The organism is Nesterenkonia sp. PF2B19 (assembly GCF_001758425.2).
Taxonomy (GTDB): domain Bacteria; phylum Actinomycetota; class Actinomycetes; order Actinomycetales; family Micrococcaceae; genus Nesterenkonia; species Nesterenkonia aethiopica.
Map to the genome: position 1 here is coordinate 1 of NZ_MDSS02000017.1, position 56,231 is coordinate 56,231.

The 56,231-nt window shown below is 70.6% G+C and carries 52 protein-coding genes and 7 pseudogenes (1 of these 59 running past the window's edge); 44 read left to right on the forward strand and 15 right to left on the reverse strand.

What is annotated here, in order from left to right:
• Positions 1-42: 42 nt before the first annotated feature.
• From BCY76_RS06840 to glmM, 5 genes and pseudogenes are all read left to right on the forward strand, one after another.
• Positions 43-471, forward strand: coding sequence for a PTS sugar transporter subunit IIA (locus BCY76_RS06840; protein ID WP_085437425.1), 429 nt, complete (start codon positions 43-45; stop codon positions 469-471).
• A 26-nt stretch (positions 472-497) separates the two neighbouring features.
• The gene (locus BCY76_RS06845) at positions 498-1,640 is read left to right on the forward strand and encodes a mannitol-1-phosphate 5-dehydrogenase (protein ID WP_070158738.1); all 1,143 of its coding nucleotides are present in this window, start codon (positions 498-500) and stop codon (positions 1,638-1,640) included.
• A gap of 458 nt (positions 1,641-2,098) precedes the next feature.
• Positions 2,099-2,542 (forward strand): 50S ribosomal protein L13, encoded by a 444-nt coding sequence (gene rplM / locus BCY76_RS06850; protein ID WP_070158740.1) that lies wholly within the window; start codon positions 2,099-2,101, stop codon positions 2,540-2,542.
• Between the two features lie 39 nt (positions 2,543-2,581).
• Positions 2,582-3,075 (forward strand): annotated as a pseudogene (gene rpsI, locus BCY76_RS06855) (30S ribosomal protein S9).
• A gap of 271 nt (positions 3,076-3,346) precedes the next feature.
• Positions 3,347-4,698, forward strand: a pseudogene (glmM, locus tag BCY76_RS06860) (phosphoglucosamine mutase).
• Positions 4,699-4,799: 101 nt separating this feature from the next.
• On the opposite strand, the gene mscL reads toward glmM, so the two are convergent.
• From mscL to coaA, 3 genes are all read right to left on the reverse strand, one after another.
• A complete protein-coding gene (gene mscL / locus BCY76_RS06865) occupies positions 4,800-5,195 on the reverse strand; it encodes a large conductance mechanosensitive channel protein MscL (protein ID WP_070158736.1) in 396 nt (131 codons plus the stop codon).
• A 79-nt stretch (positions 5,196-5,274) separates the two neighbouring features.
• A complete protein-coding gene (locus BCY76_RS06870) occupies positions 5,275-6,387 on the reverse strand; it encodes a M15 family metallopeptidase (protein ID WP_085437407.1) in 1,113 nt (370 codons plus the stop codon).
• Positions 6,388-6,505: 118 nt separating this feature from the next.
• Entirely contained in the window at positions 6,506-7,459 is a 954-nt protein-coding gene (gene coaA, locus BCY76_RS06875) for a type I pantothenate kinase (RefSeq protein ID WP_070159437.1), read from the reverse strand.
• Positions 7,460-7,602: 143 nt separating this feature from the next.
• On the opposite strand from coaA, the gene glmS reads away from it, so the two are divergent.
• From glmS to tsaD, 11 genes and pseudogenes are all read left to right on the forward strand, one after another.
• Positions 7,603-9,474: a glutamine--fructose-6-phosphate transaminase (isomerizing) gene (gene glmS / locus BCY76_RS06880; RefSeq protein ID WP_070159406.1), complete on the forward strand. Its 1,872-nt coding sequence runs from the start codon at positions 7,603-7,605 to the stop codon at positions 9,472-9,474.
• Positions 9,475-9,546: 72 nt separating this feature from the next.
• A complete protein-coding gene (locus tag BCY76_RS06885) occupies positions 9,547-9,903 on the forward strand; it encodes a holo-ACP synthase (protein ID WP_085437408.1) in 357 nt (118 codons plus the stop codon).
• Positions 9,904-10,008: 105 nt separating this feature from the next.
• Positions 10,009-10,527: pseudogene (locus BCY76_RS19065) on the forward strand (NAD(P)H-hydrate epimerase); the annotation flags it as partial.
• 175 nt (positions 10,528-10,702) lie between these two features.
• Complete coding sequence (locus BCY76_RS06895) at positions 10,703-11,440, forward strand: NAD(P)H-hydrate dehydratase (protein WP_237090017.1); 738 nt, start codon at positions 10,703-10,705, stop codon at positions 11,438-11,440.
• Between the two features lie 43 nt (positions 11,441-11,483).
• Positions 11,484-11,900, forward strand: coding sequence for a hypothetical protein (locus BCY76_RS06900; RefSeq protein WP_070159411.1), 417 nt, complete (start codon positions 11,484-11,486; stop codon positions 11,898-11,900).
• Between the two features lie 153 nt (positions 11,901-12,053).
• Positions 12,054-13,301, forward strand: coding sequence for an alanine racemase (gene alr / locus BCY76_RS06905; RefSeq protein WP_070159412.1), 1,248 nt, complete (start codon positions 12,054-12,056; stop codon positions 13,299-13,301).
• Positions 13,298-13,885: a tRNA (adenosine(37)-N6)-threonylcarbamoyltransferase complex ATPase subunit type 1 TsaE gene (gene tsaE / locus BCY76_RS06910; protein ID WP_083277412.1), complete on the forward strand. Its 588-nt coding sequence runs from the start codon at positions 13,298-13,300 to the stop codon at positions 13,883-13,885. Before alr ends, tsaE begins: the two co-directional genes overlap by 4 nt.
• A 307-nt stretch (positions 13,886-14,192) precedes the next feature.
• A complete protein-coding gene (locus BCY76_RS06915; protein ID WP_070159414.1) occupies positions 14,193-15,551 on the forward strand; it encodes a Na+/H+ antiporter family protein in 1,359 nt (452 codons plus the stop codon).
• Positions 15,552-15,648: 97 nt separating this feature from the next.
• A pseudogene (gene tsaB, locus BCY76_RS06920) lies at positions 15,649-16,310 on the forward strand (tRNA (adenosine(37)-N6)-threonylcarbamoyltransferase complex dimerization subunit type 1 TsaB).
• Positions 16,307-16,846, forward strand: a complete 540-nt coding sequence (gene rimI, locus BCY76_RS06925; RefSeq protein WP_083277413.1) for a ribosomal protein S18-alanine N-acetyltransferase — start codon at positions 16,307-16,309, stop codon at positions 16,844-16,846. Before tsaB ends, rimI begins: the two are co-directional and overlap by 4 nt.
• Positions 16,847-16,859: 13 nt before the next feature.
• Positions 16,860-18,008: a tRNA (adenosine(37)-N6)-threonylcarbamoyltransferase complex transferase subunit TsaD gene (gene tsaD, locus BCY76_RS06930; protein WP_070159415.1), complete on the forward strand. Its 1,149-nt coding sequence runs from the start codon at positions 16,860-16,862 to the stop codon at positions 18,006-18,008.
• Between the two features lie 173 nt (positions 18,009-18,181).
• Here the strand turns inward: tsaD and BCY76_RS06935 are convergent, their stop codons facing one another.
• Positions 18,182-19,726 carry a CitMHS family transporter gene (locus tag BCY76_RS06935; RefSeq protein ID WP_237090018.1) on the reverse strand — a complete coding sequence of 515 codons (1,545 nt, stop codon included), beginning with the start codon at positions 19,724-19,726 and terminating at the stop codon, positions 18,182-18,184.
• Positions 19,727-19,878: 152 nt separating this feature from the next.
• Between BCY76_RS06935 and BCY76_RS06940 the strand changes: the two genes are divergently transcribed.
• Positions 19,879-21,579, forward strand: coding sequence for an ATP-binding protein (locus tag BCY76_RS06940; RefSeq protein ID WP_201791089.1), 1,701 nt, complete (start codon positions 19,879-19,881; stop codon positions 21,577-21,579).
• Positions 21,576-22,316: a response regulator gene (locus BCY76_RS06945; RefSeq protein ID WP_070159417.1), complete on the forward strand. Its 741-nt coding sequence runs from the start codon at positions 21,576-21,578 to the stop codon at positions 22,314-22,316. The genes BCY76_RS06940 and BCY76_RS06945 overlap by 4 nt, the downstream gene beginning before the upstream one ends.
• Before the next feature lie 28 nt (positions 22,317-22,344).
• Here BCY76_RS06945 and BCY76_RS06950 read toward each other — a convergent pair.
• A pseudogene (locus BCY76_RS06950) lies at positions 22,345-23,519 on the reverse strand (glutamate--cysteine ligase).
• A 279-nt stretch (positions 23,520-23,798) separates the two neighbouring features.
• On the opposite strand from BCY76_RS06950, the gene BCY76_RS06955 reads away from it, so the two are divergent.
• From BCY76_RS06955 to BCY76_RS19080, 4 genes are all read left to right on the forward strand, one after another.
• The gene (locus tag BCY76_RS06955) at positions 23,799-24,380 is read left to right on the forward strand and encodes a hypothetical protein (RefSeq protein WP_085437412.1); all 582 of its coding nucleotides are present in this window, start codon (positions 23,799-23,801) and stop codon (positions 24,378-24,380) included.
• Positions 24,381-24,397: 17 nt separating this feature from the next.
• Positions 24,398-25,165, forward strand: coding sequence for a glycoside hydrolase family 3 protein (locus tag BCY76_RS20330; protein WP_170922621.1), 768 nt, complete (start codon positions 24,398-24,400; stop codon positions 25,163-25,165).
• Between the two features lie 633 nt (positions 25,166-25,798).
• A complete protein-coding gene (locus tag BCY76_RS19075) occupies positions 25,799-26,335 on the forward strand; it encodes an alpha/beta fold hydrolase (protein WP_237090019.1) in 537 nt (178 codons plus the stop codon).
• A gap of 11 nt (positions 26,336-26,346) precedes the next feature.
• Entirely contained in the window at positions 26,347-26,667 is a 321-nt protein-coding gene (locus BCY76_RS19080; RefSeq protein WP_237090020.1) for an alpha/beta fold hydrolase, read from the forward strand.
• A 1-nt stretch (position 26,668) separates the two neighbouring features.
• Here BCY76_RS19080 and BCY76_RS19085 read toward each other — a convergent pair whose 3' ends face one another.
• A complete protein-coding gene (locus BCY76_RS19085; protein WP_070159422.1) occupies positions 26,669-27,463 on the reverse strand; it encodes a THUMP-like domain-containing protein in 795 nt (264 codons plus the stop codon).
• A 5-nt stretch (positions 27,464-27,468) separates the two neighbouring features.
• A complete protein-coding gene (locus BCY76_RS19090; protein ID WP_237090021.1) occupies positions 27,469-28,008 on the reverse strand; it encodes a hypothetical protein in 540 nt (179 codons plus the stop codon).
• A gap of 421 nt (positions 28,009-28,429) precedes the next feature.
• Here BCY76_RS19090 and BCY76_RS06980 point away from each other — a divergent pair, with 421 nt between their 5' ends.
• The 4 genes from BCY76_RS06980 to BCY76_RS06995 all read left to right on the forward strand — a co-directional run bounded on the left by BCY76_RS06980 (position 28,430) and on the right by BCY76_RS06995 (position 32,429).
• Entirely contained in the window at positions 28,430-29,485 is a 1,056-nt protein-coding gene (locus BCY76_RS06980; RefSeq protein WP_070159427.1) for a siderophore ABC transporter substrate-binding protein, read from the forward strand.
• Between the two features lie 99 nt (positions 29,486-29,584).
• Positions 29,585-30,616, forward strand: coding sequence for an ABC transporter permease (locus tag BCY76_RS06985; RefSeq protein ID WP_083277414.1), 1,032 nt, complete (start codon positions 29,585-29,587; stop codon positions 30,614-30,616).
• Entirely contained in the window at positions 30,616-31,677 is a 1,062-nt protein-coding gene (locus BCY76_RS06990; protein WP_085437428.1) for an iron chelate uptake ABC transporter family permease subunit, read from the forward strand. Before BCY76_RS06985 ends, BCY76_RS06990 begins: the two co-directional genes overlap by 1 nt.
• Positions 31,674-32,429 carry an iron ABC transporter ATP-binding protein gene (locus BCY76_RS06995; RefSeq protein WP_070159428.1) on the forward strand — a complete coding sequence of 252 codons (756 nt, stop codon included), beginning with the start codon at positions 31,674-31,676 and terminating at the stop codon, positions 32,427-32,429. Before BCY76_RS06990 ends, BCY76_RS06995 begins: the two co-directional genes overlap by 4 nt.
• 191 nt (positions 32,430-32,620) lie before the next feature.
• Here BCY76_RS06995 and BCY76_RS07000 read toward each other — a convergent pair whose 3' ends face one another.
• From BCY76_RS07000 to BCY76_RS07010, 5 genes are all read right to left on the reverse strand, one after another.
• Positions 32,621-34,423 (reverse strand): acetyl/propionyl/methylcrotonyl-CoA carboxylase subunit alpha, encoded by a 1,803-nt coding sequence (locus BCY76_RS07000; protein ID WP_085437418.1) that lies wholly within the window; start codon positions 34,421-34,423, stop codon positions 32,621-32,623.
• Positions 34,424-34,534: 111 nt separating this feature from the next.
• Positions 34,535-34,996: a Maf family protein gene (locus BCY76_RS07005; protein ID WP_272896824.1), complete on the reverse strand. Its 462-nt coding sequence runs from the start codon at positions 34,994-34,996 to the stop codon at positions 34,535-34,537.
• Positions 34,933-35,238 (reverse strand): Maf family protein, encoded by a 306-nt coding sequence (locus tag BCY76_RS19870; protein ID WP_272896825.1) that lies wholly within the window; start codon positions 35,236-35,238, stop codon positions 34,933-34,935. The genes BCY76_RS07005 and BCY76_RS19870 overlap by 64 nt, the downstream gene beginning before the upstream one ends.
• A complete protein-coding gene (locus tag BCY76_RS17500; protein ID WP_139827666.1) occupies positions 35,235-35,501 on the reverse strand; it encodes a hypothetical protein in 267 nt (88 codons plus the stop codon). Before BCY76_RS17500 ends, BCY76_RS19870 begins: the two co-directional genes overlap by 4 nt.
• An 82-nt stretch (positions 35,502-35,583) precedes the next feature.
• Positions 35,584-37,233, reverse strand: a complete 1,650-nt coding sequence (locus tag BCY76_RS07010) for an acyl-CoA carboxylase subunit beta (RefSeq protein ID WP_083277415.1) — start codon at positions 37,231-37,233, stop codon at positions 35,584-35,586.
• Between the two features lie 314 nt (positions 37,234-37,547).
• Here BCY76_RS07010 and BCY76_RS07015 point away from each other — a divergent pair, with 314 nt between their 5' ends.
• The 6 genes from BCY76_RS07015 to BCY76_RS07035 all read left to right on the forward strand — a co-directional run bounded on the left by BCY76_RS07015 (position 37,548) and on the right by BCY76_RS07035 (position 42,879).
• Entirely contained in the window at positions 37,548-38,366 is an 819-nt protein-coding gene (locus BCY76_RS07015) for an SDR family oxidoreductase (RefSeq protein ID WP_083277417.1), read from the forward strand.
• A 95-nt stretch (positions 38,367-38,461) separates the two neighbouring features.
• A complete protein-coding gene (locus BCY76_RS07020; RefSeq protein ID WP_070159433.1) occupies positions 38,462-39,499 on the forward strand; it encodes a biotin--[acetyl-CoA-carboxylase] ligase in 1,038 nt (345 codons plus the stop codon).
• Positions 39,500-39,582: 83 nt separating this feature from the next.
• On the forward strand, positions 39,583-40,212 hold the full coding sequence (locus BCY76_RS07025) for a hypothetical protein (protein ID WP_070159435.1): 630 nt from the start codon (positions 39,583-39,585) through the stop codon (positions 40,210-40,212).
• A gap of 665 nt (positions 40,213-40,877) precedes the next feature.
• Complete coding sequence (locus tag BCY76_RS07030) at positions 40,878-42,014, forward strand: adenylate/guanylate cyclase domain-containing protein (RefSeq protein WP_237090022.1); 1,137 nt, start codon at positions 40,878-40,880, stop codon at positions 42,012-42,014.
• Positions 42,015-42,130: 116 nt separating this feature from the next.
• Positions 42,131-42,439 (forward strand): PP2C family protein-serine/threonine phosphatase, encoded by a 309-nt coding sequence (locus BCY76_RS17505; protein WP_070162288.1) that lies wholly within the window; start codon positions 42,131-42,133, stop codon positions 42,437-42,439.
• A complete protein-coding gene (locus BCY76_RS07035) occupies positions 42,361-42,879 on the forward strand; it encodes a PP2C family protein-serine/threonine phosphatase (protein ID WP_070162287.1) in 519 nt (172 codons plus the stop codon). The genes BCY76_RS17505 and BCY76_RS07035 overlap by 79 nt, the downstream gene beginning before the upstream one ends.
• 61 nt (positions 42,880-42,940) lie before the next feature.
• Here the strand turns inward: BCY76_RS07035 and BCY76_RS19875 are convergent, their stop codons facing one another.
• Positions 42,941-43,792, reverse strand: a complete 852-nt coding sequence (locus tag BCY76_RS19875; RefSeq protein WP_070162285.1) for an EamA family transporter — start codon at positions 43,790-43,792, stop codon at positions 42,941-42,943.
• 129 nt (positions 43,793-43,921) lie between these two features.
• Here BCY76_RS19875 and ligA point away from each other — a divergent pair, with 129 nt between their 5' ends.
• The 8 genes and pseudogenes from ligA to BCY76_RS07080 all read left to right on the forward strand — a co-directional run bounded on the left by ligA (position 43,922) and on the right by BCY76_RS07080 (position 53,486).
• Entirely contained in the window at positions 43,922-46,258 is a 2,337-nt protein-coding gene (ligA, locus tag BCY76_RS07045; protein WP_237090023.1) for an NAD-dependent DNA ligase LigA, read from the forward strand.
• A gap of 79 nt (positions 46,259-46,337) precedes the next feature.
• Positions 46,338-47,288 (forward strand): inositol monophosphatase family protein, encoded by a 951-nt coding sequence (locus tag BCY76_RS07050; RefSeq protein ID WP_085437430.1) that lies wholly within the window; start codon positions 46,338-46,340, stop codon positions 47,286-47,288.
• Positions 47,285-47,860 carry a GNAT family N-acetyltransferase gene (locus BCY76_RS07055; protein WP_085437421.1) on the forward strand — a complete coding sequence of 192 codons (576 nt, stop codon included), beginning with the start codon at positions 47,285-47,287 and terminating at the stop codon, positions 47,858-47,860. Before BCY76_RS07050 ends, BCY76_RS07055 begins: the two co-directional genes overlap by 4 nt.
• Positions 47,861-47,969: 109 nt before the next feature.
• A complete protein-coding gene (gatC, locus tag BCY76_RS07060) occupies positions 47,970-48,266 on the forward strand; it encodes an Asp-tRNA(Asn)/Glu-tRNA(Gln) amidotransferase subunit GatC (RefSeq protein WP_070162280.1) in 297 nt (98 codons plus the stop codon).
• Positions 48,267-48,274: 8 nt separating this feature from the next.
• Positions 48,275-49,835: pseudogene (gene gatA, locus BCY76_RS07065) on the forward strand (Asp-tRNA(Asn)/Glu-tRNA(Gln) amidotransferase subunit GatA).
• A gap of 8 nt (positions 49,836-49,843) precedes the next feature.
• The gene (gene gatB, locus BCY76_RS07070; protein WP_070162279.1) at positions 49,844-51,361 is read left to right on the forward strand and encodes an Asp-tRNA(Asn)/Glu-tRNA(Gln) amidotransferase subunit GatB; all 1,518 of its coding nucleotides are present in this window, start codon (positions 49,844-49,846) and stop codon (positions 51,359-51,361) included.
• Positions 51,358-51,564: a hypothetical protein gene (locus tag BCY76_RS07075; RefSeq protein ID WP_070162278.1), complete on the forward strand. Its 207-nt coding sequence runs from the start codon at positions 51,358-51,360 to the stop codon at positions 51,562-51,564. Before gatB ends, BCY76_RS07075 begins: the two co-directional genes overlap by 4 nt.
• Before the next feature lie 279 nt (positions 51,565-51,843).
• A pseudogene (locus tag BCY76_RS07080) lies at positions 51,844-53,486 on the forward strand (alanine/glycine:cation symporter family protein).
• A 150-nt stretch (positions 53,487-53,636) separates the two neighbouring features.
• Here the strand turns inward: BCY76_RS07080 and BCY76_RS07085 are convergent.
• Complete coding sequence (locus tag BCY76_RS07085; protein ID WP_070162273.1) at positions 53,637-53,891, reverse strand: hypothetical protein; 255 nt, start codon at positions 53,889-53,891, stop codon at positions 53,637-53,639.
• 64 nt (positions 53,892-53,955) lie between these two features.
• The gene (locus BCY76_RS07090) at positions 53,956-54,363 is read right to left on the reverse strand and encodes a hypothetical protein (protein WP_085437423.1); all 408 of its coding nucleotides are present in this window, start codon (positions 54,361-54,363) and stop codon (positions 53,956-53,958) included.
• Between the two features lie 146 nt (positions 54,364-54,509).
• On the opposite strand from BCY76_RS07090, the gene BCY76_RS18525 reads away from it, so the two are divergent.
• The 4 genes in view from BCY76_RS18525 to BCY76_RS07105 are tightly spaced (at most 56 nt apart) and all read left to right on the forward strand, a layout consistent with a single transcriptional unit that may run on beyond the window.
• The gene (locus BCY76_RS18525) at positions 54,510-54,929 is read left to right on the forward strand and encodes a TetR/AcrR family transcriptional regulator (RefSeq protein WP_201791090.1); all 420 of its coding nucleotides are present in this window, start codon (positions 54,510-54,512) and stop codon (positions 54,927-54,929) included.
• Positions 54,851-55,117 (forward strand): TetR family transcriptional regulator C-terminal domain-containing protein, encoded by a 267-nt coding sequence (locus BCY76_RS18530; protein ID WP_201791091.1) that lies wholly within the window; start codon positions 54,851-54,853, stop codon positions 55,115-55,117. The genes BCY76_RS18525 and BCY76_RS18530 overlap by 79 nt, the downstream gene beginning before the upstream one ends.
• A gap of 9 nt (positions 55,118-55,126) precedes the next feature.
• The gene (locus tag BCY76_RS07100) at positions 55,127-55,492 is read left to right on the forward strand and encodes a hypothetical protein (RefSeq protein ID WP_070162270.1); all 366 of its coding nucleotides are present in this window, start codon (positions 55,127-55,129) and stop codon (positions 55,490-55,492) included.
• Between the two features lie 56 nt (positions 55,493-55,548).
• A protein-coding gene (locus BCY76_RS07105; RefSeq protein WP_085437431.1) for a fructosamine kinase family protein crosses the window boundary here: on the forward strand, positions 55,549-56,231 show its 5' portion. Its footprint extends 211 nt past the window's final position; 683 of the gene's 894 nt are visible here — the first part of the coding sequence; the start codon lies at positions 55,549-55,551; its stop codon lies off the right edge, out of view.

The window sequence follows — 56,231 nt, forward strand, 5'->3', positions numbered from 1 at the left end:
CGCGACGCAGCGAGCGAGCCCGCAGGCTCGGCGACCGGCGGGATCCTGACCTTGGACCGGGTCCGCATCCACTCCGGCTCCGCCACCCGGGACGAGGCCATGGCCGAGGCGGCGGCCGCACTGGAGGCCGCCGGCGCGGTCACCGGGGACTACCTGGCCGCCATGCATGAGCGGGAGGAGACCGTGTCCACCTTCATGGGCAACGAGCTCGCCATTCCGCACGGCACCAACGAGGCCAAGGGCGCCATCAAGGCCTCCGCGCTCTCGGTGGCCCGGTACGACGACGGCGTCGACTGGGGCGGCCAGCGGGCCACCTTCGTCGTCGGCATCGCCGGAGTGGGGGACGAGCACCTGCAGATCCTCTCCCGTATCGCCCGGCTGTTCGGGGACAAGGCCGCCGTCCAGCGGCTCAAGGAGGCCACCAGCGAGGAGGAGCTGCTCGAGCTGCTCTCGGCGGTGGACGAGGGCTGATGACGGAGAGTACAGGAGGACCAGTCATGAAGGCCGTGCATTTCGGCGCAGGCAACATCGGTCGGGGCTTCGTCGGCCTGCTGCTGCACGAGGGAGGCTATGAGGTCGTCTTCTCCGACGTCGTCGCGCCCCTGGTGCAGGCCTTGGACGCCGCGGAGAGCTATACGGTCCACGAGGTCGGCGACGGCGGCACGGACCGGGTGGTCGACGGGTTCCGTGCGGTGGACTCCGCGCAGTCCCCGGAGGCCGTGGCCGAGGAGGTGGCCACCGCGGACGTGGTGACCACCGCCGTCGGGCCGATGATCCTGAAGCACATCGCCCCGCATGTGGTGGCCGGGCTGCGGCGGCGCGCCGCTGATGCGCCGCCGCTGCAGGTCATGGCCTGCGAGAACGCGATCGGCGCTACCGACACCCTGGCCGGACATATGCGGGAGCATGCCGGGGCGGATTGGGAGGAGCTCTCCGCCCGGGCGGTGTTCGCCAACACGGCGGTGGACCGCATCGTGCCCGGACAGCCCGAGGGTGCGGGGCTGGACGTCACCGTGGAGCCCTTCTACGAGTGGGCGATCGAGCGTGGGCCGTTCGGGGAGAATCCGCCGCACATCCCCGGTGCCCACTTCGTGGACGACCTCGGCCCGTATATCGAGCGGAAGCTGTTCACCGTGAACACCGGGCACGCCGCGGCCGCCTATCTGGGCTATCGGGCCGGTGCCGGGACCATCGCCGAGGCGCTCGGCGATGAGGCCGTGGGGTCCGGGGTGGCCGCCGCGTTGGAGGAGACCTCCGCGCTGCTGGTGGCCAAGCACGGCTTCGCGGCCGAGGACATGGCCTCCTACCGGGAGACCATCCTGGGGCGGTTCCGGAACCCGGCGCTGCCGGACACCGTGCAGCGCGTGGGTCGTCAGCCGCTGCGCAAGCTCTCCCGCCACGAACGGCTGATCGGCCCGGCGTCCCAGGCCGTGGAGCAGGGGCTGGGAGCGGAGGCGCTGCTCGCCGTCGTCGAGGCCGCCCTGGACTTCCGTGACGCCGACGACGAGCAGGCGAACCAGCTGGAGGGCCTGTTGGCGGATCTGCCGCCGCGGGAGTTCGTGGAGCAGGTGACCGGGCTGGAGGCCGACCACCCGCTGGCCGGGTCGGTGGAGGAGCTGGTGGCCCGCCGTCGCGGCTGATCCCGCCCCCACCCTGCCGTCTGTCCCGCCCTGCCGTCTGTCCCCCGTCGCGTTCGTCCGTCCCTGTGGAATACCGTAGGGACGAACGAACATGGCGGGGACAGCCGCGTCTGGGGGTCACGGCGCAGCGAACCCGAGCTGACGGACGAGATGGACGAGGAGCTCGTCGCTGACCGGGGAGCGGGAGCTCACATTGCCGCGGTGAGGCCCACCCGGTATAGTGAACGGTTGTTGTGCGTGTCCACTCCTGCGTGGGCTTGTGTCGAGGCGGTTCAGTTGCATGACCGTATGCCTCCACGAGCGGCAGGGGAACTCACGGGCCCGGCATCTTCCCAGCCCTCACCTGGGAAGCCGGACGGCGCACTCGCGAAGAAACAGCCACTGGCGCATGGTGACTCTCACACCACCGCGTGCCCGGTGCGCTGAACCGTAGAACACCGACCGAAGGCATCATCACCGTGCGTACGTACACCCCGAAGCCTGGCGACGCCGACGCTCAGTGGCACATCATCGACGCCACCGACGTCGTGCTGGGTCGTCTCGCCAGCCAGACCGCCGCCCTGCTGCGCGGCAAGCACAAGCCGACCTTCGCTCCTCACCAGGACATGGGCGACTTCGTGATCATCATCAACGCCGAGAAGGTCGCCGTGACCGGCGACAAGGGCCAGAAGAAGCGCTACTGGCGCCACTCCGGCTTCCCGGGCGGCATCTCCTCCATGACGTTCGACGAGATGATCGAGCGTCACCCGACCCGTGCTGTGGAGTTCGCCGTCAAGGGCATGCTCCCGCACAACAAGCTCGGTGCCGCCCAGCTCAAGAAGCTGCGCGTCTACGCCGGCCCGGAGCACCCGCACGCGGCCCAGCAGCCGAAGCCGTACGAGATCTCCCAGGTCGCTCAGTAGTCCTGGCCACCCGACACGAGAACATTTTCAAGGAGAACCGTGGCTCAGAACACTGAAGAGCTGAACACTGCCGAGGAGCTGACCAGCTACACCTCGGAGTCCGCCCCCGTCCAGGAGACCGGCGAGACCGAGCGCGCCCCGCTGACCGTCGCGGCGCCGCCATCGGCCGTCGCAAGCGTGCTCGCGCCCGCGTCCGCATCGTCCCCGGCTCCGGCCAGTGGACCATCAACGGCCGCAGCCTGGAGGACTACTTCCCGAACAAGCTGCACCAGCAGGAGGTCAACGACCCCTTCACCCTGCTGGGGCTCGAGGGCGCCTATGACGTCGTCGCCCGCATCGACGGCGGCGGCCCCTCCGGCCAGTCCGGCGCGCTGCGCCTGGGCATCTCCCGTGCGCTCAACGAGATCGACCGGGACCACAACCGTCCGGCGCTCAAGAAGGCCGGGTTCCTGACCCGCGACGCCCGCGCCGTGGAGCGCAAGAAGGCCGGTCTCAAGAAGGCCCGCAAGGCTCCGCAGTACTCGAAGCGCTGATCGTCTCAGCCGCTCCGGCCTCGCCCCGCTGATCCAGTGGTGCGACGCCGCAGGAGGACCCCCGCTCGGCACGTGCCGGACGGGGTCCTCCTGCGTCTGCGGCCGGTTCGCCCGGTGGCCCCAGGCGGCCCGGGTGCGCGTCCTGCCCACCGACATCACGTCTGCACCATCAGATCTGAGGGGGCAGACGTGATCTGACGGTGCAGGTCATCGGCCGGCGACGGTGTCGGTGCAGGAGCACTGCTCGGCTATGGCTAGACTTGTCCGCATCATGGCACGACTTTTCGGAACCGACGGAGTCCGCGGTGTGGCCAATGGGCTGCTGACCGCGGAGCTCGCACTCAAGCTCGCCCAGGCCGCCGCAGAGGTGCTCGGCCACCGCCGCACCGAGGGCGGTCGCCGCCCCGTGGCGGTGGTCGCCCGTGATCCCCGCGTCAGCGGAGAGTTCATCTCCGCGGCGGTGCAGGCGGGCCTGGCCAGCGCCGGCGTGGACGTCCACGACGCCGGCGTCCTCCCCACCCCGGCTGCGGCCTTCCTGGTGGCGGACATCGACGCGGACTTCGGTGTGATGATCTCCGCCTCCCACAACCCCGCCCCGGACAACGGGATCAAATTCCTCGGCCGCGGCGGGCACAAGCTCGACGACGCTCTCGAGGACGAGATCGAGGACCAGCTCGCCCACGAGCCGCCCCGCCCCACGGGTGCGGAGGTCGGTCGGGTGCAGCGCTTCGCGGATGCGGAGGACCGTTATGTGGTCCACCTGCTGCGCTCTCTGGGGGAGACCTCCCTGCGTGGCCTGAAGATCGTGCTGGACTGCGCCCACGGCGCCGCCTCCGGGTGTTCGCCGCAGGCCTTCACCGACGCCGGTGCGGACGTCGTCGTCATCGGCGCGGACCCCGACGGCATCAACATCAACGAGGGTTGCGGGTCCACCCACCTGGACCAGCTGCAGGAGGCGGTGGTCTCCCAGGGCGCGGACCTCGGCATCGCTCACGACGGCGACGCCGACCGTTGCCTGGCCGTGGACCACACCGGCGCGTCGTGGACGGCGACCAGATCATGGGCGTCCTGGCCCTGGCGCTGAAGTCCGACGGTCAGCTGAAGGACGACACTCTGGTGGTCACGGTGATGAGCAACCTCGGGCTGAAGCTCGGCATGAAGAAGGCCGGGATCTCCGTGGTGGAGACCGCCGTCGGCGACCGCTACGTGCTCGAGGGCATGCGCGCCGGCGGATACTCGCTCGGAGGCGAGCAGTCCGGGCATCTGATCTTCTCCGACTATGCGACCACCGGCGACGGGGTGCTCACCGGGCTGCAGCTGGCCGCCCGGGTGGCCGCCACCGGCAAGCCCCTGCAGACGCTGGCCGCTGAGGCCATGGACCGGCTGCCGCAGGTCCTGGTCAACGTCTCCGGAGTGGACAAGGCGCGGGTGAAGACCCATGACGCCGTGCTGGCCGCCGTCGCGGAGGTGGAGGGTCGCCTCGGGGAAGCTGGCCGGGTGCTGCTGCGTCCCTCCGGCACCGAACCGGTGGTACGGGTGATGGTGGAGGCCTCCACAGCGGAGATCGCCCAGGAGGAGTCGGAGTCGCTGGCGCAGATCGTCCGCGCCGAACTGGCGCTCTGAGCCCTCCTCACGGAGGCTCACTGACAACAGAGACGGGGCGCGGCCCGGAGCACCAGCTTCCGGACCGCGCCCCGTCTCCGTGAGCCCCCTGGGGGCAGATGTCAGCGCGTGGCCTGCTGCTGGAGCAGGTCGCGGATCTCGGTGAGCAGCTGGGTGTTCGGCTCGACCTCCTCCTCGTCCTCGATGCCCAGCCGGCGCTTGCGGGCCTCGATGATCTTGTTCATCGGCACCACGACCACGAAGTAGATCGCGGCGGCGATGAGCAGGAAGTTGACGATCTGGGTGAGCAGCACGCCGAAGAGCAGCTCGTTGCCGTTGAGGGACACCACGGCGAAGCTGTCGAAGTCGGGCGAGCCGACCAGCGCGGAGATGAGCGGCATCAGCACGCTCTCCACCAGGGCGTTGATGACGGCGGCGAACGCGGTGCCGATGACCACGGCGACGGCGAGGTCGACCACGTTGCCCTGCAGAATGAAGTCCTTGAATCCCTTGATCATGGGGCGATTCTAGGCATGCGATGTCAGGGCCGTGTGCAGGTCCGGGAACTTTCTTCAGCGTGTCGCGGCACGCCGCGGCTCACTCTTCGCCGGGGTAGCGCGGGGCGGCGGGCTCGCCCCAGTACTCCTCCAGGGTCACCCCGGCCTCGAAGACCGCCTCGGCGGTCTCCTCGCCCACGTAGCGCAGGTGCCAGGGCTCATAGGCGTAGCCGGTGATGTCCTCGGTGCCCTCCTGGTAGCGGATGATGAAGCCGAACCGGTGGGCGTTCTCCGCCAGCCAGATGCCTTCGGCGGTGTCGCCGAAGCAGGCGCCCATCCCGCAGGTGGGGTTGTCATAGGCGATCACGTCGGCGGCGAGTCCGGTCTGATGCTCCGAGTGTCCGGGGCGTGCGGTGTACTCATCGGCTCCGGCGACTCCCAGCTCCGCGGCCCGGCCGTCATAGAGCTGCTGCTGATAGCCGTAGGAGCGGTAGGCGCTGGTCAGCGTCATCAGCAGGCCCTCCGCATCGGAGGCGGAGAACAGGTCGGCGAGCGCATCGGCGGCCTGTTCGCGCAGCAGCATGCCGTCGTAGGAGGACCGCACCTGCGGGGTGGTCAGGTCGTCAGGCTGGTGGTCCAGCGGGTCGAGCGGGTTGAGCCTGTTGACCAGCACATGGATCGAGTCCGGGTCCGACGAGGCCTCGCTGACCGGAGGGTAGAAGTCCTCCGGGCCCACGGTCTCCGTCCGACGCGGCTCCGGCTCGTCCTCAGCGGTGCCGTCCTCCTCCGCCGCATCCTCCCCTGAGGAGGCGTCGTCGTCCTCTGCACCCTCTGCGTCCTCCTCCTCGGTGCGCTCGTCCTCGGTGCGCTCGTCCTCGGTGCGCTCGTCCTCGGTGCGCTCCGGTTCGTCGGTGCTCTCAGCGACCTCCGTCGTCTCCTCGCCGTCTCCCTCATCTCCGGCACCGGACCGGGCGTCGTCGGCAGCGTCCTCATCCGAGGCGTCCGCTGCTCCGTCCTGGGCCGACGACTCCTCTCCTGACTCATCCTCGGCCGCCTCGTCGGACGCGCGCTCGGTCAGCGAAGCGCCCTGCTCGGCCACGGGCTCGTCGTCGCCTCCGAGGAGGGCGTCGACCAGGCTGGCGCCCAGCCAGCCTGCGCCCACCAGGACGAGCGCCAGCAGCGCGACGGCGACCAGCCGCCGTCGCCGGATCACCGCGGGGGAGGGGCGGCGACGGTGGCGGGTGCCCCCAGACGGAGCGGGCGGGCGCGGCGAGGACGGTCCGGGCGCCGACGGACGGGGGATCGGTGTACCAGGAGTCACGGGGAGAAGCTCACACCTTTCTCAGCAGCACCCGGGACACCGAGTGGTCGCGGTCCTTGCTCATCACCAGCCGGGCCCGGGAACGGGTGGGCTGGATGTTCTCGCGCAGGTTGGGGCCGTTGATCCGGTGCCAGATGTCGGTGGCGCGCTGCACCGCCTCGTCGTCGGAGAGGAAGGAGTACTGGTGGAAGTAGCTCTCCGGGTTCGCGAACGCGCCGGTGCGCCACCGCATGAACCGGTCCACATACCACTGCTCGATGTGGCGCGGATTCGCATCCACATAGATGGAGAAGTCGAAGAAGTCGCTCAGCGCCAGCCCGGTGGTGCCGTCCGCACGGACCCGGGCGGGCTGCAGCACGTTGAGGCCCTCCACGATCAGCACGTCCGGACGGCGGATCACGACCTCCTTGTCCGGCACGATGTCGTAGTACAGGTGGGAGTACCAGGGAGCGCGGACCTCGGGCTTGCCCGACTTCACCTCGGAGACCATGCGCAGCAGGGCGCGGCGGTCGTAGGCCTCCGGGAAGCCCTTGCGCTCCATGAGGCCGCGGCGGCGCAGTTCCGCATTCGGATACAGGAAGCCGTCGGTGGTGACCAGCTCCACCCGGGGCGTGGAGGGCCAGCGGCGCAACATCTCCTGCAGCACGCGGGCGGTGGTGGATTTGCCGACCGCCACCGAGCCGGCCACGCCGATGACGAACGGGGTGCGGCGGGCGTTGCCGCCCAGAAAGTCGTTGGTCGCGGCGCGCAGGTGGGCGGCCGACTCCACATAGATGGACAGCAGACGTGACAGGGGCAGGTAGATCTGGGCGACCTCGTCCAGCGAGAGGTGCTCACCGATGCCGCGGAGCCGGTCCACGTCCTCCTGGTTCAGCGGCTGCTCGATGGTGTCGGCCAGCCGGGACCAGGCGCGGCGGTCGAGCTCCACGAACGGGGAGTAGTGGTCAGAGGCGTCAGAGGCCAGCGGAGGTGATCCCGCCCACGGCGCGGTGCCCGCGACCTCCGCCGGAATGGGACCGGTCGGGTGCGGCTCGCTGGGGATGGGGGCCGCCGGGCGCGGGTGTTCATCAGGGTGCGGTGACACGTGAACACGATACGCTATGTCGCATGTGTGGAATCGTCGGCTACATCGGCCTGCCTGAGAAGACTGCAGAACACAACGCACTCGACGTGCTCCTCGAGGGACTTCGCCGCCTGGAGTACCGCGGGTACGACTCCGCCGGCGTCGCCACCGTCTCCGGAGGGGTCGTCGAGTCGAGGAAGAAGGCCGGCAAGTTGGCCAACCTCGTCGCGGAGATCGAGACCTCGCCGGTCGCGCCCGCCACAGTGGGCATCGGGCACACCCGGTGGGCCACCCACGGCGGTCCGACCGACCAGAACGCCCACCCGCATCTGGGCGACGGCGGCCGGCTGGCGGTGATCCACAACGGCATCATCGAGAACTTCGCGGAGCTCAAGGAGCGGCTGCTCGCCGAGGGGTGCGTCTTCGAGTCCCAGACCGACACCGAGGTCGCGGCGCAGCTGATCGGTCGGCACTTCGCCGACGACGCCGCCGGCGACCTGACCGAGGCGATGCGTCTGGCCTGCCAGGAGCTGGAGGGCGCGTTCACCCTGTTGGCGGTCCACGTGGACCAGCCGGACCGCGTGGTGGCGGCCCGCCGCAACTCCCCGCTGGTGGTCGGGCTGGGCGAGGGCGAGAACTTCCTGGGCTCCGACGTCTCCGGCTTCATCGACTTCACCCGTGAGGCCGTCGAGCTCGAGCAGGACCAGATCGTGACCATCACCCATGACGACGTCGCCATCATCGGCTTCGACGGCACCCCCGCCGAGGGCAAGCGCTTCACCGTGGACTGGGATGCGGCCGCCGCCGAGAAGGGCGGCTTCGACACCTTCATGGAGAAGGAGATCAACGAGCAGCCCAAGGCCGTGGAGGACACGCTGCTGGGCCGCACCGACGCCGAGGGCCGGCTCGCCCTGGATGAGCTGCGGATCGACCCGGAGGAGCTCAAGGACGTCCAGAAGATCATCGTGCTGGCCTGCGGCACCGCCGCCTACGCCGGCACCGTGGCCAAGTACGCGATCGAACACTGGTGCCGCATTCCGGTGGAGGTGGAGCTCGCCCACGAGTTCCGCTATCGGGACCCCATCATCGATGAGACCACCCTGGTGGTCTCCATCTCCCAGTCCGGGGAGACCATGGACACCCTCATGGCCGTCCGCTACGCCAAGGAGCAGGGCGCGCGGACGCTGTCCATCTGCAACACCAACGGGGCCACCATCCCGCGGGAGTCCGACGCGGTGCTGTACCTGCACGCCGGTCCGGAGATCGCGGTGGCCTCCACCAAGGCGTTCCTGGCGATGATCGCCGCCGCCTACCTGCTGGGCCTGTACCTGGCACAGCTGCGCGGTCAGCTCTTCCAGGGCCAGATCACTGACATCCTGGCCGATCTGCACAAGATCCCCGCCAAGATTCAGGAGATCCTGGACAACTCGGAGCAGATCAAGCAGCTCGCCCGCGACATGGCCGACACGCCGTCGGTGCTGTTCCTGGGCCGTCACGTCGGCTATCCGGTGGCCATGGAGGGTGCGCTCAAGCTCAAGGAGCTGGCCTACATCCACGCGGAGGGCTTCGCCGCCGGCGAGCTCAAGCACGGCCCCATCGCGCTGATCGATGAGGGGCAGCCGGTGTTCGTCGTCGTCCCGTCCCCGCGCGGCCGCGACTCGCTGCACTCGAAGGTGGTCTCCAACATCCAGGAGGTCCGCGCGCGCGGTGCGAAGACCATCACCGTGGCGGAGTCCGGTGACGAGGCCGTCAAGGAGTTCTCCGAGGCCGTCTTCCACGTGCCGGAGACCCAGCCGCTGCTGATGCCGCTGCTGACCACGGTGCCGCTGCAGATCTTCGCCTGCGCCCTGGCCAGCGAGAAGGGCTACGACGTGGACCAGCCGCGCAACCTGGCCAAGTCCGTCACGGTGGAGTGACCAGCTGCCGTGCGGAGCCCGGAACGGCCAGCGGAATGACCTGGTGAGTGGACTGCTGAAGGAGGTGTCGTCGTGATCATCGGGATCGGCGTCGACGTCGTGCTCGTGACGCGATTCGCCCAGCAGCTGACGAAGGCCCCCGCCCTGCGGGAGAGGCTGTTCGTCCCGGCGGAGCGGGAGCTGAACGTGCGGTCGTTGGCCGCCCGCTTCGCCGCCAAGGAGGCCGTGGCCAAGGCGCTCGGCGCCCCGGCCGGCATGAACTGGCAGGACTGCCAGGTGGTGCTGGACCCGCTGGGCGCCCCGCAGGTGGAGGTCACCGGCACGGTGGCCGACGTCGCGGCGGCCCGGGGCGTCGCCCGCTGGCATCTCTCGCTGTCGCACGACGGCGACGTCGCCACCGCCATGGTGGTCGCCGAAGGGAAGGACTGACCGATGGGCGCACCGTCATGCATCCCGCTGATCCCGCTCTACACGGGGCGGCAGATCCGCCAGGCGGAGGCCCCGCTGCTGGAGGCCGGCCACCGGGAGACGCTGATGCGGCGGGCCGCCTACGGGTTGGCCCAGGCCGTGCTGGAGAGGCTCCGCGCCGTCCGCGGGTCGGTGTACGGGGCGAAGGTCACCGGGCTCATCGGCTCCGGAAACAACGGCGGTGACGGCCTCTATGCCCTGGCGATGCTGCGCCGCCGCGGAGTGGAGACCCATGCGGTGATGATGCGGGACCGCGCCCATGAGGCCGGGACCCGCGCCTTCCTGGCCGCCGGCGGTCGCCTCGTGGACGTGGTGGACACTGACACCGATGCGCTGATCGACGCGATCATCGGCACCGGCTCCCGGGTGGGCTTCGAGATGCCGCGCATCCCGGGGCTGGACGAGGTGCTGGCCGATGAGTCCACCCAGGTGATCGCCTGCGACATCCCCTCCGGGGTGGATGTGGAGACCGGGGCGGTCGCCGGCGACGTGATCGACGCGGACGTGACGGTCACCTTCGGGGGCATCAAGTCCGGCCTGGCGCTGGGCGAGGGCTCCCACGCCGCCGGCGAGATCCGGGCGGTGGACATCGGACTGGGCGCCACCCTGCCGACGCCGGCCCGCTGGCTGGTGGGGCGACGAGCGGCTGCGGGCGACCACGCCGGATGCGGCCGACACGCCGGCCCCGTTGAGCCGGCCGCGGGTCTCGGCGCGCGATCACAAGTACTCCCGCGGCGTGCTGCATGTGATCGCCGGCTCGGTGCAGTTCCCCGGGGCGGCGCAGCTGACCGCGACAGCGGCGGTGACCTCCGGCGTCGGCATGGTCACCCTGCAGGCCCCGGAGGAGGTCCGGGAACGCCTGAGCATCATGATGCCGGAGGTGGTGACCACCTCCGGGAAGTCCACCGCCGTGCTGGAGCGGGCGACGGCGGCGGCCATCGGCCCCGGCATCTCCCGTGACGTCTTCCAGATCGCCGCGATGGGACGCGCCGTGGAGTGGGCCGGCACGGAGCACCCGTGCGTGATCGACGCGTCGGCCCTGGCCAACCTCGACGACGAGTACTTCGCGGACGAGGATCTCGGCCCGAACGTGCTGCTCACTCCGCACTACGGGGAGCTGCGCCGGGTGATGACCAACACCGGCCATGAGGACCTGCGGGAGGTGTTGGACCGGGATCCTGCCACCGCCGTGGAGCAGTTGGCGGCCCGACTCAACGTCACCGTGCTGCTCAAGGGGCCCTCCACGATCATCGCCGCGCCGCAGGGCCCCACGGTGGTGCACCGGGTCCATGCCCCCGGCCTGGCCACCGCGGGCTCCGGGGATGTGCTCACCGGCATCATCGGCGCCTTGGCCGCGGTGGATCCGCAGGCGCCCATGTGGCGCACCGCGGCCCTGGGGGTGCGGCTGCATGCCGAGGCCGCCAAGCGGCTGGATCCCTACGCCTGCGGCGCCTTCGGGGCCGGGGAGCTGCTCTCCACCGTCGCCCCGACCCGGTGACGCGGGTCATCGGGGACCGGGAGTCTGCGAAGATGGGCCTGCTATGACTGTCTCCGTGCCGCCCGTGCGCCCCCTCGCCCGTCTGATCTTCTGCGCCCTCGGGTCGCTGACCGCCGTCGCCCTGGTGGTGATCGTCGCCGTGCCGGTGGACCTTCTGACCGGTTTCGTGGCGGGCGACGAGGCGCTCCTGGTCCTCGCCGCCTACCTGCGCCTGCTGGCGCCGGTGAGCCTGGTCGGAGGGCTGCTGGGGGCCGCGCTGGGGATGTTCTCCCGCTGGCTCTCGGCGACCTCCCCGCTGGGCACCGCCGTCACCGCCGGCGTCACCGGCGCCGGGGTGGGTGCGCTGGTGACCTTCGGCCTGCTCTGGGCGCCGCTGAGCGCTGTGCTGCAGGTGGTGTGGATCGTCCTGCTCGGCCTCGGCGTGGGCTGGGGCAGCTGGTTGACCGACCGGCTGCGCTGAGCCTCGGGGAGGCTGCTGGGGAAGGGCTCTGGCCAGCGGCCGGCAGGTTGCCCGGCAGGTCGCCTGGTAGGCCCCGGCGGTGGCCTCGGGGCGCGCCTCACGTGCCCGCGGGGGAGCCCCAGAGCGTCAGCGGCTCCGCGTAGAGTGGTCCTCATGAGTACCTCCCCCGGCACGCAGAGCCGTGTGCCCGCATCGTCGCGAGGTCTCCCGGAGGGCTGCGAACGGGCGGCGATCATCGATCCCGCCGCGATCCGCCACAACGTGGAGACCATCGCCTCCTACGTCCGTCCCGCCAAGGTCATGGTCGCTGTGAAGGCCGACGGCTACGGCCACGGCGCGGTCACCACTGCCCGCGCCGCCGTGGAGGCCGGTGCGGACTGGATCGGAGTCGCACACGTCACCGAGGCGATCGCGCTGCGGGACGCGGGGATCGAGGCGCCGGTGCTGGCCTGGCTGCACACCGCGCAGACGGACTTCGCCGAGGCCATCGAGCGCTCCGTGGACGTCGGCATCTCCGGCTGGGAGCTCGACGAGGTGGCCGCGGCGGCCTCCTCCCTGCAGACGCCGGCCAACGTGCACCTGAAGATCGACACCGGCCTGGGCCGCAACGGCTGCACCGTGGCCGACTGGCCGCAGCTGGTGGCCCGCGCCGCGGAGCACCAGGACCGCGGGCTGATCTCCGTGGTCGGGATCTTCACCCACCTGGCCGTGGCCGACGAGCCTGACCGGCGGGAGACCGACGAGCAGCTGGAGGTCTACCGGGAGGCGCTGCAGGTCGCCGAGGAGGCCGGGCTCAGCGTCTCCCTGCGTCATGTCGCCAACACTCCGGCGGCCTTCTCGCGCCCGGACGCGCATTTCGACATGGTGCGCGTGGGGGTGGGGGTCTACGGGCAGAGCCCCTTCGCGGACCGCACCGCCGAGGAGCTGGGCCTGCGGCCGGCCATGGAGCTGCGCACCACGGTGGCGAACGTGAAGCGGGTGCCCGCCGGGCAGGGCATCAGCTATGGACTCACCCACCGGGTGGACCGGCCCACCGCGCTGGCGCTCATCCCGCTGGGCTACGGGGACGGGGTGCCGCGGATCGCTGTGCATGCCCCGGTGCAGATCGCTGGCCGGGTCTACCAGTCTGCCGGGCGGGTGGCCATGGACCAGTTCGTGGTGGACCTGGAGGACCCGGACACTCCGGTGCAGGTGGGCGACGACGTCGTCCTCTTCGGCGGCGACTCGGGCATCTCGGCCGCCGACTGGGGCCGGGCCGCGCAGACCATCAACTACGAGATCATCACCCGGATCGGAGGTCGCGTGCCGCGCCTGGTGGTGGACTCCGCCGAGCTGGCCGCCGGTCACGGGTCGACGTCGGACGCCGTCTCCGCCCCCGGGGCGGAGGAGGGCCGGGCATGAGCCGCGGCGCCGGCGGCGCGGACATGGTGCCGGAGCCGGTGGCCGGCCATCGCTGGATCCGCACTCTGGAGCTGGAGGACCTGCAGGACACCGCCGCACTGGCACGGGTGCTGGCGCAGAGCCTGCGGGCCGGCGATCTGCTGATCCTCACCGGAGGGCTCGGGGCGGGCAAGACCACCTTCACTCAGGCGCTCGCCGACGGAATGCGGGTCGAGGGGCAGATCAGTTCGCCCACCTTCGTGCTGAGCCGGATCCATCACGGGGAGGTCGTCGACCTCGTCCACGTGGACGCGTATCGGACGGATGCCGCCGGTTTCGAGGACCTGGACATCGCCGCCACTGTGGAGGAGTCGGTCACGGTGGTCGAATGGGGACGCCGGCTGGCCGAGCATGCCCTGGTGGGGGATGAGGGCTCCTGGGTGGACCTGGAGCTGATCGCCCCGGGGGCCGCGGCTGAGGGTGGCGAGTCCGCCGAGCCGCAGATCATCACCGACTTCTCCGAGACGGACCAGGACCTGCTGGGTGGGGCGCGCCGCGCGGTGCTGCGCGGCTACGGTCCCCGCTGGTCCACTCCACCCGTCTGAAGCGCTCGCCCGGCGCTGCTCGTCTGGCGTGCCTCGTCTGGCGTGCCTCGTCTGACGCGCCCGTCTGAGCCGCCCGTCTGACATGGTCGGCCGAGCCCTGCTTCGGCCTGTCCGGGTGGTCATGAGGGTTCCCCGTGACGTCGTCGTCCGCGTTCGATTTGCCTATGGCCCGGATCACAGTTTCAATAGATGGGACAAGCGTGCCGCTGTGTGAAATGCCGCGGAGGGGCAGTCCCGGCCCTCCCCGGTGGTGGTGCCCGGCAGCAACCGCGGCGACGTCGGTCGTCGAGAACGAGGTGAGTCGAGAGTGTCCGAACTCCTGAACCCGGTGGTGCTCTCTGTGCTGGTCCTGGCCGCACTGAGCCTGGCACGGGTCAACGTCATCATCGCCCTGCTGCTGGCCGCCGTGGTGGCCGGGCTGGCCGGCGGGCTGTCCCTGGAGTCCACCTTCTCCACGTTGGTCGGCGGCCTCGGCGGGCAGGGCGAGACGGCCCTGAGCTACATCCTGCTGGGGACGCTCGCCGTGATGGTGGCCCGCTCCGGGCTGGCCGAGAAGCTCATCCGGAGGGTCATGCCCCTGCTGCGCGGCCCCCGGGCGATGGTCCTGTTCGGGATCGCCGGCGTGGCCTGCCTCTCGCAGAACCTGGTGCCGGTGCACATCGCCTTCATCCCCATCCTGATCCCGCCGCTGCTGACGGCCTTCGACCGTCTGCAGTTCGACCGGCGCGCGATCGCCACGGCCCTGACCTTCGGGCTCAAGGCGCCGTACCTGCTGGTGCCGCTGGGCTTCGGTCTCATCTTCCAGGGCATCGTGGCCGAGGAGATGACCCGCCACGGCGTGGAGATCTCCCTGCGGGAGGTGCCGCTGGCCATGGCCATCCCGGTGGCGGGCATGGTGGTGGGGCTCGCGGTGGCGGTGCTGGTCACCTATCGCCGCCCCCGCGTCTATGCCATGCCGGGCATCGGCCCGGCCGCCGGCCCGTCCGCCGGTCGTGGGGCCGACGACGACGTCGACGCCTCGAGCGGGGACGAGAACCCCGCGCTGCGGTGGGGTCGGGGCGACGTCGCCGTCCTGCTCGGACTGGTGGTCACGCTCGTACTGCAGCTGGTCTATGGCTCGCTGGTGATCGCCGCGTTGGCCGGGATCCTGGTGGTCTTCCTGGCGCGCGGGGAGTCCTGGAAGCAGGGCGACCCGATCATCGACCGCGGTGTGGCGATGATGGGCACCATCGCGTTCATCATGCTGGTGGCCTCCGGCTATGCGGCGGTGCTCACCGAGACCGGTGCGGTGGAGACCCTGGTGGAGGCTGCCGCCGCCTGGATCGGTGACAGCCAGCTGCTGGCGGCCGTGCTGATGATGGTGGTCGGCGTGCTGGTCACGATGGGCATCGGCACCTCCTTCGGCACCGTGCCGGTGCTGGCTGCGATCTTCGTCCCCCTGGCGGTGAGTCTGGGCTTCAGCCCGCTGGCCACCGCTGCGCTCATCGGCTCAGCCGCCGGAATCGGCGACGCCGGCTCGCCCGCCTCGGACAGCACGCTCGGCCCGACCTCTGGGCTCAACGCGGACGGCCAGCACAACCACATCTGGGACACCTGTGTGCCGACCTTCCTGCACTTCAACATCCCGCTGTTCCTCGGCGGCGTCATCGCGGCACTGGTGCTGTGAGTCCGGAGCCCGGCCGTGATCTCCTGCCCTGACCTCGGGCTGGGGCAGGCTCATCGGCCCGCAGCCGGGAGATCCCGGTCAGGGCTACCATGGTGGGGTGCTTCTCGCGATCGACTCCTCCGCCGGCGCCTCCGCCGCCGTCGTCCATGACGCCCAGGTGCGGGCTTCCTGGCGCACCGACGCCACCACCACCCATGCCGAAGTCCTGGCCGGCGCGGTGCGGGACGTCATGGCACAGGCGGGTGTGACCGGGGCGCAGCTCGACTCCGTCGTCGTCGGAGTGGGGCCGGGGCCCTTCACCGGACTGCGGGTGGGGCTGGTGCTGGCGCACAGCCTCGCCGAGGTCTGGGGCGCCCCCTGCATGGCATCTGCAGTCTCGACTCCCTGGCCCGCCGCGCCGTGGCGCACAGCGCCGCCGGGGCGAGCACGGACTCGGAGTTCCTCGTGGCGACCGACGCCCGTCGTCGGGAGGTGTACTGGGCGCGGTACCGGGCCGTGGAGAACCTCGAGGGCCCGCAGGTGGGGCCGGCCGCGGAGCTCCCGGAGCTGCCGGCCGTGGGCGTGGGGGTCAGCCTCTACCCGGAGCAGCTCAGGCTGCCGGACGGCGCGCCCGAGGAGGCGGCGTCGTGGACCGCCAACGCCGCCGAGCTGGGGCTGATCGCCGAGGAGCGGCCGCAGCTGCTGCGGGACCCCGCACCGCTGTACCTGCGGGAATCGGACGCGAAGCCCCCGGTGCGCCGGAAGAAGGCCACCACGTGAGTGCTGTGCCGGACGAACCCGCCGTCCGGCTGCGTCCCATGGCGGTGGAGGACCTCCCGGAGGTCATGGCGCTGGAGCGGCGGCTCTTCCCACATGATGCCTGGCCCGAGCAGTTCTTCCTCGATGAGCTGGACCACACCCAGGGCGAGCGGGCGACCCGTCGCTACTGGGTGCTCACCGAGCCGGTGGCCGACGACCCTCACACCGATGAGCGCCTCCTCGGCTATGTGGGCATGATGTGCGTGCTGCCCCTGGCCGATGTGCAGACCATCGCCGTCGCACCGGAGGCGCAGGGCCGCGGGCTCGGCACCCGGCTGCTGCGGCTGGTGGTGGACACCGCCGCCGTCTGGGGTGCGGAGCAGGTGCTGCTGGAGGTCCGTGCGGACAACGACGGCGCCCAGGCCCTGTACACCCGCGAAGGCTTCACCCATATCCATACTCGGCGGCGCTACTACCCGGACGGCGCAGACGCGCTGATCATGCAGAAGCCGCTCACCGACCTGAACGCCCCGAGCTCGGCCTCCCAGCTGCGCTGACGAGAAGGACACGATGACTGAGCACACCGCATCCGCCAGCCCGCCATCCGCCGCCCCGCTGGTGCTGGGCATCGAGACCTCCTGCGACGAGACCGGTGTGGGCATCGTCCGCGGCACCGAGCTGCTGGCCAACACCGTCTCCAGCTCCGTGGAAGAGCATGTGCGCTTCGGCGGGGTCATCCCGGAGATCGCCGCCCGTGCGCATCTGGAGGCCTTCGTCCCCACCCTGCGCCAGGCGCTGGACACCGCCGGAGTCACCCTGGACGACGTCGACGCGATCGCCGTGACCTCCGGGCCGGGTCTGGCCGGGGCCCTGATGGTTGGACTCTCCGCGGCGAAGGGCCTCGCGCTGGCGGCGGACAAGACGCTCTACGGAGTCAACCACCTGGTGGCCCATGTCGGGGTGGGTCTCCTGGATGACGCTGCCGACGCCGACGCCGCCGGTGTCTCAGGTGGGGGCCAGCCCGCCGCGGTCACCGAGCTGCCGCCCGGCACCGGGGCGCTGCTGGTCTCCGGCGGCCATACCGAGATCCTGCGGGTCCGCTCGCTGACCCGGGACGTGGAGCTGCTGGGCTCCACCATCGACGACGCCGCCGGAGAGGCCTATGACAAGGTCGCCCGGCTGCTGGGCCTGGGGTACCCGGGCGGACCGAAGATCGACCGACTCGCCGCCGAGGGCGACCCGGAGGCCTTCCGATTCCCGCGTGGGCTGACGCTGCCGAAGTTCGTCGGCACCGCGGAGCAGCCCGGCAAGCACCGGCACGACTGGTCCTTCTCCGGGCTGAAGACCGCCGTGGCCCGGGCGGTGGAGCAGTTCGAGGTCGCCGGGCGCCCTGTTCCGACGGCGGACATCGCCGCCAGCTTCCAGGAGGCGGTGGTGGACGTGCTGACCGCCAAGGCGGTGCGCGCCGCCGGTGAGCACGGGATCACCACCCTGCTGCTGGGCGGGGGAGTGGCCGCCAATCGCCGCCTCCGCGAGCTGCTGGCGCAGCGCTGCGCCGACGCCGGCATCGAGCTGCGCATCCCGCCGGTCTCCCTCTGCACGGACAACGGCGCGATGGTCGCCGCGTTGGGGGCCCAGCTGGTGGCCGCCGGTGTGGCGCCGTCATCGCTGGACATCCCCGCGGACTCCTCCCAGCCGGTGGACCGCATCAGCGTCTGAGCCGCAGCTCGGCGCCCTCCCGAGGCCCTCCCGAGGCCCATTCGGCCCTTCCCCCCAGACGCGAGGTGGTCTGGAGTTCTGGGAACTCGACTCGATCGAGACGAGTACCCGCAACTCCAGACCAACTCGGCTGGGTTGTTGCGCTCAGGGTTGAGGGGTGAGCGCTGGGGCCGCTAGCTCCAGGGGATGAGGCCCAGGGCCAGGGCCAGGACGAGCACCACCACGGAGAAGATCCACATCGGGAAGAAGGAGTACCGGATGTGCTTGCCGATGTCGCAGCCGGCCAGGCCCAGGGCGAGCCACAGGGCGGCGGCGAACGGGCTGATGAAGGTGCCGATGATGTTGCCCACCAGCACTGCGTAGACCACAGAGAGCGTGCCGACGCCGGCCTCGGTGGAGATGCCTTCCACCACCGGCAGCAGGGCGAAGTAGTGGGCGTCGGTGCTCAGCACCAGCTCCAGCGGCAGGCCGAAGAAGCCGACGATCAGGTGCAGGTAGGGCACCAGCGCGCTGGGAAGGATCGCGACGGCGTCGGTGGCCAGCGAGTCCAGCATCCCGGAGTGCTCCATGATGCCCAGGAAACAGCCGGCGGCCAGCACGATGGCGCCGGTGGCCACGGCGCTGCCGCCGTGGGACTTGATGGCCTCCATCTGGTCCTTGACCCGGGGGTGGTTGACCATCAGGGCGGCGCTGAGGCCCAGCATGAAGGCCAGCGGGGCGGGCAGGATGTCCGAGATCAGCAGGGCCAGCATGGCCAGCACGAGCACGGCGTTGGTGGCCATCCGCCAGCGCGGCGTGGCCGGGGCGTCGTCGTGGGCGCCCCAGACGTCGTCGTTGTCTCCGGCGAAGTCTGGGTGTTCCGGGCGGAACCGGTGCCGTGGCCGATGCGGTCCGACGGGCCTCCGGTCGAGGTGCGACGTCGGCGTCGGCGGTGCCGGTGGACCCGGACGAGCCGCCGGCGCGACCGTGGCCAGCTCGCGCTCCTCCACGCGGGTCTCCGCCGCGGCCTCGGAGGAGCTCTCCTCCTGGACGTCCTCCTCGATGACCGGGGCGCCTCCGCGGGCGGCGATGCGGCGCTGTTCGCGCAGGCCCAGCAGCACGGCGGCGATGACCAGCAGCACCAGCGAGAGGATCTGGACGGGGATGAGCCCGCGCCACAGCTCCACCGGGTCGATGCCCACGACGGCGGAGGCGCGGCCGACAGGGCCGCCCCACGGGAGCATGTTCAGCACGCCCATGCTCATGGCGGCCAGCAGCAGGAGCAGGTAGGGGCTCATGCCCAGGTGGCGGTAGAGCGGCAGCAGGGCCGGGATGACGATCAGGAAGGTGGAGGCGCCGGCGCCGTCGAGGTGGCAGACGGCGGCGAGCAGCACGGTGCCCACACAGATGGCCACCACGTTGCCGCGGGTGAGCTTCACCGTCAGGCGGACCAGTGGGTCGAAGAGGCCGGCCTGGTTCATGATCGCGAAGAACAGGATCGCGAAGACCAACATCACGGCGACATTGAGCACGGAGCTGAGACCTTCGCCGAAGAAGTCGCCGATCTCGGTGAAGGTGTAGCCGGCCACCAGGGCCCCGGTGACGGGGATGACGGTCAGGCCGACGATGGGGGCGATGCGCCCGAGGATCAGCAGCGTCGTCATGGTGACGATCACCGCCAGGCCGATGAGACTGAGCATGGTGTCCTCCTGGATGCGGGTGTGCGGCAGGATCAGCATCGGGAATGTGACCTGTGTGACAGCATGGATCTCATGTGACCGGCCCCACAGTTTTGTGCATCCCGAGGCCATAGTGGTCATATTGGTCATCACATCGGTGATCACGACGTCGGCCGCCCCGGCCGACGCAACCGTCACCCCCAGGAGGTGCCGTGAGCCAGAAGATCCGGAGCCGCACGCGCGCGCCCCGCCGGGAGGTGACTCTGGCTGGGCGGCTGTTCCGGTGGAACATGGCGCTGCTGGTGGGCGCCGTGACGGTGGTCAGCCTGCTCTGGGGCGTGGTCCAGTACGTGGAGGCTCGGCAGCAGTATGAGGAACGGGTCCTGACCATGGCCGAGTCCGTGGCGGTGATGCCCACTGTCCAGGAGGCCCTGGAGACCGAGGATCCTTCGGAGGTCCTCGCCCCGTGGGCGGAGACCCTGCGGGCGGCCACGGGCTTCGAGTACATCATGATCGCGGACCGTCACGGCATCCGGCAGTCCCACCCGGATCCGGAGGCCATCGGTCAGCGGCCGTCCCTGGACCCGGCGCCGGTGTTGGCCGGGCAGACCTGGACCGGTGTGGAGCACGGGCACGCCGGGCTGACCCTGCGGGCGCGGGTGCCGGTCTTCGACGACGCCGAGGAGGTCATCGGCTACGTCTCGGTGGGGATCCTGGCTTCGGAGGTCCGGTTGGCGTCGGTGCAGACCCTGCCGCTGATCCTGGGGGTGGCCCTGGTGGCCGTGGGGGCAGGGGCGGTGGGCGCCCGGCTGCTGTCCCGCCGGCTGCGGGCCGACACCCATGGGCTCGAGCCCAAGGAGATCGCCACGCTGCTGGATGGGCGGGAGGCGCTGCTGCATGCGATCGGCGAGGGGGTCATCGGACTGGATCGGCAGCGCCGGGTGGTGCTCGCCAATACGCCGGCCCGGGAGCTGCTGCACCTGCCCGATGACCATCTGGGCCGCACTCCGGCGCAGCTGGGCCTCAGCGCGGAGGCCGAGCAGGTGCTCTCCGGCGAGGGCCCCGCAGACGATCCGGGGGAGGACCTGCTGCTGGGCGCCCACGGCAGGATCCTGGTGTGCACGCGCCGGCCGGTGCGGGTGCGGGAGGCCGACGGCGGCGTCGTCGTCACCCTGCGCGACCGCACCGAACTCACCCGGCTCACCGACCAGTTGGACGGAGCCCGCACGGTCACCGCCGGGCTGCGCGCCCAGCGGCACGAGTTCGCCAACCGGATCCACACGGTCTCCGGGATGCTGGAGCTCGGGGCGGTGGACCGCGCGCGGGACTACCTCTCCGAGCTGTCCGCCGCCACCTCGGGCGCTGATGCGGAGATCGCCGCGCGCATCGGGGATATGACGGTGGCGGCGCTGGTGCTGGCCAAGTCGGTGCAGGCGGCCGAACGGGGCGTGCAGTTCAGCCTCTCCGAGCTTTCCCATCTGCCGGAGGACCAGCCCTCCGATCTCCGCGACGATCTGCTGCTGGTGGTGGGCAACCTGGTGGACAACGCCATGGACGCGGCCGGACCCGACGGCTGGGTGGAGCTGATGGTGCGCCGGCATGCCGGTGCCGGGGACGGTGCCGGGGACGGTGCCGGAGAGGGTGCGGGAGACGTGGTGGAGGTCCGTGTCATCGATTCCGGGCCCGGCCTGGACCCGGAGATCGCTCGGGAGATCTTCCACGTGGGCCGGTCCACGAAGGGCGACGACGGCCAGCGGGGTATGGGACTGGCGCTGGTCCGTCAGGCCTGTCTGCGTCGTGGCGGCACGGTGGCCGTGGAGGCCGAAGAGGAGACGACGTTCGCCGCCTATCTGCCGGTGCGCCGACCTGAGGCGCGAGAGGCTGAGGCGCGAGAGGAAGGCTCGGAGACATGACTCAGCGAGGAGGAGCAGTGGGAGGCTCGCCTGCCTCGGTGGGCTCCGGGGTTCGGGTGCTGATCGTGGACGACGACGTCCGCGTGGCTCACAATCACCGGGAGCTGGTGGAGTCGCTGCCCGGGCTCACCGTGGTCGGAGTGGTCCACACCGGGGCCGAGGCGCTGGAGGAGGTGCGTCGCCACCGGCCCGATCTGCTGCTGTTGGACCTGTTCCTGCCGGACAGGACGGGTCTGTCCGTGCTGGAGGAGCTGCGCAGTCCCGGCTGGAGGCGGGAGGTCGGCGTCGTCGACGCCGTCATCATCTCCGCGCTGCGGGATGTGGACCAGGTGCGCACCGCCATGGCGCTGGGGGCGCTGCACTACCTGATCAAGCCGTTCCCGCTGCGGCAGCTGCGGGACCTGGTGGAGCGCTACGCGTCCGCGCGGAAGCGGATGGAGGCGATGTCCACGGTCACGCAGAGCGACGTGGACTCGCTGTTCGGCATGCTGCGGCCTCGCGCCTCGTCACGGTTCATGCCCAAAGGGCTGACCGCGACGACGGCGGAGCGGGTGGCGGAGGCGCTGCGCTCCGCTGAAGGGGACGTCTCCGCGGCGGAGCTCTCCGAGAGCACCGGGATCGCCCGGGTCACCGCTCGCCGGTACCTGGAGCATCTGTGCTCTGAGGGGCGCGCCGAGCTGACTCTGCGCTACGGGCAGGCCGGGAGGCCCGAGCACCGCTACCGCTGGGTGCCGTGAGGCTCCGGACCGGTGAGCTCCCCGCCCCTCAGACGGTCCGGCCTCCGTTGATCGACATCCGGGTGCGGGCGGAGGAGTCCAGCACGATCTGCCGCAGGTCGCCGTCGTGGTTCTCCGCGACCCTGCGCTGCCGCTGGTAGCCGGGGCCCTCGCGCATCATGTCCTCGACCAGGGCGAGCTCGTCGGCGCAGCGAGACGCTTCGCCACCGGTTCGAGCCGTTCGAGCTCGCGGGAGAGGTGGTCGGTCACCAGCTCCTCGTCGCCGTCGGCGTTGAGAATGATGATGGCGTCCATCCCGTAGCGGGCAGCCCGCCACTTGTTCTCCTGGGTGAACCACGGCGGCATGGTGGGGATCTTCTCCCCGTCCTCGATCCGCTCCACCAGGGAATGCACCAGGCACTGGGTCAGGGCCGCGATCCCGGCGATCTCCTCCAGAGTGGCCAGGCCGTCGCAGATGCGCATCTCCACGGTGCCGAACCGCGGCACGGCGCGGACGTCCCAGCGGACCTCGGTGACGTCGTCGATGACCCCGGTGTGGGCCAGGTCCCCGACGCAGTGCTCGAAGCCGGACCAGTCCTCGAACTGGAACGGCAGCCCGGCGGTGGGCAGCTGTTGGAACATCAGCGCCCGCTGGGAGGCATAGCCGGTGTCCTCCCCGGACCAGTACGGCGACGACGCCGACAGCGCCTGGAAATGCGGGTAGAAGTTCAGCAGACCGTCCACCGCGGGCATGGCCTGCCGCCGGTCGTCGAGGCCCACGTGGACGTGGACCCCGTAGATCACCATCTGGCGGCCCCACCATTGGGTGCGGCGGATCAGCTCCGCATACCGCTCCTTGTCGGTGACCGGCTGCTCAGTGGGTGGGGCGAAGGGATGGGAGCCCTGGGAGTAGAGCTCCACATCGAGCGGGTCGCAGTGCCGCAGCACCTGTTGGGCGGTCTCCCGCAGCGAGCCGACCCCTTCGGCCACGTCGTCGCACACCTCGGTGATGATCTCCACCGTGTTGGTGAGGAGCTCCCGCTTCACGTACGGGTGCTCCTCGTCCTCATGGGGTTCGGCGCCGGGCTCGCGGGCGTCGTCCAGGCAGGCGGTGAGCACATGCTCCGCCACGGAGCGCAGGTCGCCCGAGGACCTGTCCACCAGGGCGAGCTCCCATTCGAGGCCGAGGGTCGAGCGCTCCGAGGGAGCGAAGGGCAGGTCCATGGGGGCTCCTCAGCTGGGACGACAGGCGGGGAGCTTCAGGATACCGGGGAGAGGGCGCCCGTCCTCCCTCAGCGGGGGGACCATCGCGCGTCTCGCGGCGCCCCAGGTGAGGGTCGGTGTCCCCGTTGCAGGGATGAGGCTTGGGCGTGAAGCGCGTCAGCGGGCCGGTGGGTCCCTGGAATGGGGACCGCTACGCCGTCGGAGGCGGTCATCGGAGACGGTCGCCGGAGTCCGCCGCCCGGTGCGCGCCGGATACGTCGCGCTGGATACCCTGGAGCCATGATCTCTTCGTCCCCTGATGCTCCCCGGGTCGCTGACCGGATGACTCCGGCGCTGCGCCGCCTGGCGCCCCTGCTGATGGTTCCGGCGCTGCTGCTGAGCTCCTGCGCTCCCGGCGACGACGGTGGCGCCGGGGACGAGGCCGACGGCACCGGTGGTGAGGCGACCGGGGACGGACAGAACCAGGATCAGCAGGAGCAGGACGAGCAGGAGCGCCTGGCCGAGGAGCGCCGGGAGGCGTTCGCCGCCCGCGAGGCGGCCTGCCGGGCCGACGACCAGCATCGCGAGGCGGCGGCCGCGGCGGTGGCTGAGCTCAGCACCGACCAGCAGGCCGGCCAGGTGCTCGTGGGGGAGTACGGCGGCACCGACGCCTCCGGCATGGCCGGACTCATCGAGGAGCTCCACCTGGCTGGGGCCATCGTGATGGGGGACAACGTGCCCCGCGGCGACGACGGTGTGGACCTCGACGCGCTCGCCGGTGAGCTCGGCACCCTGCACCAGGCCGCCGCGTCCCGGGACTGGCCCGCCGTGGTCGCCGTGGATCAGGAGGGCGGCCTGGTGACGCGGGTCGGCACCCGATGACGGAATGGCCCGCGCCCATGGCGTATGGTGCCGCGCGCCTCGGAGCGCTGGACGGACAGCACTCGGACGAAGCCCCGGAGGAAGCCCCGGACGAGGCCGCAGAGGAGGCCGCAGTCGCCGGCCACGACGCCCTGGCCGCGCGGGGGCACCAGGCGATGGGGGAGGACTTGGCGGAGCTGGGCTTCACCCTGGACTTCGCGCCGAATGCGGACGTCACCCTCGGCGTCGAGGATGTGGCCATCGGCTCCCGCTCCTTCGGCGCGGATCCGGAGCTGGTCGCCGACCTCGCGCTGGCGGGGCTGCGCGGGCTCGCCGAGGGCGGAGTGGCCGGCTCGGCCAAGCATTTCCCCGGGCACGGCGGCGTCACCGAGGACTCCCACCACACGCTGCCGGTCCAGCCCGCCGAGCAGAGCGACCTGGAGGACCACGACTGGGCGCCCTTCCAGCACGTGATCGACGCCGGCGCGCCGATGATCATGATGGGGCACCTCGACGTCCCCGTCCTGGAGGCCGGGGTGCCGTCGTCGTTGTCCCCGGCCGCCTATGAGTGGCTGCGCGAGAGGGGGCACGACGGCGTGATCGTCACCGATGCGCTGAACATGGCCGCCGTGGTGGACCAGGCCGGGCCTGCCGAGCGCCGGTGCAGGCCCTGGAGGCCGGGGCCGACCTGCTGCTCATGCCCTCGGATGTGCGCACCGCCCACGCGGCGATCGTCGACGCCGTGGAGTCGGGGCGACTCGAGGCCGACCGGCTCGCCGAGGCCGCGGAACGGGTGGTCGCGCTGATGCTCTGGCAGCAGGACCTGGCCGCCGGGGATCTCGACGCCGGCCCCGGCGTGGCCTTGCCGGAGGTCCTTCAGGGCCTCGAGGAGGAGGTCGAACAGGACGGCGGCGGGTACGCCGACCTGCCCAGCATCACGGGCGAGGACGCGGGCGAGGACGCTGGTGAGGACACGGGCGACGGCGCCGCCGAGGTCGCCGCCGCCGTCGCCCGTCACGCGGTGACGCTGGTCGCCGGCCAGTGCGAGGCCGATGTCCTGCAGGGTCCGGTGACGGTGGTCGGCGGACAGGAGCAGGACCGCGCGCGATTGGAGTCGGCGCTGCTGGCGGCCGGCCATCAGCTGGGCGCCGGAGGCACCGTGATCGGCCTGGTGGCGCCGGGGCGCAGCCGTCGCAGGGCGCCGACGTCGTGGTGGCCCTGGACCGTCCGAGCCGCTGCCGTCTGCACCCGGCCGAGACCCAGGTGGCCCTCTATGGACGCGGGGAGGAGAGCTTCGCGGCCCTGGTGGAGGTCCTGGCCGGCGCCCCGGCGCCGGGCGCCCTGCCGACGCCGGTGGGGGAGCACGAGGTCGGCCACTCGGTCTGCTGAGCCGCCGGAAGGTGTTGGCCGCCCGAAGCCTGGAGAGATAGATTCCTGACATGTCGCACGACGCAGTCCTCCTTCCTGAGCCCACCTTCATCGATGTCGACGGCGTCGCCGTTGCGACCTGGCTCCTGGAGCCCGATGGGCCGCCCCGTGGACCGGATGTGGTGCTCTGCCACGGTACGCCGTGGTCTGCGGCCGTGTGGAGCGCGGCGGCCCGTCACCTGGCGCGGCATCGGCGGGTGCGCCTGTGGGACATGCCCGGCTACGGCGCCTCCGCGAAGGAGGAACAGGTTCCGGTGGATCTGGGGTCGCAGATGCGCCGCTTCGCCCAGCTGCTGGACCGCTGGCGGCTCTCCGCGCCCTCGGTGATCGCTCATGACATCGGCGGCGCGGTCGCCCTCGGCGCGCACCTTCTGCACGGGCGGGACTATGCTCCCTGCATCTCTGGGACATCGTCGCGCTGGAGCCGTGGGGCTCACCGTTCTTCCGCCTCGTCTCGGCCCATCAGGAGGTCTTCTCCCAGCTTCCGCCGGAGCTGCATGCCGCCCTGGTCCGCGAGTACATCGCCGGAGCCGCACGTCAGCCCCTGACTCCGGCTTGGGTGGAGATCCTCACCGAACCGTGGTTGGGCCCCACGGGTCAGGCGGCCTTCTACCGCCAGATCTCCCAGCTGCGGGTGGAGGACACCCGCCCGGTGGTCGACCGCCTGGGCGAGCTGCGCTGCCCGGTGCGCATCGGCTGGGGTGAGGACGACCCCTGGATCGCAGTCGAGCAGGCCCACCGGCTCCGTCGCGCCCTCCCCGGGGACCCGGAGACGACCACGCTCGCAGGCGTCGGACACTTGGGGCCGGTCGAATCTCCGGCGGCCATCCATCGGGAGCTGGACGCCTGGCTGGCTGAGCGCCTGACCTCACGCGGATGAGTCAGGCGCAGCGGAAGCCAGGCGCCTGATTCGACGGCAGCACCGGGCGTCGCACCGGCGCCTGAGACAAGCCCGGGACCTCAGGCCGGCTCGACGACGGCGACCAGCCGCTGGTCGCGACCCGCGTGATCACCAGGGTGCGGTGCCGGGGTCCCGCGGGCGGCAGATCCGCCGTCGCGGCGGTCCTCTCCCGTCCGTCCTTCCTGCGTCCGTTTTTGCCGCGCCCGTCCTGCCCGGCGAGGATCTGCTTGCGCAGCGTCTCCGGCACCAGGTCCACCCCGCGCTTCTTGATCTCCACGCTGGTCACGCCGTGCTCCTGCACCCAGGCGCGCAGTCGCTTGACCTGGAACGGGAAGACCTCCACCACGCGGTGGCACCGGACGGCGGAGGTCGACGGCGGCGCGGCCCGGTCGGGGAGCACGAAGTAGGCGATGTGCTCGTCCAGCATGGCTCCGCCGAGCCGTTCGGCCAGATCGGAGACCAGCCCGGCGCGGATCACGGCGCCGTCAGGCTCACACAGCAGTCCGGAGAGCCCGTCCGGGCCCAGGGCCTCGGCGTCGGGGCGCTCGCCGAACTCAGCGGCGGAGGTCAGCTCCTCCACGGCGTCCGCGCTGCGGACAGTCGCCGCGCGTCGCACCCCGGGGCGCGCCAGTGCGTTGAACCACAGGACCACCTCCACCACGTGGCCGTCCACACTGACCCACTCGGCCTCGCAGTCGGCGGGGATGAGCTCATGCGGGATCCCCGGCCCCAGCTTCACGCCCAGGGGGATGCCAGTGGCGGCCAGCGAGGTCACGAAGCTCAGCGGCGGAGAGAAGGACTCCGGGTCCCATATGCGGCGTGAGGCGCCGTCGGCGCTGTGCCCGCGGCCCGCATTCCGGCGCGCCGGATCCAGCCACAGGCCCCAGCCGGCGGGGCGCCGCCCGGACCGTCTGTCCTGTCTGCCCCGTCTGTCCTGTCTGTCCCGTCCGGCTCGTCGGGCTGGCCGATCGTCAGGCCCATCTCCGCGACGAAGGCCTCCGCGGTGGTGTGCCGGACCTCGGCCTCTGGGAACGGCGTGAGGTTCATCGTCGCCGCCGCGGCGGCATCCTCGTCGGCGTCGACGGCGATGACCTCCAGTCCCAGGGAGGCCAGTGCCAGCGCATCGCCTCCCAGGCCGCATCCCAGGTCTGCCACATGGGTGAGGCCCGCCTCGCGGAAGCGCCGGGCGTGACCCGCCGCCACGGGCAGTCGGGTGGCCTGCTGCAGCCCGTCCTGGGTGAACAGCATCCGGGCGGCGAAGTCACCGAACTTCGCTGCGGCGTCCCGGCGCAGGCGGGACTGCGTCAGTGCGGCGGCCACCAGCTCCGGCGAGTGGCCGGCGCGCCGCAGCTCGGTGTTGAGCCGGGCGGCGTCGTCGGCATCATAGGGCGGGAGCGAGTTCAGCAGCTCCCAGCCTCGGGCGTCAGCAGCGGGGCGAGCGCAGAGGTCTCAGACATCTCCGCCAGCCTAGCCGGAGCCGCCCTCGAATGCTGGTCCGTCCGGTCCGACGAGGCTGTGGAGGGCTGCGATCCGTCATGGGGCCGTCACCAACTTGCAGCGCATTAGCCAAGTCGATAGGTTCTTATTTGCTTAGGCTGGGCTAAGTCATTCGGCGAAGGTAGGTGTGACCTCTTTCGCAGTCTGTGGTCCGACCCGCCGCCTCGCACCCGAGTCCATCACACACTCCACCACTGTCGGCCGCCCCGCACCGGCGCCGACCCGTGACCTTGAGGAAGGCCCCATGACCTCTGCTGAGACCACCAGCTCCACCTCCCGTGCCGCCGCCGGGCTGTCCGTGCTCGCCGTCGCCGCCCTGGCGCTGACCGCCTGCTCCGACGCATCCGCCGGGTCCGACTCCAGATCCGAGGCGGGATCCGACGCCGACGCGGCCTCGTCGTCACAGGGTGCCGGTGTCGTCACCATCGACGACGACCACGGCACCCATGAGATCGACGTGGACTCCATCGAGTCCGTCGGCGCGTTCGACAACCGCACCTTCCGCACGCTGGAGGACTTCGGCGTCGAGCTGACCGTCGCCGCCCGGGCTCTGATGGGCACCGGGATCACCGACTACGCCGACGACGAGGACATCCTCGACACCGGCAACCACCGTGAGCCCAACCTCGAGCTCATCGTCGCTGCGGAGCCGGACCTGGTCGTCACCGGGCAGCGCTACCAGCAGTACTACGACGACATCGCCGCCCTGCTGCCGGATGACAGCGTGATCCTCGAGTTCGACGAGGCCACCACCGACCCGGAGACATTCTTCGACGGGCTGATCGAGATGACCGAAAAGCTCGGCCAGGTATTCGAAGCCGAGGACGAGGCCGCCGAACTCGTCGAGGGCCTGCAGGCCGCCATGGACCGGGTGGAGGCCGCCTACGACGGCGACTCCAGCGTGATGGGAGTGCTGACCTCCGGCGGGGACATCAACTACGCCGGCCCGAACCAGGGCCGCGGAGTGGCCCCGATCTTCCAGGAGTTCGACCTCGTCCCGGCGCTGGAGGTCGACGACCAGTCCAGCGACCATGAGGGCGACGACATCTCCGTGGAGGCCATCGCCGATTCGAACCCGGACTGGATCATCGTCCTGGACCGCGACGGCATGGCCCCCGACGACCCCGAGTACACCCCGGCCGGCGAGCTGATCGCCGACTCCCCGGCGCTGCAGGAGGTCACTGCGGTGCAGGAGGACCAGATCGTCTACATGCCGCAGAACATGTACCTCACCGAGGACATCCAGGCCTACACCGAGTTCCTGGAGGACTTCGCCGACGCGCTCGAGGCCGCCCGGTGAGCGTCCTCGACGCCGACCGCTGAGCCGGTCGAGCCCCGGCCGTCTTCTCACGGGCGGGGCTCGGCCGTGCCCTGCACCTGACCCACCCGGAAAGACAACATGACCTCCACGCTGCGGCAGGACATCGCCTACACGAGCCGCGACATCCTCGTCGACGAGCAGCGCTCCCGACGGCGCCCGCTGCTGACGCCGTCGTTCCTGCTCGCCGTCGTCGTCACCCTCGGCCTGCTGGCCGCCTCACTGCTGGTGGGGCAGTTCGACGTCTTTGCCGAGGGCAATTTCTGGATGTTCGGCATCACCCGCATCCCGCGAACCGTCGCGCTCGTGCTCGCCGGAGCCTCGATGGCCATGTGCGGGGTCATCATGCAGCTGCTGACACAGAACCGCTTCGTGGAGCCCACCACCACCGGGACCACCGAATGGGCAGGACTCGGTCTCATCCTGGTCATGTGGCTGGCCCCCACCGCCTCGTTGCTGGCCCGTATGTCCGCTGCCGTGGCGATGGCGTTCCTGGGCACCATGGTGTTCTTCCTGTTCCTGCGCCGGGTCTCGCTGAAGTCCAGCCTCATCGTGCCCATCATCGGGATCATGCTCGGTGCGGTGGTCAGCTCCTTCACCACCTATCTGGCACTGATGACCGACACCCTCCAGACGCTCGGCATCTGGTTCCAGGGATCCTTCACCGGCGTGATCCAGGGCCGCTATGAGCTGATGTGGATCGTGCTGGCCGTCACCGTGCTGGTGTTTCTGGTGGCCGATCAGTTCACCGCCGCCGGGCTCGGCAAGGACATGGCCACCAATGTGGGGCTGAACTACACGCTCGTGCTGTTCATGGGCACCGCCATGGTCGCCGTCGCCACCGGGGTCACCGCCACCGTGGTGGGGACCCTGCCGTTCCTGGGCCTGGTGGTGCCCAACATCGTGGCCCTGTTCCGCGGCGACGACCTGCGCAGCAACCTTCCCTGGGTGTGTCTGGTCGGGATCTCCACTGTGACCCTGTGCGACCTCATCGGCCGGCTCATCATCGCTCCCTTCGAGGTCCCCGTCTCCATGGTGCTGGGCCTGGTCGGTGGGATCGTGTTCATCGGGCTGCTGCTGAGGCAGCGCCGCAAGGGAGGACTCGTCACGTGATGCTCAAGACCGCGCAGGACGCGCCCGCGCAAAGGGGGACGCAGCAGACGCCGCAGCAGTCGCGCCGCTCCGGGCCCCTCACCGGCCGGCGGCACCGTCGGGTCTACGCACTGGTCACCGCCGTGCTGATCCTCATCTCGCTGGGCTCCACGGCCGGGATCCTGTTCTACAACAACCCCATGCCCGTGGGCTCCGACGGGTGGTGGCTCATCGCCGGGATGCGGCGGGACTCCCTGCTGACCATCGCCGTCGTCGCCCTGTGCCACGCCATGGCCACCATCGCCTTCCAGACGGCGGTCAACAACCGGATCATCACCCCCGGCATCATGGGCTTCGGCTCCCTCTACACCGCTATTCAGACCGGATTCGTCTACCTCTTCGGCATCACCGGGGTCGTCATGCTGGTGGGCGTTCCGCAGTTCTTCCTGCAGATGGCGGTCATGATGCTGCTGGCCACCGGCCTCTACACGTGGCTGCTGTCCGGGAAGTTCTCCAACATCCACATCATGCTGCTCGTGGGTGTGGTGCTCGGCGGCACGTTGGGTTCGCTGTCCACCTTCATGCAGCGGATGCTCACCCCCTCCGAGTTCGACGTGCTCACCGCACGGCTCTTCGGCAACCTCTCCAACGCCCGGGCCGAGTACCTGCCCTACGCGATCCCGATCGCGCTCGCCGTCGCCGTCGTGCTGTGGCTGTGGGCGCCGAAGCTCAACGTCATCGCGTTGGGGAAGGACAATGCCACCAACCTGGGGCTGAACCACAAGCGGGAGGTCATCAAGATCCTGCTGCTGGTCTCCATCCTGGTCTCCCTGGCCACCGCGCTGGTGGGTCCGATGATGTTCCTGGGCTTCCTCACCGCCGCCCTGGCCTACCAGTTCGGCGACACCTACTCGCACCGGCACCTCTTCCCGCTCGGGTTCCTGTGCGGCTACGCGGTCCTCTCCGCGAGCTACTTCGTCCTGCGCCACGTCTGGGACGCGGGGGGAGCGGTGACGGTGATCGTGGAGCTCGTCGGCGGGCTCGTCTTCCTGTTCTTCCTCCTGCGAAAGGGACGCCTGTGATCTCCCTGACCGATGTCAGCAAGGCCTACTCCTCGTCCGTGTCGATCGGGCCGGTCAGCGTCGACATCGACGCCGGCGGGATCACCGCCCTGGTGGGCCCCAACGGGGCGGGAAAGTCCACGATCCTCACGATGATCGGCCGGCTGCTGAGCCTGGACTCCGGGCGCATCGAGGTGGCCGGTCACGACGTCGTCAACACGCCCTCGAAGGCGATCGCGAAGATCATCTCCGTGCTGCGCCAGGAGAACCACTTCGTCACCCGGCTCACGGTGCGGCAGCTGGTCAGCTTCGGGCGCTTCCCCTATTCGAAGGGCAGGCTGACGCTGGGGGACGAGAAGTACATCTCCGAGGCGATCGACTTTCTGGACCTCACCGACCTGGAGGACCGGTATCTGGACCAGCTCTCCGGCGGGCAGCGACAGCGGGCGTATGTAGCCATGGTGCTGGCGCAGAACACCGACTACGTGCTGCTGGACGAGCCGCTGAACAACCTGGACATGCAGCACGCGGTGGCGATGATGAAGCAGCTGCGCCGTGCTGCCGACGAGCTCGACCGGACCGTGGTCATCGTGCTGCACGACATCAACTTCGCCGCCCACTACTCGGACAGGATCCTGGCCATGAAGGACGGGCAGGTGGTGGAGCACGGCACTCCGGCCGAGATCATGCGCGACGACGTCCTGACCCGAGTGTTCAACACCGACGTGCAGGTGGTGCCGGGGCCGAACGGACCGCTGGCGGTGTACTACTGAGGGGGATCTGCGCCGAATACAACGATGCTTCTGCGGTTTGGGCCCTTTTGGCGCAGATTCACGCGTCAAAAGGGCCCAAACCGCGAAGCCATCGGGCGGAACAGCGATGACCCCGGAGGGATCGTCGGACGACGCGCACTGAGACGACGTCCAGCGACAATCCCTCCGGGGCCATCCCGGAGTGCGGCTGCTCAGCCCTCGATCGTGGCGAGCACCTCTCCCGCGCTCACCGAGGCGCCGGCCGCGGCCTTGAGCCCTTTGAGCTTGCCGGCCTTGTGGGCGGTCAGCGGCTGCTCCATCTTCATGGCCTCCAGCACCAGGATCAGGTCGCCCTCGGCCACCTTGTCCCCGTTCTTGGCGTGGACCTTCACGATGGTGCCCTGCATGGGCGAGGTCAGCTGGTCCCCGGAGGCGCCGGTGGCCGCGGCGGTGCGCTTGCGGCGTCGCTTCTTGCCCGCCTGGGTGGCGAGCTTGCCGGCCGCCAGAGAGGCAGGCAGTCCGACGGTGACGCGTTTGCCGTTGACCTCCATGACCACGGAGGCGCGCTCCTCCTCGTGCTCGGGATCGGCGTGAGCGGCCAGCATGTTGAACGGCTGGATCGTGTTGTCGAACTCGGTCTCGATCCACCGGGTGTGCACCGAGAACGACGTCGGCGCCTTCCGGTGGCCGTGGCCGCCGTCGTGCTCGGCCAGCTCGGGGACGAACGCCGGATCCTCGAGGACCTGGCGGTGGAAGGGGATCACCGTGGGCATGCCCTCGACGGTCATCTCCGCCAGGGCGCGGCGGGCCCGCTGGACGGCCTGCTCCCGGGTGGCGCCGGTGACGATCAGCTTGGCGATCATGGAGTCGAAGGCCCCGGAGATCGTCTCCCCGGCGCGCACGCCGGAGTCCACGCGCACGCCCGGCCCGCTGGGCAGGTCGAAGCGCTCGAGCTTGCCGGGGGCGGGCATGAAGTTCCGTCCGGCGTCCTCGCCGTTGATGCGGAACTCGATACTGTGGCCGCGGACCTCCGGGTCGTCGTAGCCCAGCCGCTCGCCGCGGGCGATCCTGAACTGCTCTCGGACCAGGTCGATGCCGGTGACCTCTTCGGAGACCGGGTGCTCCACCTGCAGGCGGGTGTTGACCTCCAGGAAGCTGATGGTGCCGTCGCGGCCCACCAGGAACTCGCAGGTCCCGGCGCCGGTGTAGCCGGCCTCGCGGAGGATCGCCTTCGAGGCGCGGTAGAGCTGCCGGTTCTGCTGGCGGCTCAAGAACGGCGCGGGAGCCTCCTCCACGAGCTTCTGGTTGCGCCGCTGCAGGGAGCAGTCACGGGTGGAGACCACCACCACGTTGCCGTGCTCGTCGGCCAGGCACTGGGTCTCCACGTGCCGCGGCGCGTCCAGGTAGCGCTCGATGAAGCACTCGCCCCGCCCGAAGGCCGCGGTGGCCTCGCGGACGGCGGACTCGTAGAGCTCGGTGATCTCCTCATGCTCGCGGACCACCTTGATGCCGCGCCCGCCGCCGCCGTGGGCGGCCTTGATGGCGATGGGCAGACCCTGCTTGTCCGCGAACCTGATGACCTCTTTGGCGTCCTTGACCGGCTGCTTGGTGCCGGGCGCCAGCGGGGCGCCGACCTTCTCGGCCAGCTGGCGGGCGGAGACCTTGTCGCCCAGCGTCTCGATGGCCTCGGGGGAGGGGCCGATCCAGGTCAGTCCGGCCAGGCGCACGGCACGGGCGAAGTCGGCGTTCTCGGAGAGGAAGCCGTAGCCGGGGTGCACGGCGTCCGCATCGGTGGCGCGGGCGGCCTCCAGGATCTTCTCGACCACCAGGTAGCTGTCCGCCGCGGTGGCTCCGCCCAGGGAGTAGGCCTCGTCGGCCATGGTGACGTGGACGGCGTCGCGGTCCGGGTCGGCGTAGACGGCGACGGTCGACAGCCCCTCGTCACGGGCCGCACGGATCACCCGCACCGCGATCTCCCCGCGGTTGGCGATCAGCACCTTGCTGAACTGGGTCATGGTCTCTTCTGCACTCCTGGTAGTCGGGGTGGACGCTGCGAATTCTTCATCTGGTGGCCGATTCTGACGGCATCTGTCCGGCGACACGCCGTCGCATCGCCGGAGATCCCGTCATCCTCGGCCGCTCGACACGGGAGGGGCCTCAGGCGCCAGCTGGGCGCGCAGCCGGGCCAGCGCGGCGGGCGAGACGCCGATGACCGACTCGCGGTCGCCGTCGACGTGCTCGATGAACTTCGCGGCCGCGCCCTCCAGGGTGAAGGCCCCCGCGCAGTGCAGGGGCTCCCCGGACTCGGCGTAGTCGCGGATCTGCTCATCGGTGGGCCGGCCGAAGGTGATGCGGGTGGAGACGGTCTCGCCGGCGGCCTTCAGCTCGCCGTCGTGGCCGGGCCTCTGGCCCAGCCAGCTGGAGCCGGTGGTGCGTGTGGCGCTCGAGGCGTCCACCAGCCAGTGGCCCGTGTGCAGGATGCCGGTGGCGCCCCGCATATGCCGCCAGCGCTGCACCGCCACCTCTACCTCATAGGGCTTACCGTAGGCGACGCCGTCGAGCTCGAAGACGGAGTCGCAGCCCAGCACCAGGCGCCGCGGGCCGCGCCTCGGGAGGCGACGTCCTCGGCCTTGGTGCGGGCCAGCAGCAGCGCCTCCTCGGCGGGGGTCAGCGGTCCGAGCGCCTCGACGGCGGAGGCCACGACGGCGGGCTCGTCCACCTCGGAGACGACGACCTCGAAGTCGAGGCCGGCCTCCTCGAGGATCTGACGGCGGCTGGGGGAGGCGGAGGCGAGGATCAGTCGGGGAGTCTTGTCATGATGTGCGCTCACCGGGTCACCTCAGTCCTGCCGCGTGCTGCCAGGAGTCCGTGCCGGGGCGGCCCCACAGGCCCAGATGGCGGCGCCGCTGCAGAGTGCGGTCCCGCGGGCCGGTCCCTCCGGCGTCGGCGTCCTCCACGGGCTCCGCGGTGGCGAGGCGCCCGACGACGGCGCACCGCGGCGAGCTCCTCCGCGCCCAGCGGGGTGCCGGTGAGCTGCAGGACGGGTGTCTCCGGGGAGTCCCCCTCGGTCGGGTCCTGGGTGGTCTCGGTCATCGGCGTCGCCTCCTTCCTGGACGTCGGGCCCGGCGGGGCCCAGCGGCGGTCTCGGTGCTGCAGGTGCTGCAGGTGCGGCGAGTCACAGCGGGATGTTGCCGTGCTTCTTGGCCGGCCGTGCCTCCCGCTTGTGGAAGGTCGCCCGCAGCGCCTTGGTGACCTGCCAGCGCGTCTCGGCCGGCTCGATGACGGCGTCGATGTAGCCCAGCTCGGCGGACTGGTAGGGGTTGAGCAGCTCGGTCTCGTAGTCGTCGATGAGCTCGGCGCGCCGGGCCTCGACGTCTCCGCCTTCCTTCTCCACGGCGGCCAGCTCCCGACGGTGCAGGATGTTGACCGCACCCTGGGCGCCCATCACACCGATCTGCGCGGTGGGCCAGGCGAGATTCACATCGGCGCCGAGCTTCTTGGAGCCCATGACGATGTAGGCCCCGCCGAAGGCCTTGCGGGTGATCACCGTGATCTTGGGGACGGTGGCCTCGGCGTAGGCGTAGAGCAGCTTGGCCCCGCGGCGGATGATGCCGTTGAACTCCTGGTCGGTGCCGGGAAGGAAGCCGGGCACGTCCACCAGGGTGAGGATCGGGATGTTGAACGCGTCGCAGAAGCGGACGAAGCGGGCGGCCTTCTCGCTGGCCGCGATGTCCAGGGTTCCGGCGAACTGGGAGGGCTGGTTGGCGACGACGCCGACGCTGCGGCCCTCCACCCGGCCCAGTCCGATCACCACGTTGGGGGCGTAGAGGGCCTGCAGCTCCAGGAAGTGGCCGTCGTCGAGGATCTGCTCGATGACGACGTGCATGTCATAGGGCTGGTTGGCGGAGTCGGGGATGAGGGTGTTCAGCGCCTCGTCCTCGGCCTCGATCTTCGCCCGCTCCTCGGCCGGCTCCACCGGGGCTTCGGCGAGGTTGTTCAGCGGCAGGAACTCCAGCAGCTCCTTGACGAACTCGAGGGCGTCCTCCTCGTCGGAGGCCAGGTAGGCGGCGGTGCCGGTGGTGGTGTTGTGCTGTCGCGCCCCGCCGAGGGTCTCCATGTCCACGTCCTCGCCGGTGACCGACTTGATGACGTCGGGGCCGGTGATGAACATGTGGGAGGACTTGTCCACCATGATCACGAAGTCGGTCAGCGCCGGGGAGTAGGCCGCCCCGCCGGCCGAGGGGCCCATGATCAGGGTGATCTGGGGAACCACGCCGGAGGAGTGGACGTTGTTCCGGAAGATGTCGGCGAACATGGCCAGGGAGGCCACGCCCTCCTGGATGCGGGCGCCGCCGCCGTCGTTGATGCCGATCACCGGGCATCCGTTGCGGGCGGCGAACTCCTGGACCTTGACGATCTTCTCCCCGTTGACCGCGGAGAGGGAGCCGCCGAAGACGGTGAAGTCCTGGGAGTAGACGGCGACCAGACGACCGTCGATGGTGCCGTAGCCGGAGACGACGCCGTCGCCGAGCAGCTTCTTCTTCTCCATGCCGAAGGAGGTGGAGCGGTGCACGGCCAGGGCGTCGAGCTCCACGAAGGAGTCGGGGTCCAGCAGCATCTCGATGCGCTCGCGGGCCGTGTGCTTGCCGCGGGAGTGCTGCTTCTCCACGGCCGCCTCCCCGGCGGGGGCGTGGGTCTGGTCCCGACGGCGGCGGAACTCGGCCAGCTTCCCGGCGGTGGTCGCCAGATCATGCTCCGCGCCCGGCTTCGGGGCGGTGCGGCCGTCGGTGCTGGCGCTGGCGTCAGTGCGGGGGGAGGTGCTCATCGTCCGTGGGGAACCCTTTTCTCCGGCGGTCGGGTGGACGGCGGCGCCGCGGGACGCGCGGGGCGTCATCGGGGTCACTGCCGGATCCTTCAGGAACTCTACAATCCAGCGGCCAGTCTAGCCCGGGGCAGGGGTCTGACGACTGTAGGAACCCTACAAGGCTGGCCCGGGGGTCGGATGTCGATGTGACGCAGATGACAGAAGGGGGTTACTCATGAGTAGAATTGAGGGCATGACTGAGCCAGCAGCACCCACCCCCGCCACGACGCCACCCAGCTGATCGGCCCCCGGGATCTCCACGCGCCCGCGTGCTGATGTCCGGCGGAAGCCGCGGCATCGGGCACGCCATCGCCGTCGCGCTCGCCGGGCGCGGTGCCCACATCGCCATGCTCGCCAAGACCGACACCCCGCATCCCAAGCTCGCCGGCACCGTCCACACCGCCGTGGCCGACGTCGAGGCCGCCGGAGGTCGCGGCCTGGCGATCGTCGGGGATCTGCGCGAGGACGCCGACGTGCTCCGCGCCGTGGACACCACGGTCAGCGAGTTCGGTGGCGTGGACATCGTCATCAACAACGCGTCGGCCATCGATCTGTCCACCACCGAGGCCCTGGACATGAAGCGCTACGACCTGATGCACGACATCAACGTCCGCGGCACCTTCCACCTGTCCAAGACGGCGATGCCGCATCTGCGTCAGGCCGCCGCCGACGGCCGCCACGCGCAGATCCTCACCCTGTCTCCGCCGCTGACCGGCGCCGACGGGCGCCTGGACCCGCAGTGGTTCGGCCGCCACCTGGGCTACACGATGGCCAAGTACGGCATGTCCATGACGACCGCCGGCCTGGCTCAGGAGCTGGCCGCCGACGGCGTGGACGTGAACTCCCTGTGGCCCGCCACCCTCATCGACACCGCGGCCATCCGGGCGATGCCCGGAGGGGAGGAGATGATCCGTTCGGCCCGCACCCCGGGAGTGGTCGCGGATGCGGCGCTCGCGCTGCTCTCCGGTGCCGCCGGACGCCGCACCGGAGAATTCCTCACCGACGCGAAGGTGCTGGCCGCCGCGGGCGTGGAGGACCTCTCCGACTACGCTGTGGAGCACGGGCGCGAGCTCATCCCGGACATCTTCCTCTGAGCCGCTGACCTCCGGTCGCTCCGGCCGGGTCTCGGCGCCCGGTCATCAGGTGCCCTCCTACGGCACCGCGCAGCTGCAGGAGGCGGAGGAGCCGCATGACACAGGACAGCACAGGAAGCACAGCGAGCACCGAGGCCCTCGGCGGCACAGTGAACACCGGCGGCGAGCAGCAGCCGACGACGGCGTCGCCCCTGGACGCCGCGTGGCTGCGTCAGCAGCTGGTCGCCGAGGGCCCGTACTCCCGGCTGCGGGTGGTCGAGGCTGTCGACTCCACCAACCTGCAGCTCTCTCGGGCGGCCGGGGAGCCGGGCTTCGCCGAGACCTGGCCGCATCTGTCCGTGCTCACCGCGGAGGAGCAGACGGGGGCCACCGGTCGGCTCGGCCGCGGCTGGTCCTCGCCTCCGCGGACCTCGCTGTCCACCTCCGTGGTGCTGCGTCCGGGACGCGACGGCGTCGACCCCACGCGCCAGCTGCCCTGGATCTCTTTGGTGGCCGGCCTGAGCCTCGTAGAGGTTCTCCGGGAGCGCCACGGCATCCCGGCGCAGCTGAAATGGCCCAACGACGTGCACATCGACGGGCGCAAGATCTCCGGAATCCTGGCGGTGCTGGCGCCCGTCCCTGCGGGCGCCGCCGGTGGGGTGACCGTGGTGCTGGGGATCGGGATCAACGTGCTGCTGCGCGCCGAGGACCTGCCGACGCCGACGTCCACCTCGGTGCTGCTGGAGCTGGATCGACTGGGCGAGGGACGGGCGTCGGCGGCCGGGGCGGGGTCGCCCGACCTCGCGACGCTGCGCACCGAGGTGCTCGCCGCACTGTTGGAGCGTCTGGCGCAGAACCTCGCCGACCTGGAGGGCGTTGCGGCCCGCGGCTCCGTGCGGGACAGTGCGCTGGGTGCCCGCGTGCAGGAGGTCATGGACACCCTCGGCCAGGAGGTGCGTGTGGAGCTGCCCGGTGGGGGAGCCGAAAGCGGCACCGCGGTCGGGCTGCAGGACGACGGCTCCCTGCAGGTGGAGGTCACCCGGCGTCGGAGCGCGCCGGAGGCGCCGTGGGAGGCGGTGGAGGGCTCGGCGGCGCAGCGGCGACGGCCTTTCTCCGCCGGAGACGTCATCCACCTGCGGCGGGCGCAGGCCTGAGACCCACGGGTAGACTGGCCGCGGACCTCGCCGGACCGGCGGCACAGGTCTGACCTGATCAGAGCGGAGGACGAGGGCACGCGATGAAGCTGAAGCTCGTGGACGGCGAACAGGTCGTCGTGCGCACACGCGCTCATCTTCGTGCGCTGATCCCGGCCCTGGTGAACCTGCTCGTCACGGTCACCGTGATGAGCTTCCTCCTCGGCTACGTGTCCCGCGGTTCGCAGCCGGAGTTCATCCGGTACTACAGCCACATCGGGGTGTTCCTGATCTGGGTGGCCGGCGGTCTGGTCCTGGTGCTCGGTACGCTCCGCCCCCTGCTGCGGTGGGCGCTGCGGCACACCTACCTCACCACGTTGCGGGTGGTGCAGAAGAACATCCTCGGCGCCCCTCAGCCGGTGGTGGTGCCGCTGGGGCTGATGTCCGAGGTGCAGCTGAAGCAGTCGCGGCTGCAGGCCGTCCAGGGAGCCGGCGATCTGGTGCTGCTGCACGGCGCCTACGGTCAGCAGCAGCGCACGGTGCTGACAGACATGCCGGACGTCGAGCACTTCCACACGGTCATGGCCGAGGAGCTGAGCACCTACCGGCAGGCCGCCGCCCGGCAGCACGCCGCCCAGCAGTCCCCCCATCCTCAGGGGCACTCCTCCCCGCCGGGCACTGCGGCGCCCCGGCAGCAGCCACGATTCGGACAGTCTCCGGGACAGGCGGTGTGACCATGGTCGATGAGTCTCGAGACGAGTCCGCCCGGCGTCAGACCGGTCCCCAGGAGAGCCCGGCCGAGCATGGGCGGCTCGCCTGGGAGCGGGCCCGCCGGCGCGGCTTCGGCGCCCCGGAAGGCGATTCCGGAGACGCGTCCACGCCCCCGGAGGACCCCCCGCCACGACGTCGACGCGGATCCCGGGGCCCACAGTCTGACCGGTGAGACCGGGGAGATCGACCGCGACGCCGTCGGGTACACCGACGAGCAGCTCGCCGCCGCCCGTCCGACTGGTCCGACTTCCCGTCCCCGCGGCCCGTCACCACGCCGAGCCTGCACACCGGAGAGATCGCCCTGCCCCGCCCCGCGGCGGCCGTGCCCGGTGGGGTGCGCGCGCGCCCGGGGACTCACCCGCCGCCACTGCCCCCACGCCTCCGGCTCCCCCTGCTCCGGACGCCGGCCCACACAGTTCTGGTGAGGGCGGTTCTGGTGAGGGACGTGCACGGGAAGGCGGTCCGTCGTCCGAGCCGGCGCCGGTGGCGCACACCCCGCATGACCCCGGAGACGAGAGGTCGGGACGTCCCGCGGGCCGGACCCGCGCTGAGGCCCGTTCGGCCGCACGGTCAGCGGCCTCAGCGGCCTCAGCGGCCTCGGCCCCCTCGGCCCCCTCGGCCCCGGCGGGTGCCGCCGTCGTCGTCGTCGGGATCCGCGCCGGACGGCTGGGAGCGGGCGCCGGAGACTGCTGCGATCCCGATCCCCACGGTGGAGCAGCAGGACTGGCACCGCGGCATCCGGGACCTGGAACGCCGGCTGCTCGGTGCCGAGCGCACCCTGACCTACCGGGAGATGGCCCGCGAGCTCGGCGTCTCCACCCACGCCGCCCGCAAGCTGTGGCGCGCCCTGGGCTTCCCCAACCTGGACGACGACGTCAAGGCGTTCACCGACGCCGACGTCGAGGCGCTGTCCACGATGATCTCGCTGGTGCGCGACGGCCACCTCAACGAGGAGACCGCGATCTCGCTGACCCGTTCGGTGGGCCAGATGACCGACCGCATGGTGGTCTGGCAGATCGAGGCGCTGGTGGAGGACAAGATCGCCAACCAGCAGCTCTCCGACGCCACGGCACGGACCCAGGTGGTGGAGACCCTGCCGGAGCTGATCGCGCCGATCGAGAGCCTCATGAGCTACGCCTGGCGCCGGCAGCTCTCCGCGGCGCTGCAGCGGCTCACTGTGCGAGTGGAGTCCGGGCTGGCCGCCACCGCCCAGGGCCGGGACGGCTCCGAGCACGACTCTCCGCTGCCGCTGGCCCGTGCCGTCGGCTTCGCGGACCTCGTCTCCTACACCTCGCTGTCCCGCACCATGAACGAACGCACTCTGGCGCAGACCGTGCAGCGTTTCGAGTCCCGCTGCGCGGAGATCATCTCCATCGGCGGCGGTCGGCTCGTCAAGACCGTCGGCGACGAAGTCCTGTTCAACGCCGAGACCCCGGAGGCCGGTGCGGAGATCGCACTGGCCCTGGCCGAGACGATCGCCGCCGACGACGTCCTGCCCCAGGCCCGGGTGTCCGTGGTCTGGGGGCGCGTGCTGTCCCGGATGGGCGACATCTATGGGCCCACCGTGAACCTCGCGGCCCGGCTCACGGCCCTGGCCGATCCCGGCACCATCCTGGTGGACTCCGTCACGGCCCGGGCTCTGGAGTCCGAGGACGACTACCTGCTGGTCCCGCAGCCGCCGCGGATCGTGCGCGGGTTCGGGGAGGTGCAGCCGCACATGCTGCTGCGCGCCGGCGGCACGGGGATCGTCCTGGAGAACTCCTGAGCTCTCGTCGCGGCTGTGGAACGTGACCTCATCGTGACATGATGGTCTGGTGACCCGGCGCACCCTCGCGCCGCACGGATCTCCCGCACCCACTGACCGAAGGGCACCAGACGACCATGGACGACGAGCAGCAGCCGCGCCCGGACCACGGGCTCTACCTGGACTACGGGTACGGCTCGCACGTCGGTCTGCGCCGTGAGCTCAATGAGGACTCGTCGGTGGTCACCGACTCGCTGTTCGCCGTCGCGGACGGCATGGGCGGCCACGAGGCCGGCGAGGTGGCCTCCGCCCTGGCGGTGCAGGCGCTCGCCGAGGCTGGGACCCCGCTCCGGGGCCGATCACCCGGGTGGAGCTGCAGGCCTGCCTGGACGACGCCGACGAGCGGATCCGCGAGGCCACCGACGCCAAGGCCGGCACCACGCTGACCGGCGCGGTGCTGGTGGAGGCCGGCCAGCGGCTGCAGTGGCTGGTGTTCAACATCGGTGACTCGCGCACCTATCTGCACCAGGACGGGCGGCTGCGTCAGCTGACCCGCGACCACTCGCAGGTCCAGGAGATGTTCGAGTCCGGGATGATCACCGCCGAGGAGCTCCGCGACCACCCGAACCGCAACGTCATCACCCGCGCCCTCGGTGCCGGCGACCTGTTCAGCGGCGATTACACGATGGCGCCGGTGGAGGCCGGCCAGCGGCTGCTGATCTGCTCCGACGGGCTCACCGGAGAGCTGACCGACCAGCAGATCGCCGACATCCTCGACGCCGGACGCTCCCCCCAGGACACCGTGGACTGGCTGATCCACCAGGCGCTGCGCGAAGGCGGCCGGGACAACGTCACCGTGATCGTGGTGGACGTCCGCGAGGGTTGAGTCCCGCCGACCCTGCTCGCGGATCCTGCTCGCGGATCCGGAAGGTGCCGCACCGCGCGCCTCATCCGCGCACCGATCCCATCGCGGCGACCACCACCAGTCCCATGCCCAGCAGCGCATGGACCGAGAGCTGCTGGCCGAGCAGGAGGAATCCGGCGCCCGCCGCGATCGCCGGGGCCAGGGCCAGAAGGATCGCGAAGGCGCTGGGCGGCAGCCGCCGCAGCGCCAGCATCTCCAACGCATAGGGCACCGTGGAGGACAGCAGCGCCACCCCCAGGCCGATCAGCAGGATGTGCGGCTGGAACAGCGCGGAACCGCTGGTGACGACGGCGACGGGCGCGACCGCCAGGCCGCCGACGGTCATGCCCAGGGTCAGACCGATCAATCCGGTGAACTCCTGGCCGGTGCGCCTGGTCATCATGATGTAGGCGGCCCACAGCGCCGCGGCCAGCAGAGCGAAGACCACGCCGACGGGATCCAGCTCCGTGGCGGGGTCCCAGCCGATCATCGCGACGCCGGCGAAGGCGGTCCCGGCCCACAGTGCGCTGAGCCACCGGCGTGACGCGAGGACGCTCAGGGTGAGCGGCCCCAGGATCTCCAGGGTGACCGTGGTGCCCAGCGGCAGGCGATCCAGCGCCAGGTAGAAGGCGATGTTCATACCGGCCAGCACGAGTCCGTACCCGGCGGCCACGCCCCAGGACCGGGCGGACAGGCCGCGGACCCGGGGCCGGACCAGGGCCCACAGGACGCCGGCGGAGAGCACCAGGCGCAGGGCCACCATGCCCACAGGCCCCGCAGCGGGGAAGACGAGGACCGCCAGGGCCGCCCCCACCTGCTGACAGCCGAGCCCGAGGAGCACCAGCAGGCTGCCCTGGGCGCGTCGTGCGCCGTCGTCGGCAGGTCCGGAAGTCATGGCTCCATCCTCGTCGCCGGGCGGCGCGGGGTCGAGCGGCCACGCATGGGGCCTGCCGTGGCCGAGGTCTCGTGGCTCGGATGCGCGGGGCCTCTGATCATGTCCGGGGGAGGTCATAGACTGGTGCGCGTGACCGAGACTGCTGACCGCGACGCCGTCGAGCCCGCTCCCGAACCCACCGCAGAGCCCGCCTCAGCGCCGTCGGCCGAGCCATCCGCTCCGCCGACGGCGCTGCGTGAGGAGTACGAGCAGCTCGTGGAGGAGGTGCGTCGCCATCGGGTGGCGTACTACCAGGAGGACGCCCCGCTGATCTCTGACGCGGAGTTCGATGAGCTCTACTCCCGGCTGCAGCGCATTGAGGCCGAGCATCCGGAGATCGTCTCGGCGGACTCACCCACGCAGGAGGTCGGCGGCGAGGTCTCCGAGGCGTTCTCCCCGGTCACCCATCTGCAGCGCATGTATTCCCTGGAGGACGTCTTCTCCCGCTCCGAGCTGCGCGCCTGGTATGACCGCGCCGTCGCCTCTCTGGCCGAGGTGCGCCCCGACGCGACGCCCACCTGGCTCACCGAGGTCAAGATCGACGGGCTGGCCATCAACCTGCTCTACCGGGAGGGCCGCCTGGTCCGCGCGGCCACCCGAGGCGACGGCACCACCGGCGAGGACGTCACCCACAACGTGCTGACCATCGAGGACATCCCGCAGCGGCTCTCCGGTGAGGGTCACCCTGCGGAGTTGGAGGTCCGCGGAGAGATCTTCATGCCCACCGAGCAGTTCCACGCCTTCAACGAGCGGCTCACGGCCGCCGGGAAGCCGCCGCTGGCGAACCCCCGCAACGCCGCGGCGGGCTCGCTGCGGCAGAAGGACCCCGCCAAGACCGCCGAGCGCCCGCTGAGCATGTTCGTCCACGGACTCGGCGCCCGAGAGGGCCTCGACCTGGGCTCGCAGCATGAGGCCTATGAGCTGCTGGCCTCCTGGGGCCTGCCGGTCAGTCCCTACACGAAGCTGCTGCGCAGCTATGAGGACATCGAGGCCTACCTGGACGAGCACCAGTCCAGGCGCCACGAGCTGGTCCATGAGATCGACGGCGTCGTGATCAAGGTGGACGACTTCGACCAGCAGCGCGCGCTGGGCCACACCTCGCGGGTCCCGCGCTGGGCGGCCGCCTACAAGTACCCGCCGGAGGAGGTCCACACGCGCCTGGTGGACATCCAGGTGCAGGTGGGCCGCACCGGCCGGGTCACGCCCTTCGCCGTGCTGGAGCCCCAGAAGGTCGCCGGCTCAGTGGTCTCCCGCGCCACTCTGCACAATCAGGACGTGGTCCGGGCCAAGGGCGTGCTGATCGGCGACGACGTGATCGTGCGCAAGGCCGGCGACGTCATCCCTGAGGTGCTGGGTCCGGTGCTTCCCTCCCGCGAGGGACGGGAGGAGGAGCTCCACGAGTTCGTCTTCCCGGTGAAGTGCCCGGCCTGCGGGACCGAGCTGCGTCCCGCGAAGGAGGGCGACGTCGATTATCGCTGTCCTAATGCGGAGTCGTGTCCCGCCCAGCTGGCCGAACGGGTCATCCACGTCGGCTCCCGGGGCGCCCTGGACATCGAGGGCCTCGGAGAGGAGGGCGGTCGTGCGCTGACAGATCCGGACTTCCGCCGCCCGGACCTCCCCGAGCTGGTCAGCCGCGAGGCCGTCGCAGAGTCGGGGGTCACGGTGACCTTCGGCGAGGACGGGATGCCGGAGCCCCAGACGCCGGTGCTGCGCAACGAGGCCGATCTCTTCCACCTCTCCCCGGAGGACCTCAAGGACGTCTACGTCTGGCGGGAGGAGCGGCACTACGACGCCGCCTCGCGCACGTGGACGAAGACCGGACTGTGGACCGTGGAGCGGTACTTCGCCAAGCAGGACGGGGATCCCAACGACCGTTGCCGCACGCTGTTCTCCGAGCTGGAGAAGGCCAAGGAGCAGCCGCTGTGGCGTGTGCTGGTGGCGCTGTCCATCCGGCACGTCGGCCCCACCGCCTCGCGGGCCCTGGCCGCCGCCTACGGCTCGCTGGAGAAGATCCAGGCCGCCGACGAGGAGGAGCTCGCCGGCATCGACGGAGTGGGCCCCACCATCGCGGCGGCGGTGCACGAGTGGTTCTCGCTGGACTGGCACCGGCGGATCGTGGAGCGTTGGGCGGAGGCCGGGGTCCGCATGGTCGACGACGTCGACGAGGAGACGCCGCGCACCCTCGAAGGCCTGACGGTGGTGGTCACCGGCAGTCTGGAGAACTGGTCCCGGGACGAGTCCAAAGAGGCGATCATCGCCCGCGGAGGCCGGGCCGCCGGCTCCGTGTCGAAGAAGACCGCCTACGTCGTGGCCGGAGCCAACGCCGGCTCCAAGCTGGACAAGGCCGCATCGCTGGGGGTGCCGGTGCTGGACGAGGAGCAGTTCGGCGTCCTGCTGCAGAGGGGGCCCGAGGGCCTCGAGTCCTGAGACCCGGCACGACGCCCGGCTCATCAGGAGTCACATCACGTGCACCACACATCATCGACGAGGGTTGGGAGACCACATCGTGACCGCTGCGCATCAGCTGCTGGACATCGCCCGCGAGGCCGCCGCCGCCGGAGCCGCCGTGCTGGCCGGGCGGGACGACGTCGCGCCCTCCGGACTGGCCCTGGGCAGTGACGGGGTGGAGACCAAGAGCTCGGAGTCCGACCTGGTGACCGACTTCGACCGTCGTGCCGAGCAGGCCGTGCGCACGGTGCTGCGGCGTCGGCGCCCTGAGGACACGGTCACGGGGGAGGAGTACGGCACCGTCGCCCCCGACGGCGCCACCGGCTACCGCTGGTCGATCGACCCGCTCGACGGAACCACCAACTTCGTGCGCGGCATCCTCTACTACGGCACCTCGGTGGCGGTGCAGGGCCCCGACGGTCAGTGGCTGGTCGGCGTCGTCCATGCTCCCGGGCTGCGCCGCCTCTGGTGGGCCTCGCGCGACGGCGGGGCGTTCACCTCTCGTCTCGACGGGGAGGGACCCGGTCGGCCGATCGGGGATCCGGTGCGTCTGCGCGGCCCGCGGGGCAGCCTGTCCGCGGGTCTGCTCTCGACCGGCTTCGGCTACGACCCCGAACGGCGCGCTCAGCAGACCGCCGCCGTCGCCGCCATGCTCGACAGCTTCGGCAATCTGCGGCGCCTCGGGGCAGCGGCCCTGGACATCTGCATGGTCGCTGACGGCACGGTGGAGGCCTTCGCGGAGTTCGGCATCCAGGAGCACGACTGGTCCGCCGCCGCACTGATCGCCGAGGAGGCCGGGGTGCCGGTGCGGCGCCCGGCCGTGGCGGACAGCTCGGTGCGGGGAGACTGGTGTCTCATCGGAGACATCGGCATCCCCCATACGCGGCTGCGCCCGCTGCCCATCGGCCTCGCCGAGGAACAGGCACAGGACGGGCAGGCGGACGACGAGCGGGCGGACGACGGGCGGGCGCAGGATGGGAAGGTGCCGGGAGAAGGCGCTGCCCGATGACCGGCCAGTTCCTCGAAGACGGTGCCGCGCCGGAGCGTTCTTCCACTCTCCCTGAGGCGGTGATCCGTCCGGCCCGGCTCGACGATCATGCCCGTATCGGCGAGCTCACCGTCGCAGCCTATGTCGACGGCGGTCATCTGTCGGCGGATGATCCCTACATCTCCCAGCTGGCCGACGTCGCCTACCGAGCGGAGCATGGCGAGCTGATCGTGGCCGAGGTCGACGGCGTGGTCGCCGCCTCCGCCGTCATCGCCTGGCCCGGCGACGCGCTCGCCGAGCTCGCCCGCGGCACCGAGATGGAGTTCCGGATGCTCTCGGTGGCGCCCGCGTTCCAGGGCCGGGGGATCGCCCGGACCATGGTGCGGCACCTCATCGGCCGGGCGGAGCAGGCCGGTGCGGAGGGCATCGTGCTGTGCAGTCTGGTCTCCATGACCGCGGCCCACCGGCTGTACCGCTCCGAAGGATTCGTCGAGGACCCGAGCCGGGACCTGGTGATCACCCGGGAGCAGCACGGCAAGGACGCCCGCTTCCCGTTCTTCGGACGCCCCGTAGGCCGCCTGAGATCGCCCTGAACCTGGCCTGGGCCGGGCACGGAGTCCGACCGTCCCCGTCAGGTGCCTCGACTAGACTGTCGGGGACTTCGAAATCCACGTGTGAACCCCACGACCCCGTAGGAGCTGCATGTCTGAGATCTCGCGCGCCGACGTCGAGCATCTGGCCACACTTGCACATATCAGCATGACCGAGGAGGAGCTGACGACGATGGCCGGCGAGCTGGCCGTCATCGTGGACTCCGTGAAGAAGGTGTCCGAGGCGGTCTCCGAGGACGTGCCCGCCACCAGCCACCCGCTGCCGCTGACCAACGTCTTCCGTGAGGACGTCGTCGGCGAGGTCTTCACCGAGGAGCAGTCTCTGCTCAACGCCCCCGACGCCGAGGACGGGCGATTCAAGGTTCCGGCGATCCTGGACGAGGAGTGAGGCTGACCATGACTGAGCTGATCCGACTGACCGCCGCTCAGATGGCGGAGAAGCTGCGCGCCGGGGAGATCACCTCCACCGAGCTCGTGCAGGCCCACCTGGACCGCATCGCCGCCGTCGACGGCGGGGACCGCGGCATCAACGCCTTCCTCCACGTCTCCGCCGAGGAGGCCCTGGACACCGCCGCCGAAGTGGACAAGATCCGCGCCGCCGGAGGTGGTGACGCCGAGGCGCTGCACCCGCTGGCCGGGGTGCCCATTGCGATCAAGGACCTGATCGTGACCGTCGGGCAGCCCACCACGGCCGGCTCGAAGATGCTCGAGGGCTGGATGAGCCCCTATGACGCCACCGTCATCGAGAAGATCCGGGCCGCCCGGCTGCCGATCCTGGGCAAGACCAACCTCGACGAGTTCGCGATGGGCTCCTCCACGGAGCACTCCGCCTACGGTGTGACCCGCAACCCGTGGGACCTGGACCGCATCCCGGGCGGCTCGGGCGGAGGCTCGAGGCCGCCGTCGCCGCCTTCGAGGCCCCGCTGGCCCTGGGGACGGACACCGGCGGTTCCATCCGGCAGCCCGGGGCGGTGACCGGCACCGTGGGCACCAAGCCCACCTACGGCTCGGTCTCCCGCTACGGGGCCATCGCCATGGCGTCCTCGCTGGACCAGATCGGCCCGGTGGCCCGGACCACCGAGGACGCCGCGCTGCTGCATGCGCTCATCGCCGGCCACGACCCGAAGGACTCCACCTCCCTGACGGATGAGGTGCCGGACTTCGCCCAGGCGGCCCGCCGGGTGGACGTGACGGGCCTGAAGGTCGGCGTCATCCGGCAGCTGCAGGGGGAGGGCTACCAGCAGGGCGTGCTCGCCCGCTTCCAGGAGGCCCTGGACGCGCTGCGTGAGGCCGGTGCGGAGATCGTGGAGGTCGACTGCCCCAGCTTCGAGCATGCGCTGAGCGCCTACTACCTCATCATGCCCTCGGAAGCCTCTTCCAACCTCGCCCGCTATGACGGTGTGCGCTACGGCCACCGTGTGCTCCCCGAGGACGGGCCGCTGACGATCGAACGCGTCATGGGGGCGACCCGCGCCGCCGGCTTCGGGGACGAGGTCAAGCGCCGCATCGTGCTGGGCACCTACGCCCTGTCGGCCGGCTACTACGACGCCTACTACGGCTCGGCGCAGAAGGTCCGCACCCTCATCCAGCAGGACTTCGAGGCCGCCTTCGAGCAGGCCGACGTGCTGATCTCCCCGACCTCGCCCACCGTGGCGTTCCGGCTGGGGGAGAAGCTCGACGACCCGCTGGCCATGTACCTCAACGACGTGGCCACCATCCCGGCGAACCTGGCCGGTGTCCCGGGCATCTCGGTGCCCGGCGGGCTGGCCGACGACGCGCCGGCGGCCAGCTGCCGGTGGGCATCCAGTTCCTCGCGCCCGCCCGTGAGGACGCCCGGGTCTACCACGCCGGTGCGGCCCTGGAGCGTCTGCTCACCGCCGACGCCGAACCGCTGTGGGCCCAGATCCCCGAGCTGGCCGCCGAGCCCGCCGTCACGGCCCAGACTGCAGGAGAGTGAGGACACCTATGACTGAGACGCTCACCGAGGCATCGCCGCTGTCCTACGAGGAGGCGATGGCCCGCTTCGACCCGGTCCTCGGCCTCGAGGTCCATGTGGAGCTGAACACGAAGACGAAGATGTTCTCCTCCGCGCCGAACGCCTTCGGCGACGAGCCGAACACCAACGTCAACCCGGTCTGTCTGGGTCTGCCCGGCACCCTGCCGGTGGTCAACCGGCAGGCGGTGGAGGACGCCATCAAGCTCGGCCTCGCACTGAACTGCCGGATCGCGGAGACCTGCCGCTTCGCCCGGAAACAGTACTTCTACCCGGACACCCCGAAGAACTGGCAGACCTCCCAGTACGACGAGCCGATCGCCTTCGACGGCCACCTGGACGTGGAGCTCGACGACGGTGAGATCTTCCGCGTGGAGATCGAGCGCGCCCACATGGAGGAGGACGCCGGCAAGCTCACCCACGCCGGCGGCTCCGGCCGCATCCAGGGCGCGGACTACTCCCTGGTGGACTACAACCGCTCAGGGGTGCCGCTGATCGAGATCGTCACCAAGCCGATCGTCGGGGCCGGCGAGCGGGCCCCGGAGATCGCTCGGGCCTATGTCTCGGCCATCCGGGACATCGTCAAGGCGTTGGACATCTCGGACGCCCGCATGGAGCGGGGCAACGTCCGCTGCGACGCCAACGTCTCCCTGATGCCCAAGGGCGCCAGCGAGTTCGGCACCCGCTCGGAGACCAAGAACGTGAACTCCCTGCGCGCGGTGGAGCACGCGGTGACCTACGAGATCCGCCGTCACGCCGGGGTGCTCAGCGCCGGGGGGAGCATCGTCCAGGAGACGCGTCACTGGAAGGAGGACACCCGCACCACCAGCTCCGGGCGTCCGAAGTCCGATGCGGACGACTATCGGTACTTCCCCGAGCCGGATCTGCTGCCGATCGTCACCACGGAGGAGTGGATCGAGAAGCTGCGCGCCGAGCTGCCGGAGCCTCCGGCGGAGCGTCGCCGCCGTCTGCGTGAGGCCTGGGGCTATGCGGACGCGGAGTTCCGCGACGTCGTCGCCGCCGGTCTGCTCAGCGAGATCGAGGAGACCGTGGACTCCGGAGCCACTCCGGCGGTGGCCCGCAAGTGGTGGATGGGGGAGATCTCCCGTCTGGCCAACGCTCGCGATCTCGAACCCGCGGCGCTGGGGGTGACCCCGGCGACCATCATCGAGCTGGCCGGGCTGATCGATGCCGGCAAGATCAATGACAAGATCGCCCGTCAGGTGCTGGAGCACCATCTCGACGGCGAGGGCTCGCCGGAGGAGATCGTCTCCGCCCGCGGCCTGGAGGTGGTCTCCGACGACGGTGCGCTCACCGCCGCCGTCGAGAAGGCCATGGCCGAGAACCCGGATGTGGTGGAGAAGGTGGCCGGCGGCAAGCTCAAGGCCATCGGCGCGCTCATCGGCCCGGTCATGAAGGAGACCCGCGGTCAGGCCGACGCCGGCAAGGTCCGCGAGATCGTGCTGGCCAAGCTCGGGATCGAGGGATGAGCGGCGAAGGGCAGGACGGCGGCGCCTCGGACCAGCCGGGACGGGATCCGCGCCGGGGGCTGCACCCCGTGGTGCTGGTGATCTGCATCCTGCTCTTCGTCTTCCTGTTCTTCCTCATCCGCGATGTCCGCACTGAATATGTGGGGGAGTACGGTTCCGAAGAGTCGGCTCCGTCTCCGGGACGGGTCATCGAGATCAGCTGAGGCGACACGCCGAGACGGCCCCGTGCCGCACCCCTGTGGTGCGGTGCGGGGCCGTCGTCGTCCCTGTGGCCCCAGATCAGACGCGCGTCAGCAAAGAATGCATCCTTCGAAACGCAACTGGTACACCAGAATTGCGTACGGAAAAGCTCCTGAAACATCTCGCATATAGATTGTTGTGCGTACCGGGTAGTACTCTCAGGGCACACAATCGTTGTGATCAGCATCACTCGACATGCAGATGGGGGACGACACATGTCCAGAGGAGGACACGTCTTGGCGATGGCCGAGGTCGAAGAGACCGGCAACGGCCTGCAGGGCGTCGCAGACACCATTGACGAATGGTTCGGTGAGATCACCGGCTTCTTCGTCAATCTCATCTTCGGCACCAACGTGGAGATTCCACTCGGTGCCCCGTTCCCGGAGGGCACCACGCTCTGGGACGGCCCGCTGGTGGTCCTCTGGGCCATCGTCGCGGCCATCGGGTTCACCATCTATTTCGGCTTCGTGCAGTTCCGGACCGCTCCGGTGACCTTTGAGATCGTGCGCGGCAAATGGACCACCGAGGATGATCCTGGCGAGGTCACCCACTTCCAGGCCCTGACGGCTGCGGTCTCCGGCACCGTGGGGCTCGGCAACATCGCCGGTGTCGCCGCTGCGGTCTCCCTGGGTGGCCCCGGCGCCACGTTCTGGATGATCCTGGCCGGCCTGTTCGGCATGTGCACCAAGTTCGTGGAGTGCACCTTGGGGGTCAAGTATCGCCACATCGATGAGAACGGCATCGTCCACGGCGGGCCGTTCAAGTACCTGCCGGTGGCGTTCCGGAAGCTCGGCAGGCTGCCGGTGCTCATCATCACCGGCGTCTTCGCGATCTCGATCATGCTGTTCGGCATCATCGGCGGCGGCATGTTCCAGGCCAACCAGACGTACGGGGCCATCGAGTCCGCCGGCAGCACGCTCGACGAGATGACCGGCACCTCCGCGTTCGCTTTCCTGGGCACGGACACCTCGGCGTTCATCTTCGGCCTGATCTTCGCGGGGCTGGTGGCTCTGGTCATCATCGGCGGCATCCGCCGGATCGGCTCCGCCACGGCGAAGATCGTGCCCACGATGGCCGGCATCTACGTGCTGGCCTGCCTGATCGTCATCGCGGTGAACATCACCAACATCGGTGACGCGTTCGGCGCGATCATCTCCGGGGCCTTCACCGCAGAGGGCATCACCGGTGGTGTCATCGGCGTGATCATCATCGGTGTGCAGCGTGCGGCATTCTCCAACGAGGCGGGCATCGGCTCGGCCCCGATCGCCCACTCCGCGGTGAAGACCCGCCGCCCGGTCTCGGAGGCTTCAACGCCGTCCTGGAGCCGTTCATCGACACTGTGGTGGTCTGCACCATGACCGCACTGGTGATCATCTTCGCCTGGCCCGCCGACTACGAGGAGGCCATCGGGGTCGGCCACGACAACCCAGTGGGTCTGACGGCCGCCTCCTTCGAGACCTTCCTGCCTGGATTCTCGGTGGTCCTGGCGATCTGCGTGGCGCTCTTCGCGTTCTCCACCCTGATCACCTGGAGCTACTACGGGATCCAGGCCTGGCGCTACCTGGTGGGCATGTCGAAGACCAAAGACACCATCTTCCGCTCCATCATCTGCGTGATGATCGTGATCGGCTGCATGGTGTCCTTCGGCAACATCATCGACTTCGCCGACTCGGCCCTGTTCCTGTGCATCTTCATCAACGTCGTCGGCTGCGTGATCCTGGCGCCGAAGGTCAAGGAGGAGATGAAGCAGTACCTCGCGGACCGGGCCGCCGGACGCCTCTTCGAGGACCCGAACGAGCTGCCCTCGGACACCCGCGAGATGGCCATCCTGGAGTTTCTGCAGGACAAGCCGTACGGCACATCGTTCGAGAAGCGCCGCGACTGAGTCGGTGACGGACTGAGCATGTGACGGACTGAGCCGGGGAGCCCGGGCGGTCTGCGTATCGAGGGGATGCGCAGACCGCCCGGGCCTCCTCATGTCTGGGGCGCCTCATGTCTGGAGTGCCTCATGGGTGAGGTTCCTGCCGATCGCCGGTCACAGCAGTTCGTCGAGGATGTCGTCGGTCCAGTCGTCGGAGGACTCGGGCGACTTCCGCCTCGCCTTCGCTGACCGGCGCCCCCAGAGGCTTTCTCCCGTCAGCGCTGCGCCGGCCAGGACGGCGGCTCCCTGGAGCGCGGTGAGTGCGGCACCGTCGGCGAAGCGGCCCAGGAGGCCGAAGTCGTCGTTCCACAGGCCGCCGATGCCGTTGATGAGCAGAATGATGCCGATGATCTCCATGAGGATGCGCATGGAAGGGTCTCCTGTTCCGTGAAGGGGTGATCGGGGTGTGCCGCTGTGGGGCCTGTCGAGAGGCTCAGCGGGATGCGAGGTCGATGGGCTCGCCGTCGACTTCGACGTCGATGCCGTGGGGCACCTCGACGTCGAAGCGGGCGTCGCAGACGGCGATGCCGTGGCAGCCGGCGTCGATCTCCAGGGTGTCGCCGTCCAGGGTCCAGACGAGCTTCTCGAAGCCTGCCGTCTTCGCGAACCAGCGGGTGACCAGGATGTCGTCCCGATCGGCGGCGACGACGTGGGTGGCGACCTCATGGGTCTCGATGGAGAGGGCGTCGCCGTCGTAGTCGAAGGTCTTGGACTCCGGGTCGGCCTCAGAGGCGTCCGTGGTGCAGGCCGACAGGGTCAGCAGGGCGAGGGCCGCCGCGGTGGCGCCGCCTGTGCGAAGGAGAGCGCCACGCGCCCGAGTGGCCGGATGGGGGTCTGCCATGGAGTGCTCCCGAGGGGTCGGTGGGTGTGTCGCAGTGGCGTGGTGCAGGGCGGGCACAGGGTGCCCAGTGGTTCTAGCACAGTCGTGCTAAAGACGACGCCGCGAGTGTAGCACGGTCGTGCTACTGTGTGTCCATGCCTCGGACCATGGATCGTGATGCGCGCAAGAACCAGCTCGCGGAGGCGGTGTGGCAGGTGATCCTCGACCAGGGCATCTCCGCGGTCTCTGTACGCACTGTCGCGGAGCGGGCCGGCGTCGCCGTCGGCTCGCTCCGGCATGTGTTCCCGAGCCGAGCTGAGCTCGTGCAGTTCTCCGCCGAGCTCATGGTGCAGCGCGCCACGGATCGTCTCCATGCCACCTACGCGGAGGCGGCCTCCCATGCCCCGGAGGCGCGTGCCCTCGCCCTCATCAGAGAGGTCCTTCCGCTCACGCCGGACACCCGGGCGAGTTCGAGGTCAACCTCGCCCTCCTGGCCGAACGCGCCGCGGTGCCGGAGCTTCATCGGGTCCGGGGCGAGGCGCACCAGCGGCTGGCCGGGCTCTGTGGGCGCATCGTCGAGATGCTGACCTCAGAGCCCGGGTCTCCGGCAGCAGTGGTCACGGCGCAGCGGCTCCACGCGTTGATCGACGGGCTCGCCTTCCACCTCTTCCATCAGCCGCCGGAGGCCGACTCCGCGTGGGTGCTCGACATCGTCAGGGCCGAGCTCGGCGAGATCGCCGCACCCTCCGGCGACGGTGTCGAAGGCTGTGAGTAGAGTGGCGCCATGGACGAGAACTGGATCGACCATCATCGGAACGACGGTGAGCGGGTGGGTTGGATCCGTATGACCGGGGACGGCTTCGTCGCCGTGGACATCCTGGGCAGGCCGATCACCGAACAGGTCGACTGGCTCCAGGCTGAGGAGGCGCTGGACGGGAGAGGCCTGTCCTTCCTGGCGGATCCCTGGCTGCTGAGGCTGCCTGCCGGAGAAGAGGTCCGCGTCCGGATCGTGGAAGTCAGTCCGGACCGTATTCGCGTGGCCGAGGATGCGATGGGGGCGGCCTCCGTGGTGGGCGCTCGGCCTCGGGAGCACACCCTGCCCTTCCCCGCCCCGGACGCGCTGCGCCCGGTCCGGGAGCACGGAGGGTGAGTGTCGAGCGTGAGCACGGAGCATGAGTGCGCAGCGGAGCTCCTCGGGTGGGCACGATGAGCGTTCGCAAGACCAGCAGGACGACGGCGGCTCCGCGGATCGAGGCCGCGGGGCTGCGCTGGCTGGCTGAAGCTGTGCCGGACGGGGGAGCCGCCGTGGTCCGCGTGCTCGACGTCGACGATGACGCGCTCACTGTGGAGACCGTCGTGGAGGCTCGGCCCGATCGGATGTCAGCTGCGGCCTTCGGCGCAGCCCTGGCCCGCACCCACCGGAGCCTACCTGCCGGCACGGCCTTCGGCGCTCTGCCCCCGGGGCACCCGCCCGGGGAGCCGCCCCTGTTCGGCCCGGCCGGCCAGCTGCTCCCCATGGGCTCGGGGACTCATCCCAGTTGGGGCTCCTTCCTCGCCGCTGAGCGACTGGACCCGTTGCTGGAGCGCCTGACGGCGGTCCCGCCGGTGCTGCGCGCCGCCCGGGACCGCATCGCCTCCGGCGACCTCGACGGCGGCGGGACATGTGGCACCGGTGGCACCGGTGGCACCGGTGACGCAGGCGGCGCACGCGGAACTGGCCAGGCCACGGACCCTGTGGAGCCGCCGTCGCGCCTCCATGGTGACCTCTGGTCCGGGAACCTGCTGTGGAGGCGCGTCTCCCCGGAGGAGCCCGCCGCCGCAGGCTCACCGGGCCGCGACGCCGACGTCGAGGGCGTGCTCATCGATCCCTTCGCCCACGCCGGCCACCG

Coding starts and splice junctions, on each gene's coding strand:
- BCY76_RS07000 (WP_085437418.1), bottom strand. CDS start 34,423: ATGACCCAGTTCAGCAAGGTGCTGATCGCCAACCGCGGGGAGATCGCG.
- BCY76_RS07075 (WP_070162278.1), top strand. CDS start 51,358: ATGAGCGGCGAAGGGCAGGACGGCGGCGCCTCGGACCAGCCGGGACGG.
- BCY76_RS07100 (WP_070162270.1), top strand. CDS start 55,127: ATGGACGAGAACTGGATCGACCATCATCGGAACGACGGTGAGCGGGTG.
- mscL (WP_070158736.1), bottom strand. CDS start 5,195: ATGATCAAGGGATTCAAGGACTTCATTCTGCAGGGCAACGTGGTCGAC.
- BCY76_RS17505 (WP_070162288.1), top strand. CDS start 42,131: ATGGACGACGAGCAGCAGCCGCGCCCGGACCACGGGCTCTACCTGGAC.
- BCY76_RS19075 (WP_237090019.1), top strand. CDS start 25,799: ATGTCGCACGACGCAGTCCTCCTTCCTGAGCCCACCTTCATCGATGTC.
- gatC (WP_070162280.1), top strand. CDS start 47,970: ATGTCTGAGATCTCGCGCGCCGACGTCGAGCATCTGGCCACACTTGCA.
- tsaE (WP_083277412.1), top strand. CDS start 13,298: ATGAGCCGCGGCGCCGGCGGCGCGGACATGGTGCCGGAGCCGGTGGCC.
- BCY76_RS07010 (WP_083277415.1), bottom strand. CDS start 37,233: ATGAGCACCTCCCCCCGCACTGACGCCAGCGCCAGCACCGACGGCCGC.
- BCY76_RS07055 (WP_085437421.1), top strand. CDS start 47,285: ATGACCGGCCAGTTCCTCGAAGACGGTGCCGCGCCGGAGCGTTCTTCC.
- BCY76_RS06945 (WP_070159417.1), top strand. CDS start 21,576: ATGACTCAGCGAGGAGGAGCAGTGGGAGGCTCGCCTGCCTCGGTGGGC.
- BCY76_RS19875 (WP_070162285.1), bottom strand. CDS start 43,792: ATGACTTCCGGACCTGCCGACGACGGCGCACGACGCGCCCAGGGCAGC.
- BCY76_RS06980 (WP_070159427.1), top strand. CDS start 28,430: ATGACCTCTGCTGAGACCACCAGCTCCACCTCCCGTGCCGCCGCCGGG.
- gatB (WP_070162279.1), top strand. CDS start 49,844: ATGACTGAGACGCTCACCGAGGCATCGCCGCTGTCCTACGAGGAGGCG.
- BCY76_RS07020 (WP_070159433.1), top strand. CDS start 38,462: ATGACACAGGACAGCACAGGAAGCACAGCGAGCACCGAGGCCCTCGGC.
- BCY76_RS07015 (WP_083277417.1), top strand. CDS start 37,548: ATGTCCGGCGGAAGCCGCGGCATCGGGCACGCCATCGCCGTCGCGCTC.
- BCY76_RS07025 (WP_070159435.1), top strand. CDS start 39,583: ATGAAGCTGAAGCTCGTGGACGGCGAACAGGTCGTCGTGCGCACACGC.
- tsaD (WP_070159415.1), top strand. CDS start 16,860: ATGACTGAGCACACCGCATCCGCCAGCCCGCCATCCGCCGCCCCGCTG.
- alr (WP_070159412.1), top strand. CDS start 12,054: ATGAGTACCTCCCCCGGCACGCAGAGCCGTGTGCCCGCATCGTCGCGA.
- BCY76_RS20330 (WP_170922621.1), top strand. CDS start 24,398: ATGGCGTATGGTGCCGCGCGCCTCGGAGCGCTGGACGGACAGCACTCG.
- BCY76_RS06845 (WP_070158738.1), top strand. CDS start 498: ATGAAGGCCGTGCATTTCGGCGCAGGCAACATCGGTCGGGGCTTCGTC.
- BCY76_RS18525 (WP_201791090.1), top strand. CDS start 54,510: ATGGATCGTGATGCGCGCAAGAACCAGCTCGCGGAGGCGGTGTGGCAG.
- glmS (WP_070159406.1), top strand. CDS start 7,603: ATGTGTGGAATCGTCGGCTACATCGGCCTGCCTGAGAAGACTGCAGAA.
- BCY76_RS07085 (WP_070162273.1), bottom strand. CDS start 53,891: ATGCGCATCCTCATGGAGATCATCGGCATCATTCTGCTCATCAACGGC.
- BCY76_RS06955 (WP_085437412.1), top strand. CDS start 23,799: ATGATCTCTTCGTCCCCTGATGCTCCCCGGGTCGCTGACCGGATGACT.
- BCY76_RS06935 (WP_237090018.1), bottom strand. CDS start 19,726: ATGCTGATCCTGCCGCACACCCGCATCCAGGAGGACACCATGCTCAGT.
- BCY76_RS06990 (WP_085437428.1), top strand. CDS start 30,616: ATGCTCAAGACCGCGCAGGACGCGCCCGCGCAAAGGGGGACGCAGCAG.
- BCY76_RS06985 (WP_083277414.1), top strand. CDS start 29,585: ATGACCTCCACGCTGCGGCAGGACATCGCCTACACGAGCCGCGACATC.
- BCY76_RS17500 (WP_139827666.1), bottom strand. CDS start 35,501: ATGACCGAGACCACCCAGGACCCGACCGAGGGGGACTCCCCGGAGACA.
- BCY76_RS06900 (WP_070159411.1), top strand. CDS start 11,484: ATGACTGTCTCCGTGCCGCCCGTGCGCCCCCTCGCCCGTCTGATCTTC.
- BCY76_RS07090 (WP_085437423.1), bottom strand. CDS start 54,363: ATGGCAGACCCCCATCCGGCCACTCGGGCGCGTGGCGCTCTCCTTCGC.